At 70.9% G+C, this 54,354-nt stretch carries 52 protein-coding genes and 2 pseudogenes (1 of these 54 only partly in view); 36 read left to right on the top strand and 18 right to left on the bottom strand.

Annotated features, from left to right (window positions below; genetic code table 11):
• Nucleotides 1–79 carry the start of a hypothetical protein gene (locus tag GAK38_RS08770; protein ID WP_325343301.1) on the bottom strand. 269 nt of this gene lie to the left of the window's left edge, so only the first 79 of its 348 coding nucleotides appear in the window; the start codon lies at nucleotides 77–79; the stop codon falls past the left edge of the window.
• Between the two features lie 97 nt (nucleotides 80–176).
• Between GAK38_RS08770 and GAK38_RS08765 the strand changes: the two genes are divergently transcribed.
• The gene (locus GAK38_RS08765) at nucleotides 177–848 is read left to right on the top strand and encodes a nucleotidyltransferase domain-containing protein (protein WP_325343299.1); all 672 of its coding nucleotides are present in this window, start codon (nucleotides 177–179) and stop codon (nucleotides 846–848) included.
• Here the strand turns inward: GAK38_RS08765 and GAK38_RS08760 are convergent.
• A complete protein-coding gene (locus tag GAK38_RS08760; protein WP_325343297.1) occupies nucleotides 833–2,539 on the bottom strand; it encodes an electron transfer flavoprotein-ubiquinone oxidoreductase in 1,707 nt (568 codons plus the stop codon). The two genes, GAK38_RS08765 and GAK38_RS08760, sit on opposite strands and share 16 nt — an antisense overlap.
• 181 nt (nucleotides 2,540–2,720) lie before the next feature.
• Between GAK38_RS08760 and GAK38_RS08755 the strand changes: the two genes are divergently transcribed.
• From GAK38_RS08755 to GAK38_RS08735, 5 genes are all read left to right on the top strand, one after another.
• Nucleotides 2,721–3,656, top strand: a complete 936-nt coding sequence (locus GAK38_RS08755; RefSeq protein WP_325343295.1) for a DMT family transporter — start codon at nucleotides 2,721–2,723, stop codon at nucleotides 3,654–3,656.
• A gap of 421 nt (nucleotides 3,657–4,077) precedes the next feature.
• Nucleotides 4,078–5,808, top strand: coding sequence for a phosphoethanolamine transferase (locus tag GAK38_RS08750; RefSeq protein ID WP_325343293.1), 1,731 nt, complete (start codon nucleotides 4,078–4,080; stop codon nucleotides 5,806–5,808).
• Nucleotides 5,809–5,885: 77 nt separating this feature from the next.
• Nucleotides 5,886–6,725 carry a DUF3014 domain-containing protein gene (locus GAK38_RS08745; protein WP_325343291.1) on the top strand — a complete coding sequence of 280 codons (840 nt, stop codon included), beginning with the start codon at nucleotides 5,886–5,888 and terminating at the stop codon, nucleotides 6,723–6,725.
• 50 nt (nucleotides 6,726–6,775) lie between these two features.
• Nucleotides 6,776–8,056 (top strand): NAD(P)/FAD-dependent oxidoreductase, encoded by a 1,281-nt coding sequence (locus tag GAK38_RS08740; RefSeq protein ID WP_325343289.1) that lies wholly within the window; start codon nucleotides 6,776–6,778, stop codon nucleotides 8,054–8,056.
• A 233-nt stretch (nucleotides 8,057–8,289) separates the two neighbouring features.
• Entirely contained in the window at nucleotides 8,290–8,574 is a 285-nt protein-coding gene (locus GAK38_RS08735) for a hypothetical protein (RefSeq protein ID WP_325343288.1), read from the top strand.
• A 44-nt stretch (nucleotides 8,575–8,618) separates the two neighbouring features.
• On the opposite strand, the gene GAK38_RS08730 is transcribed toward GAK38_RS08735, so the two are convergent.
• From GAK38_RS08730 to GAK38_RS08720, 3 genes are all read right to left on the bottom strand, one after another.
• On the bottom strand, nucleotides 8,619–8,819 hold the full coding sequence (locus tag GAK38_RS08730; RefSeq protein ID WP_325343286.1) for a CsbD family protein: 201 nt from the start codon (nucleotides 8,817–8,819) through the stop codon (nucleotides 8,619–8,621).
• Between the two features lie 410 nt (nucleotides 8,820–9,229).
• Entirely contained in the window at nucleotides 9,230–10,477 is a 1,248-nt protein-coding gene (locus tag GAK38_RS08725; protein ID WP_325343284.1) for a nucleoside recognition domain-containing protein, read from the bottom strand.
• A gap of 4 nt (nucleotides 10,478–10,481) precedes the next feature.
• Nucleotides 10,482–11,054, bottom strand: a complete 573-nt coding sequence (locus GAK38_RS08720; RefSeq protein ID WP_325343282.1) for a LuxR C-terminal-related transcriptional regulator — start codon at nucleotides 11,052–11,054, stop codon at nucleotides 10,482–10,484.
• 92 nt (nucleotides 11,055–11,146) lie between these two features.
• On the opposite strand from GAK38_RS08720, the gene GAK38_RS08715 reads away from it, so the two are divergent.
• The 3 genes and pseudogenes from GAK38_RS08715 (at nucleotide 11,147) to GAK38_RS08705 (ending at nucleotide 13,986) form a co-directional block, all read left to right on the top strand.
• On the top strand, nucleotides 11,147–11,953 hold the full coding sequence (locus GAK38_RS08715; protein ID WP_325343281.1) for a CoA transferase subunit A: 807 nt from the start codon (nucleotides 11,147–11,149) through the stop codon (nucleotides 11,951–11,953).
• 2 nt (nucleotides 11,954–11,955) lie between these two features.
• Nucleotides 11,956–12,594 (top strand): 3-oxoacid CoA-transferase subunit B, encoded by a 639-nt coding sequence (locus GAK38_RS08710; RefSeq protein ID WP_325343280.1) that lies wholly within the window; start codon nucleotides 11,956–11,958, stop codon nucleotides 12,592–12,594.
• Nucleotides 12,595–12,601: 7 nt separating this feature from the next.
• A pseudogene (locus GAK38_RS08705) lies at nucleotides 12,602–13,986 on the top strand (CoA transferase).
• 64 nt (nucleotides 13,987–14,050) lie between these two features.
• On the opposite strand, the gene GAK38_RS08700 reads toward GAK38_RS08705, so the two are convergent.
• Nucleotides 14,051–14,536 carry a DUF192 domain-containing protein gene (locus tag GAK38_RS08700; protein WP_325343279.1) on the bottom strand — a complete coding sequence of 162 codons (486 nt, stop codon included), beginning with the start codon at nucleotides 14,534–14,536 and terminating at the stop codon, nucleotides 14,051–14,053.
• Nucleotides 14,537–14,646: 110 nt separating this feature from the next.
• Entirely contained in the window at nucleotides 14,647–14,883 is a 237-nt protein-coding gene (locus tag GAK38_RS08695) for a hypothetical protein (protein WP_325343277.1), read from the bottom strand.
• Between the two features lie 219 nt (nucleotides 14,884–15,102).
• Between GAK38_RS08695 and icd the strand changes: the two genes are divergently transcribed.
• The 7 genes and pseudogenes from icd to GAK38_RS08660 all read left to right on the top strand — a co-directional run bounded on the left by icd (nucleotide 15,103) and on the right by GAK38_RS08660 (nucleotide 20,096).
• Nucleotides 15,103–16,359, top strand: coding sequence for an NADP-dependent isocitrate dehydrogenase (gene icd / locus GAK38_RS08690; RefSeq protein ID WP_325343275.1), 1,257 nt, complete (start codon nucleotides 15,103–15,105; stop codon nucleotides 16,357–16,359).
• A 215-nt stretch (nucleotides 16,360–16,574) separates the two neighbouring features.
• Entirely contained in the window at nucleotides 16,575–17,645 is a 1,071-nt protein-coding gene (locus GAK38_RS08685; protein ID WP_325343273.1) for an LLM class flavin-dependent oxidoreductase, read from the top strand.
• An 88-nt stretch (nucleotides 17,646–17,733) separates the two neighbouring features.
• Nucleotides 17,734–18,702, top strand: a complete 969-nt coding sequence (locus tag GAK38_RS08680; RefSeq protein ID WP_325343272.1) for a DnaJ C-terminal domain-containing protein — start codon at nucleotides 17,734–17,736, stop codon at nucleotides 18,700–18,702.
• A gap of 2 nt (nucleotides 18,703–18,704) precedes the next feature.
• Entirely contained in the window at nucleotides 18,705–19,037 is a 333-nt protein-coding gene (locus GAK38_RS08675) for a chaperone modulator CbpM (RefSeq protein ID WP_325343270.1), read from the top strand.
• Nucleotides 19,027–19,617 (top strand): retropepsin-like aspartic protease family protein, encoded by a 591-nt coding sequence (locus GAK38_RS08670; protein WP_325343268.1) that lies wholly within the window; start codon nucleotides 19,027–19,029, stop codon nucleotides 19,615–19,617. The genes GAK38_RS08675 and GAK38_RS08670 overlap by 11 nt, the downstream gene beginning before the upstream one ends.
• A gap of 19 nt (nucleotides 19,618–19,636) precedes the next feature.
• Nucleotides 19,637–19,885 (top strand): annotated as a pseudogene (locus GAK38_RS23910) (YybH family protein); the annotation flags it as partial.
• A gap of 70 nt (nucleotides 19,886–19,955) precedes the next feature.
• Complete coding sequence (locus tag GAK38_RS08660; RefSeq protein WP_325343264.1) at nucleotides 19,956–20,096, top strand: hypothetical protein; 141 nt, start codon at nucleotides 19,956–19,958, stop codon at nucleotides 20,094–20,096.
• On the opposite strand, the gene GAK38_RS08655 is transcribed toward GAK38_RS08660, so the two are convergent.
• Nucleotides 20,042–20,677 (bottom strand): TetR/AcrR family transcriptional regulator, encoded by a 636-nt coding sequence (locus GAK38_RS08655; protein WP_325343262.1) that lies wholly within the window; start codon nucleotides 20,675–20,677, stop codon nucleotides 20,042–20,044. The genes GAK38_RS08660 and GAK38_RS08655 overlap by 55 nt on opposite strands.
• Nucleotides 20,678–20,831: 154 nt before the next feature.
• Between GAK38_RS08655 and GAK38_RS08650 the strand changes: the two genes are divergently transcribed.
• The gene (locus tag GAK38_RS08650) at nucleotides 20,832–21,722 is read left to right on the top strand and encodes a DMT family transporter (protein WP_325343260.1); all 891 of its coding nucleotides are present in this window, start codon (nucleotides 20,832–20,834) and stop codon (nucleotides 21,720–21,722) included.
• Nucleotides 21,723–21,739: 17 nt separating this feature from the next.
• Here GAK38_RS08650 and mmsB read toward each other — a convergent pair whose 3' ends face one another.
• The 3 genes from mmsB to GAK38_RS08635 are packed head-to-tail and all read right to left on the bottom strand — an operon-like array spanning nucleotide 21,740 to nucleotide 25,345.
• Nucleotides 21,740–22,627 carry a 3-hydroxyisobutyrate dehydrogenase gene (gene mmsB / locus GAK38_RS08645; protein WP_325343258.1) on the bottom strand — a complete coding sequence of 296 codons (888 nt, stop codon included), beginning with the start codon at nucleotides 22,625–22,627 and terminating at the stop codon, nucleotides 21,740–21,742.
• A gap of 22 nt (nucleotides 22,628–22,649) precedes the next feature.
• Nucleotides 22,650–23,810, bottom strand: coding sequence for an acyl-CoA dehydrogenase family protein (locus GAK38_RS08640; protein WP_325343256.1), 1,161 nt, complete (start codon nucleotides 23,808–23,810; stop codon nucleotides 22,650–22,652).
• A gap of 11 nt (nucleotides 23,811–23,821) precedes the next feature.
• Nucleotides 23,822–25,345 carry a CoA-acylating methylmalonate-semialdehyde dehydrogenase gene (locus tag GAK38_RS08635; protein ID WP_325343254.1) on the bottom strand — a complete coding sequence of 508 codons (1,524 nt, stop codon included), beginning with the start codon at nucleotides 25,343–25,345 and terminating at the stop codon, nucleotides 23,822–23,824.
• Between the two features lie 113 nt (nucleotides 25,346–25,458).
• Between GAK38_RS08635 and GAK38_RS08630 the strand changes: the two genes are divergently transcribed.
• From GAK38_RS08630 to yjjJ, 3 genes are all read left to right on the top strand, one after another.
• Entirely contained in the window at nucleotides 25,459–26,355 is an 897-nt protein-coding gene (locus GAK38_RS08630) for a LysR family transcriptional regulator (RefSeq protein WP_325343252.1), read from the top strand.
• A 365-nt stretch (nucleotides 26,356–26,720) separates the two neighbouring features.
• Nucleotides 26,721–26,939, top strand: coding sequence for a DUF922 domain-containing protein (locus tag GAK38_RS08625; RefSeq protein WP_325343250.1), 219 nt, complete (start codon nucleotides 26,721–26,723; stop codon nucleotides 26,937–26,939).
• Nucleotides 26,940–26,977: 38 nt separating this feature from the next.
• Nucleotides 26,978–28,384: a type II toxin-antitoxin system HipA family toxin YjjJ gene (gene yjjJ / locus GAK38_RS08620; protein WP_325343248.1), complete on the top strand. Its 1,407-nt coding sequence runs from the start codon at nucleotides 26,978–26,980 to the stop codon at nucleotides 28,382–28,384.
• A gap of 15 nt (nucleotides 28,385–28,399) precedes the next feature.
• Here yjjJ and GAK38_RS23905 read toward each other — a convergent pair whose 3' ends face one another.
• The 3 genes from GAK38_RS23905 to GAK38_RS08610 all read right to left on the bottom strand — a co-directional run bounded on the left by GAK38_RS23905 (nucleotide 28,400) and on the right by GAK38_RS08610 (nucleotide 32,194).
• Complete coding sequence (locus tag GAK38_RS23905) at nucleotides 28,400–29,776, bottom strand: TonB-dependent siderophore receptor (RefSeq protein ID WP_443089179.1); 1,377 nt, start codon at nucleotides 29,774–29,776, stop codon at nucleotides 28,400–28,402.
• Nucleotides 29,777–29,818: 42 nt separating this feature from the next.
• Entirely contained in the window at nucleotides 29,819–30,787 is a 969-nt protein-coding gene (locus tag GAK38_RS23900; RefSeq protein WP_443089178.1) for a TonB-dependent siderophore receptor, read from the bottom strand.
• Between the two features lie 105 nt (nucleotides 30,788–30,892).
• The gene (locus tag GAK38_RS08610) at nucleotides 30,893–32,194 is read right to left on the bottom strand and encodes a sigma-70 family RNA polymerase sigma factor (protein WP_325343246.1); all 1,302 of its coding nucleotides are present in this window, start codon (nucleotides 32,192–32,194) and stop codon (nucleotides 30,893–30,895) included.
• A 241-nt stretch (nucleotides 32,195–32,435) separates the two neighbouring features.
• On the opposite strand from GAK38_RS08610, the gene carA reads away from it, so the two are divergent.
• From carA to GAK38_RS08585, 5 genes are all read left to right on the top strand, one after another.
• The gene (gene carA, locus GAK38_RS08605; protein ID WP_325343244.1) at nucleotides 32,436–33,635 is read left to right on the top strand and encodes a glutamine-hydrolyzing carbamoyl-phosphate synthase small subunit; all 1,200 of its coding nucleotides are present in this window, start codon (nucleotides 32,436–32,438) and stop codon (nucleotides 33,633–33,635) included.
• Entirely contained in the window at nucleotides 33,628–36,849 is a 3,222-nt protein-coding gene (gene carB, locus GAK38_RS08600; RefSeq protein WP_325343242.1) for a carbamoyl-phosphate synthase large subunit, read from the top strand. The genes carA and carB overlap by 8 nt, the downstream gene beginning before the upstream one ends.
• Before the next feature lie 52 nt (nucleotides 36,850–36,901).
• The gene (locus GAK38_RS08595; protein ID WP_325343240.1) at nucleotides 36,902–37,795 is read left to right on the top strand and encodes a Kdo hydroxylase family protein; all 894 of its coding nucleotides are present in this window, start codon (nucleotides 36,902–36,904) and stop codon (nucleotides 37,793–37,795) included.
• A 77-nt stretch (nucleotides 37,796–37,872) separates the two neighbouring features.
• Nucleotides 37,873–38,349 (top strand): transcription elongation factor GreA, encoded by a 477-nt coding sequence (greA, locus tag GAK38_RS08590; RefSeq protein ID WP_325343238.1) that lies wholly within the window; start codon nucleotides 37,873–37,875, stop codon nucleotides 38,347–38,349.
• A 19-nt stretch (nucleotides 38,350–38,368) separates the two neighbouring features.
• The gene (locus tag GAK38_RS08585; RefSeq protein WP_325343355.1) at nucleotides 38,369–38,794 is read left to right on the top strand and encodes a DUF4149 domain-containing protein; all 426 of its coding nucleotides are present in this window, start codon (nucleotides 38,369–38,371) and stop codon (nucleotides 38,792–38,794) included.
• 9 nt (nucleotides 38,795–38,803) lie between these two features.
• Here GAK38_RS08585 and GAK38_RS08580 read toward each other — a convergent pair whose 3' ends face one another.
• Both GAK38_RS08580 and GAK38_RS08575 read right to left on the bottom strand, forming a co-directional pair.
• Nucleotides 38,804–39,571, bottom strand: coding sequence for a glycosyltransferase (locus GAK38_RS08580; protein WP_325343236.1), 768 nt, complete (start codon nucleotides 39,569–39,571; stop codon nucleotides 38,804–38,806).
• A gap of 7 nt (nucleotides 39,572–39,578) precedes the next feature.
• The gene (locus GAK38_RS08575) at nucleotides 39,579–40,049 is read right to left on the bottom strand and encodes a YhbY family RNA-binding protein (protein WP_325343234.1); all 471 of its coding nucleotides are present in this window, start codon (nucleotides 40,047–40,049) and stop codon (nucleotides 39,579–39,581) included.
• Between the two features lie 57 nt (nucleotides 40,050–40,106).
• Here GAK38_RS08575 and GAK38_RS08570 point away from each other — a divergent pair, with 57 nt between their 5' ends.
• From GAK38_RS08570 to GAK38_RS08535, 8 genes are all read left to right on the top strand, one after another.
• Nucleotides 40,107–40,763 carry an RlmE family RNA methyltransferase gene (locus GAK38_RS08570; RefSeq protein WP_325343232.1) on the top strand — a complete coding sequence of 219 codons (657 nt, stop codon included), beginning with the start codon at nucleotides 40,107–40,109 and terminating at the stop codon, nucleotides 40,761–40,763.
• A 153-nt stretch (nucleotides 40,764–40,916) separates the two neighbouring features.
• On the top strand, nucleotides 40,917–42,839 hold the full coding sequence (gene ftsH / locus GAK38_RS08565; protein WP_325343231.1) for an ATP-dependent zinc metalloprotease FtsH: 1,923 nt from the start codon (nucleotides 40,917–40,919) through the stop codon (nucleotides 42,837–42,839).
• A gap of 81 nt (nucleotides 42,840–42,920) precedes the next feature.
• Nucleotides 42,921–43,805: a dihydropteroate synthase gene (folP, locus tag GAK38_RS08560; protein WP_325343230.1), complete on the top strand. Its 885-nt coding sequence runs from the start codon at nucleotides 42,921–42,923 to the stop codon at nucleotides 43,803–43,805.
• Nucleotides 43,802–45,154, top strand: coding sequence for a phosphoglucosamine mutase (glmM, locus tag GAK38_RS08555; RefSeq protein ID WP_325343228.1), 1,353 nt, complete (start codon nucleotides 43,802–43,804; stop codon nucleotides 45,152–45,154). The genes folP and glmM overlap by 4 nt, the downstream gene beginning before the upstream one ends.
• A 135-nt stretch (nucleotides 45,155–45,289) precedes the next feature.
• The gene (locus tag GAK38_RS08550) at nucleotides 45,290–46,177 is read left to right on the top strand and encodes a branched-chain amino acid ABC transporter permease (protein WP_325343226.1); all 888 of its coding nucleotides are present in this window, start codon (nucleotides 45,290–45,292) and stop codon (nucleotides 46,175–46,177) included.
• Nucleotides 46,178–46,181: 4 nt separating this feature from the next.
• Nucleotides 46,182–47,420 carry a branched-chain amino acid ABC transporter permease gene (locus GAK38_RS08545; protein ID WP_325343224.1) on the top strand — a complete coding sequence of 413 codons (1,239 nt, stop codon included), beginning with the start codon at nucleotides 46,182–46,184 and terminating at the stop codon, nucleotides 47,418–47,420.
• Nucleotides 47,417–48,169, top strand: a complete 753-nt coding sequence (locus GAK38_RS08540; RefSeq protein ID WP_325343222.1) for an ABC transporter ATP-binding protein — start codon at nucleotides 47,417–47,419, stop codon at nucleotides 48,167–48,169. The genes GAK38_RS08545 and GAK38_RS08540 overlap by 4 nt, the downstream gene beginning before the upstream one ends.
• Complete coding sequence (locus GAK38_RS08535) at nucleotides 48,169–48,864, top strand: ABC transporter ATP-binding protein (RefSeq protein ID WP_325343353.1); 696 nt, start codon at nucleotides 48,169–48,171, stop codon at nucleotides 48,862–48,864. Before GAK38_RS08540 ends, GAK38_RS08535 begins: the two co-directional genes overlap by 1 nt.
• Before the next feature lie 41 nt (nucleotides 48,865–48,905).
• Here GAK38_RS08535 and GAK38_RS08530 read toward each other — a convergent pair whose 3' ends face one another.
• The gene (locus tag GAK38_RS08530; protein WP_325343220.1) at nucleotides 48,906–50,222 is read right to left on the bottom strand and encodes an adenylosuccinate synthase; all 1,317 of its coding nucleotides are present in this window, start codon (nucleotides 50,220–50,222) and stop codon (nucleotides 48,906–48,908) included.
• A gap of 98 nt (nucleotides 50,223–50,320) precedes the next feature.
• On the opposite strand from GAK38_RS08530, the gene gcvA reads away from it, so the two are divergent.
• Nucleotides 50,321–51,238: a transcriptional regulator GcvA gene (gene gcvA / locus GAK38_RS08525; protein ID WP_325343218.1), complete on the top strand. Its 918-nt coding sequence runs from the start codon at nucleotides 50,321–50,323 to the stop codon at nucleotides 51,236–51,238.
• A gap of 50 nt (nucleotides 51,239–51,288) precedes the next feature.
• Here the strand turns inward: gcvA and GAK38_RS08520 are convergent, their stop codons facing one another.
• Nucleotides 51,289–52,296, bottom strand: a complete 1,008-nt coding sequence (locus GAK38_RS08520) for an aldo/keto reductase (protein ID WP_325343216.1) — start codon at nucleotides 52,294–52,296, stop codon at nucleotides 51,289–51,291.
• A 229-nt stretch (nucleotides 52,297–52,525) separates the two neighbouring features.
• On the opposite strand from GAK38_RS08520, the gene GAK38_RS08515 reads away from it, so the two are divergent.
• Both GAK38_RS08515 and GAK38_RS08510 read left to right on the top strand, forming a co-directional pair.
• Nucleotides 52,526–53,629 (top strand): tetratricopeptide repeat protein, encoded by a 1,104-nt coding sequence (locus tag GAK38_RS08515; RefSeq protein WP_325343214.1) that lies wholly within the window; start codon nucleotides 52,526–52,528, stop codon nucleotides 53,627–53,629.
• Between the two features lie 44 nt (nucleotides 53,630–53,673).
• Nucleotides 53,674–54,216, top strand: coding sequence for a GNAT family N-acetyltransferase (locus GAK38_RS08510; protein WP_325343212.1), 543 nt, complete (start codon nucleotides 53,674–53,676; stop codon nucleotides 54,214–54,216).
• Nucleotides 54,217–54,354: the final 138 nt, after the last annotated feature.

Raw genomic sequence — 54,354 nt, 5'->3', positions numbered from 1 at the left:
CATTGAGCGTGGCCTTGGCATCGCCGACGCCGATCTCCACCGTGCTGGCGGGTACGTCGATCGCAACGTGCACGTTCATCCGGAATCTCCTCGTATGGCGCAGGGGCAGTGGGCCATGGCCTGACCATGCATCGTCGCCGGTGGCTCCGCCGACCGTGGCGGCTCCAGTGCCGAGGATGATGACGACGACGGCGTCGCGCTATAGCGGCTCCCTTTTTCGCGAACTTGGCATGCCGCCTGCACCTCCTGCGGATGACGCCTGGGATCCCTGGACGCCCCAGGCACTGGCGAGACGCCTGCGCGAGGCCCCGGTGCACTGGTATGTGGTCGGCGGTTGGGCGCTGGACCTCTGGCATGGCGAGCAGTTGCGGGAGCACGAGGATCTGGAGTTCGCCGTGCTGCCCTCGGACCTCGATACGATACGGTCCTTTCTGTCCGAACTGAGATTTTTTACCGCGCACGCAGGCGTGGTCGGCCATTGGCCGCCGCCGTTTCTTGCACCGCCAGCAGTCTCCCAGTTCTGGGGGGCGGACCTGAAGCGCGGCTGCTGGCGCGTCGACATGATGCTGGAGCGCGGGACGCCGGACATCTGGGTCTACAAGCGCGATGCCTCGATCCAGGCGCCGCGCAGCGGAATTCCGCCATGCGCTGCCCCGGCTGTCGCCGTCCGACAAGGGATGCCTGCGGCGCTGGCTCGACCGGGCGCATCCCGGCCACCCGTGGCTTGGCCGGTTGTAGGTCCGGTCTCCGTTCGGTTCTCCCGGAAGGCGAGGAGGGCGCCTGGCACCGAGCGCTGCAGTGCGCTACCGTGCAGCTTTCGGACCCGGCGCCGTCACATCCCCACGTAGTTTGGCCCGCCGCCGCCCTCGGGCGTGACCCAGACGATGTTCTGCGTCGGGTCCTTGATGTCGCAGGTCTTGCAGTGCACGCAGTTCTGCGCGTTGATCTGCAGACGCTGGGCATTGCCGCCTTTGGCCTCGTCGACCACGAACTCGTACACCCCGGCCGGGCAGTAGCGGGCCTCGGGACCGGCGTACATCGCCAGGTTGACGTCGACCGGCACGCTCGGATCCTTCAGCGTCAGGTGGGCCGGCTGGTTCTCCGCATGGTTGGTGTTGCTGATGAACACGCTGGAGAGCCGGTCGAAGGTCAGCTTGCCGTCCGGCTTGGGATAGACGATGGGCTTGCACTCGGCCGCCGGCTTCAGGTAGGCATGGTCGGGCTTGTGGCGGTGCAGCGTCCACGGCACGTTGCCCTTGAGCACGAACTGCTCGATGCCGTTCATCAGTGTGGCGGTGAACAGGCCCGTCTTGAACCAGGCCTTGAAGTTGCGCGCCTTGTTCAACTCCTTGTGAAGCCAGCTGTTCTCGAAGGCCTCGGGGTAGGCCGTGAGTTCGTCGTGCCGGCGGCCGGCCTGCACCGCATCGAAGGCGGCCTCGGCCGCAAGCATGCCGGTCTTGATGGCGGCGTGGCTGCCCTTGATGCGGCTCACGTTGAGGTAGCCGGCCTCGCAGCCGACCAGCGCGCCGCCCGGGAACACGGTCTTCGGCAGCGACAGCAGGCCGCCGGCCGTGATGGCGCGCGCGCCGTAGCCCAGGCGCCTGCCCGCCTTGATGCCCTTGGATTCGTCGCCTTCGAGGTACCAGCGGATGTTGGGGTGGGTCTTCCAGCGCTGGAATTCCTCGAACGGGCTCAGGTAGGGGTTGGCATAGTCCAGCCCGGTGATGAAGCCCAGCGTGACCTTGTTGCCCTCGTCGTGGTAGAGGAAGGCGCCGCCGTAGGTGCTGCCGTCCATCGGCCAGCCGGCCGTGTGCAGCACGAAGCCGGGCTGGTGGCGCTTCGGGTCGATCTCCCACACTTCCTTGACGCCCAGGCCGTAGGTCTGCGGGTCGCGGTCCTCGTCGAGCGTGAAGCGCGCGATCAGCTGGCGGCCGAGGTGGCCGCGCGAACCCTCGGCGAAGATCGTGTACTTGCCGTGCAACTCCATGCCGAGCTGGAACTCGGCCGTCGGCTCGCCGTCCTTGCCCACGCCCATGTTGCCGGTGGCCACACCCTTGACGCTGCCGTCGTCGTTGTAGACGACCTCCGCCGCAGCGAAGCCGGGGAAGATCTCCACGCCGAGTTCCTCGGCCTGCTGGCCTAGCCAGCGCACCACGTTGCCCAGGCTGACGATGTAGTTGCCTTCGTTGTGGAAGCACTGTGGCAGCAGGAAGCCGGGCGTGCGCAGGCTGCCCTTCTCGCTGAGGAAGACCATGGCGTCTTCGGTCACCGGCTGGTTCAGCGGCGCGCCTTTTTCCTTCCAGTCGGGGATCAGCTCGGTGAGCGCACGCGGGTCCATGATGGCGCCCGACAGGGTGTGGGCGCCGGGCTCGGAGCCCTTTTCCAGCACGACGACCGAGATCTCCTGGCCTTTTTCGGCCGCGAGCTGCTTGAGCCGGATGGCGGTCGAGAGGCCGGCGGGGCCGCCGCCGACGACGACCACGTCGTAGTCCATCGCTTCGCGCGGGCCGTAGGTGCTGAGGAGTTCTTCGTTGGTCATCGGGGTGTCTGTGCTTGTCTCGGAATCGGGATCGGAAGCCGCGGGCGAAAGGCGGTTCACGGAGCGCTGGCCCTGCCGGGCACAGCCTATGATTCTATTCGGCGAAGCCCTTGGCGAGCGAACGCCTGTGCTTTTTCGGCCGTGCCGGCCAGCTGGGTGTCCAGGGAAGGGAAAGATATCGATGCGTTGGGGTGTGCTGTGCGGGCTGCTGGCCGGGGCTTTGTGGGGGCTGGTGTTCATCGTGCCGCGGGTGCTGGCCGGCTTCACGCCCTGGGAGCTGATGACCGGCCGCTACCTGGCCTACGGCGCAGTGGCCGCGGCCATGCTGGCGCCGCAGGCCCGCGGCATCGCCGCCGGCCTGGGCCGCGCCGACGGAATCGCGCTGCTGCGCCAGTCGCTGGCTGGCAACATCGTCTACTACCTGTTGCTGGCCCATGCGGTGCAACTGGCCGGCGTCGCGCCCACCTCGCTCATCATCGGCGTGCTGCCGGTACTGGTCACGCTGATGGGCCGCGCCGACCACGGCGCGGCGCCGCTGCGGCGTCTGGCGCTGCCGCTCGCGGTGGTGGTGGCGGGCATCGCCTGCATCAACGTGGACGTGTTCCTGCATGCCGCGTCCACGCAGGCGCCCGCCGGGCGCATCGCCGCGGGCATCGCCTGCGCCGTGGGGGCGCTGGCCTGCTGGAGCTGGTATGCGGTGGACAACGCGCGCTATCTCCAGCGCAATCCGCGCTTCAGCAGCGGTGAATGGTCGGCGCTCTACGGGGCGGCCAGCGGCGTGCTGGCGCTGGCGGGCGCGGCGGCCGGGGTGGCGCTGGGCCTGATCGGTCCCGCGGCGGACATCGTTGCGCCGCCCGGCACCAGCCGCGACTGGACGGTCTTCTGGGCGGTGAGCGCGGGGCTGGCGATCGGCGCCTCGCTGATCGGCAACCAGCTGTGGAACATCGCCAACCGGCGCGTGCCGCTCACGCTGACCGGCCAGCTCATCGTGTTCGAGACCCTGTTCGCGCTGTTCTACGGCTTCGTGTGGGAAGGCCAGTGGCCGCGCCCGCTGGAATGGGCGGCGATGGTGCTGCTGCTGACCGGCGTGGCCTGGTCGGTGCGCCGCCACAGATAGAGAACAGCCCCCGGGCGGCTGTGCCGCTCCCTCTTCTCCGCGCCGCGCGCTCCAGGCGTAGAGCAGCACGGCGACGATGCCCGCCGGCCGGCACCAGCGGATGCGCCGGGCGGTGAGCCCAACGCCGGCGATTTCGAGCGCGGACATGGCACGCGGTGTTCCGTGTCAGAGCAGGACCAGGGCCTGCCGCTTGATGTCCCCGATGAAGGGCCGGCGGCAGCGCGCAGCCCGCAGGCCGCGCGGCACGCAGTTGCGTTCGTCGGCAGCGGCAGCACGACAGGCGCGCCGCGGGCATGCTGGGATACCCCCGGCTGTTGAGGCCAGAGGCGTCCGGATGAAGGGAGCTGCAAGCCCATACTCCCTCATGCTGATAACGGAACGTTCATCCTGCGTTCAGGCACGGCTCCTACGCTGCGCGGCCATGTCCGATGCCGTTCTTCCTTCGCCTCCCGCCGCCGCGCCGGCCGGTCCGTCCCTGCGTCTCGGCAGGCTGCGCCACCTGTGGCTCGGTGCGCCCGGTGGCTACTCGCCGCAGGCCGTCGCGGCCTGGATGGCCGCCTGGTTCACGCTGGCCGGCAACCTGGCGCTGTGGCGCGCGCTGCGCGAACTGCACACGGGCCTGCACGGGCTGCTGGCCGCGCCTTGCCTCGTCGGCGGGCTGACGCTGGCCGCGCTGTCGCTGCTGGCCTGGTCGCGCGGCGCGCGGCCGCTGTGGATGGGGCTGGCCGTGCTGGCCGCGTTCGCCCAGTACGCCATGCTGGCCTACGGCATCGTGCTCGACCCCGACATGCTGCGCAGCGCCCTGCAGACCGATGCCCGCGAGATGCGCGATCTGGCCGGCTGGCCGGTGCTGCCCGGCGTGCTGCCGGCCGCGCTGCCGGCGCTGTGGGTGCTGGCGCGCGTGCGGGTGCGGCAGCGCCGCTGGGCCGGCAATGCCTGGCGCAATCTGGCGCTGTGCGCCGCGGCGCTGGCGATGGCCGGCCTGGCCGTTTTCATCGGCTACCGCGATCTGGCGCCGCTGATGCGCGAGAACGGCAAGCTGCGCTACATGGCCAATCCGGTGGCCGCGGCCTATTCGGCCGTGCGCGTGGTGCGCCACGGCGGCGGCAGGATGGACGGCGGCGCGCCGCTGCCCCTCGGACCGGCCACGCTGGGCGCGAGCTATGCCGGCCAGAAGCGGCCGCCGCTCTTCCTGCTGGTGGTCGGCGAGACCTCGCGCGCCGACCACTACGCCTTGAACGGCTACGGGCGCGACACCACGCCCGAGCTGGCCCAGCGCGGCGTGCTGAGCTGGCGCGACGTGCATTTCTGCGGCACGCATACGCTGGCCTCGGTGCCCTGCATGTTCTCCGGCCTGGGCAAGGCGGCCTTCGAATCGCGCGACCGCGAGCACGAGAACCTGCTCGACCTGCTGCAGTCCGCGGGCCTGGCCGTGCTGTGGATCGACAACCAGGCCGGCTGCAAGGGCGTGTGCGACCGGGTGCCGAACGTCTCCACCCGGGACACGGCGCGCGCCGTGCCCGGCGCCCGGGCCCTGTGCGACGGCGAATGCCTGGACGAGATCCTGCTGGCCGGGCTGGACGAGCGCATCGCCGCACTGCCGGCCGAACGCCGCGCCCGCGGCGTGGTCGTCGTGTTGCACGAGATGGGCAGCCACGGGCCGTCGTACACCCGCCGCTCGCCGGCGTCGCGCAAGCGCTTCCTGCCCGAATGCACCACGGTCGCGCTGGCGCAGTGCGACCCGGCGCAGCTGATGAACGCGTACGACAACTCCATCGCCTACAACGACCACGTGCTCGCCGGCGCCATCGACTGGCTGCGCGGCCGCGAGCACGACTACGACGGGGCCCTGCTCTACCTGAGCGACCACGGCGAATCGCTCGGCGAATACGGCCTCTACCTGCACGGCATCCCGTACCGGCTGGCGCCGCAGGTGCAGAAGCACGTGCCGATGATCGCGTGGCTCAGCCGCGGCTTCGCCGCGCGCACCGGGCTGGCGGTCCGATGCCTGCGCGGCACGCTCGACGAACCGCTGACGCACGACAACCTGTTCCATTCGGTCCTGGGGCTGCTCGATGTGCAGGCGGGCGCCTACCGCGGCGAGTTGGATGCCACGGCGGGCTGCCGGGCGATGGGCGCGCGCGCGGCCTGACGCTGAACTCGGCGAACGGAACCGGGGCGTTAGGATGGACAGCCTCTTTCGTCCATCCGCCAGCGAGGTATCCGCCCGTGACCGAACCGAACCTGCGCCCGCCGCGCCAACGATCCTTTCCCTGGCTCGCCCTGGCCATCGTCGCCGCGCTCGCGGCCGCCGGCTGGTATGGCTGTCGGCAGTGGCAGGCGCGCCAGGCCGCGCCGCCCGTCGCCGCGGCCGCGCCGCAGGCACCGGTGGCCGAGCCGGCGGCCGAGCCCGCCGGCCCGGCTCATCCGATCGAACCCGACCCGGCCGCGCCCGCGCTGCCGGCCCTGCAGGAGTCCGACGCGGCCGTCGCCGCCGCCATCGACGGCCTGGCGCCGCGCGCGCAGTGGCAGCGCTTCCTGGTGCCCGACGGCCTGGTGCGCCGCGTGGTCGCCACGGTCGACAATCTGCCGCGCAGCCACGCGCCGGCCCGCATCTGGCCGGTGCAGCGCACGCCGCCGAAGCTGGCGGTGGAAGGCGAGGGCGATGCGCTGCGGCTGGCCCCCGCCAATGCCCAGCGCTACACGCCCTTCGTGCAGTTCGTGCAGTCCATCGATCCGGCCAGGGCGGCTGCCGTCTACCGGCAGCTCTACCCGCTGTTCCAGCAGGCCTATGAAGAACTGGGCTATCCGCACCGGCATTTCAACGACCGCGCCGTGCGGGCCATCGACGACCTGCTCGGGACGCCCGAGCCCGCCCGGCCGCTGGCGCTGAAGCTGGTCGAGGTGCGCGGCAGCGCCTCCGAGCAGCCTTGGTTGCGCTACGAATATGCGGACCCGGAACTGGAGCGCCTGCACGCAGGCCAGAAGATCCTGCTGCGCGTCGGGCCGGACCACGCGAAGGCGCTCAAGGCCTGGCTTGCGCGGCTGCGCGCCGGGATCGCGGGATAGCGGCGGCGTCTACACTTTTCCCTTTCCGTGCACGGGAACAGGGAGGACGCATGCATTCGGACATCGTGATTGTGGGCGGCGGCGCTGGCGGGCTCGAACTCGCGGCGCGGCTCGGCCGCAGGCTGGGGGAGAAGCAGGGCCGCGAACGCGTGCTGCTGGTGGACCGCGACCCGTTCCACATCTGGAAGCCGACGCTGCACGAAGTGGCCGCGGGCACGCTCGACGCGCACCAGGAAGGGCTGTCGTACCCGGTGCTGGCGCGGCGCAACCATTTCAGCTTCGCCATCGGCGAACTGGCTGGCCTGGACGCCGGCGGCCGGTCCATCGAGCTGGCCGAGATCCGCAACGCCGAGGGCGAGCTGCTGGTGCCGCGGCGCACGGTGAGCTACACCCGGCTGGTCCTGGCCATCGGCAGCGGCTCCAACGCCTTCGGCACGCCGGGCATCGAGCATGCCTACCTGCTGGAGAACGTGCGCGACGCGCAGCGCTTCCACACCGACTGGCTCAATGCCTGCGCCCGCGCCTCGTTCGCCGGGAGCCGGTCGCTGTCCATCGCCATCGTGGGCGCCGGCGCTACCGGCGTGGAGCTGTCGGCCGAGCTGCTGGAGGCCCATGCCGAGCTGCTCGGCAGCCTGAGCGCGGGCCAGCGCTTCCGGCTGGACATCACGCTGGTCGAAGGCGGCGACCGCATCCTCGGCGGCCTGCCCGAGAAGATATCCCGCCAGGCCCGCCTGGCGCTGGAGCGCAAGCAGGTGAAGGTGCGCACCGGCACGCGGGTGACGGCCATCGAGCGCGGCGCACTGGTCACGCCGGACAGCCCGGTGCCCGCCGACCTCATCGTCTGGGCGGCCGGCATCAAGGCCGCCGAGGCCAACGCGGGCTTTGGCCTGGAGGTCAACCGGCTCAACCAGTTCGTCGTGGACGACCGCCTGCGCACCTCGGCCGACGGTGTGCTCGCGCTCGGCGACTGCGCCGCCTGCCCGTGGGAGGGCGGCAAGACCGTGCCGGCCCGCGCCCAGGCAGCCCACCAGCAGGCCGACTACCTCGCGCGGGTGCTCGCGGCCCTGCTGCGCGAGCAGGAGGTGGCAGAGCCCTTCGTCTACCGCGACTTCGGCTCGCTGGTCTCGCTGGGCGACAACAAGGGTGTGGGCAACCTCATGGGGGGCCTGGCCGGTCGCAACTTCTTCGTCGAAGGGCTGGTCGCCAAGTGGATGTACATGTCGCTGCACCTGAACCACCACCGTGCGATCCTCGGCACCGGCAAGACGGCGGTGCTGGCGCTGGCGCGGCTGCTGCAGCAGCGGGTGTCGGGACGGTTGAAGCTGCACTGAGGGTATGGGCTGCTGATGGGCTGGCAGCGCGGGCTTTGAGAGGGGTGGTCCGGGGGTATCTTGCGTCCGGCGCTGGGCGGCCGGCATTCGCCCCGGCGCCGGCCAGCGGCCTGCCTGGCCGGACGGCGCCGTCCGTTCGCTTGGACCGCGGCTGACAGCCAGCGGTGCCCCCGGGGGCTTAGCTTGCGTGCATGGCGATCCCGCCACGCAATGCGACGCAAAGGCATCCCACCATGAAGCAACTCCTCCCTCTCACCGTTCTGGCTTTTGTCTCGGCATGGAATGCCGGGTCCGCTTCCGCCGCGGAAGACCGGCGGTCGCCCGAGAATCTGCAGGCCTACTGCGAAGCCGAGATGGCGCGTCTGAAGGAAAACGTCCGCCAGTCGCAGATGGCCGACTGCCTGGCCCAGGGCCGCAAGCGCGAGGAGGACAAGGCCGCGATGTGCGAGAAGTCGGCACGGCCCCGGCCGGCGGACCGGCGCAGCGCCTACCTCAGCGACTGCATGAAGAAGAACTGAGCAGCGCGCCCCGCTGGCACGAGGGGCGCAGGCGCGCGGCGGTGCTAGGGCGGCTGGTCGCCGGGGGACCAGGGGGTGCGGCGCTGGTCGTGCTTCACGTCGCCCTCGTTCAACTCGGCGTTCCCCTCGACCTGTCTGGCCACGCCTTTGGCTTTCTGCGCCTCGCTGTCGAGCAACTCGCCCGCCTTCTGCTGGATCTTTCCTGCCGCCACCTTGGCGGCGCCCTTGATCTGCTCGGAGTTCATGCCGTGTCCTTTTTCCAATGCCAGGGCGACAGGCCCTGGATCCTGGAAAGGCTAGGGTTTGCGTCCGATCCGCTCCGCGAGCCGAGGGCGGGCGCAGCCGTCGGCGCATGCCTACACGGAGGGCGGCTGCGGAGCTGCTTCCCGGTGGCTCCTTGACCGCCGTGGGCAGCGCTGCATCGACAGCCCCGGTCCAGCAGGTGCCGGCGTCGTCCACCAGTCTCGCAAGGCTGCGGCCCGCCAGGTCCGCGCTGCGGACCGACGCCAGGGCGGGCGCCGCGGCCAGCGCGCGCAGGTTGGCCGCCGCATTGGCGGCGCCGCCCGGCCGCTCTTCTTCCCGCTCCCCCTCGACGACGGCTACCGGCGCTTCGCGCGAGACCCGGCCGACGCTGCCCGGCCAGTCCGCGATGCCGTCACCGGAAGAACAGATAGGCCAGCCCGATCGCCGCCGCGATCCCCACCGCATCCGCGAACAGCGCGCAGCCCAGCGCATGCCGCGTATCGCGCACGCCGACGCTGCCGCAGTACACGGCCAGCACGTAGAACGTGGTCTCGGTCGATCCCTGGATGATCGCCGCCAGCCGTCCGGCGAACGAATCGACGCCGTGGGCCTGCATCACGTCCACCAGCAGCGCCCGCGCGCCGGAGCCCGAGAGTATCTTCATCAGGCCCACCGGAAGGGCGGGCAGGAAAGCCGTGTCCAGTCCCAGCGCGGCCACGGCTGCGGCGAGCGCGCGCATCACGTAGTCCATGCAGCCCGCGGCGCGGAACAGGCCGATGGCCACCAGCATCGCCACGAGGTAGGCGATGATCTTCACCGCCACGCCGAAGCCTTCCTTCGCGCCCTCGACGAAGGCGTCGAGCACGTCGATGCGCCGGTGCACGCCGGCCGCGATGAAGGTGCCGACGATGGCCAGGATGCAGAAGCTGCCGGCGGCGCCGGCCACCTCGGCCGCGCGGGCCGGCGGAAGCCGGGCCACGCCGGCCACCAGCGCCGCTGCCGCCGCGGCGAACAGGCCCGCCGGCAGCAGCACGCGCCAGCGCCACAGCGGCAGCCGCTGCACCACGGCCACGGCAGCCACGGCGGCCAGCACCGAGGCCAGTGTGGCCAGCAGCGTCGGCAGGAAGATGTCGGCCGCGTTGAAGCCGGCCAGGCCCTGGCGCATGGCGATGCCCTGGCGGATGGCGATCACCGAGGTCGGTACCAGCGTGAGCCCGGCGGTGTTGAGCACGATGAACATGATCTGCGCATCGCTGGCCGCCGCGGGCTGCGGGTTGAGCGTCTGCAGCTCCGCCATGGCCTTGAGGCCCAGCGGCGTGGCGGCGTTGTCCAGGCCGAGCAGGTTGGCCGACACGTTCATCACCATGGCGCCCTGCGCCGGATGGCCCGTGGGCACGCCGGGGAAGAGCCGGCGCAGCAGCGGCGCGGCGGCGCGCGCGAGCGCCTCCACCATGCCGGCGCGCTCGCCCACGCGCAGCAGGCCCAGCCACAGTGCCATCACCCCGGCGAGGCCCAGGGCCACGTCGAAGCCGGTGCGCGCCGCGTCGAACATGGCCGCGACCAGCCGGCCGAAGACGGCCAGGTCGCCCTGCAGGGCCTGGACGCAGGCGGCGGCGAGGGCGATGGCGAAGAAGCCGATCCAGACGATGTTGAGCGCCATCGGGTCAGCCTGCGGTGAGCTTGTGGACCAGTTCGGCCGTGGTGCTCGCCTGGTACTTGCGCATGAGCCGGGCGCGGTAGATCTCCACCGTGCGGTGGCTGATGCCCAGCGTGCGGCCGATCTCCTTCGACGTGAGCCCGCTGATCAGGTGCGCGGCCACCTCGCGCTCGCGCCCGGTCAGCCCGGCCTTGACCGGGCGGCGCGCGCTCAGGTCCTCGAAGGTCCAGATGCCGGCCTCGTGCGGATCGGCACGGTTGAGCGCCCGGCCGGTGACGTGGCACCAGAACAGTTCGCCGGCCAGCCGGCCGCCCACGCGGCGCATGACCCGGTCGTCGGCATAGTGGCCGCGGGCATTGAGGATGGGCACCAGCCGCGCGCCCATGCGCTCGTACTCGTCGGCGCTGGGGTAGAGCACCCGCAGCGACTGGCCGCGCAGCTGCGCGCAGTCGGCGCCGAAGGTCTCGCAGACGTGGCGGTTGCAGTCCACGATGGCGCGGCGGTGGGTGATGACCATGCCCACGGGGGCCATGTCGAACGCCAGCCGGTAGTCGGCGGGCGGGGCTGTCTCCTGGAGCATGCTTACGGGCTTCTACGTACGTTGTTACGTAGTATCGTAGCGGCTTGCCGCGGGGCGCCTGCGGTGATTCCCACCTCCGAGGAGACTCCTTCGTGAACAAGATATTCCCTACCGCCGCCGACGCCCTCAAGGGCGTGGTGGCCGACGGCCAGCTGCTGGCCGTCGGAGGCTTCGGTCTCTGCGGCATTCCCGAGGCGCTGATCGATGCGCTGCGCGATTCGGGCGCCAAGGACCTGACCATCATCTCCAACAACGCGGGCGTCGACGGCTTCGGCCTCGGCAAGCTGCTCCAGACGCGCCAGATCAGGAAGATGATCTCCAGCTATGTCGGTGAGAACAAGGAGTTCGAGCGCCAGTACCTGGCCGGCGAACTGGAGCTGGAGTTCACGCCCCAGGGCACGCTGGCCGAGAAGCTGCGCGCCGGCGGCGCCGGCATCCCGGCCTTCTTCACCAAGACCGGTGTCGGCACCATCGTGGCCGAGGGCAAGGAGCTGCGCGAGTTCGACGGCGAGACCTACGTGCTCGAGCAGTCGCTGGTGCCCGACGTGGCCCTGGTCAAGGCCGACGTGGCCGACAAGGCCGGCAACCTGCGCTTTCGCCTCACGGCGCGCAACTTCAACCCGGCCGCGGCCACGGCCGGCAAGGTCACGGTCGTGGAGGTCGAGCGCATCGTCGAGGTGGGCGAGATCGCCCCGGACGACATCCACCTGCCGGGCATCTACGTGCACCGCATCGTCGTCAATCCGAATCCCGAGAAGCGCATTGAGAAGCGCACGCTGACGGCGGCCGCACCGGTCGATCCGGTGGCCGCCAAGGTCGAGGCCCAGACCGCCATCGCCCAGGCCGCCGCCGGCACCGAAGTGCCCGCGCCCAAGGTCGTGAACAAGCAAGGAGACTGACCATGCCCTGGACCCAGGACCAGATGGCCGCGCGCGCGGCCCAGGAATTGGAAGACGGCTTCTACGTCAACCTCGGCATCGGCATCCCGACGCTGGTGGCCAACTTCACCGGCGACAAGGAGGTCTGGCTCCAGTCGGAGAACGGCATGCTCGGCATCGGCCCGTTCCCGACCGAGGACGAGGTCGACGCCGACCTCATCAACGCCGGCAAGCAGACCGTCACCACCATCCCCGGGTCGGCCATCTTCGGCAGCGACCAGTCGTTCGCCATGATCCGCGGCGGCAAGGTCAACCTGTCCATCCTCGGCGCCATGCAGGTCAGCGAGAAGGGCGACCTGGCCAACTGGATGATCCCCGGCAAGATGGTCAAGGGCATGGGCGGCGCGATGGACCTGGTGGCCGGCGTCAAGCGCGTGATCGTGCTCATGGAGCACGTGGCCCGCAAGAAGGACGGCACCGAGGATCTGAAGATCCTGCCGGCCTGCACGCTGCCGCTGACCGGCGTGGCCGTGGTGGACCGCATCATCACCGATCTGGCCGTCATCGACGTGGTGCCCGAGGGCCTGAAGCTGGTGGAACTGGCCGACGGCGTGACCTTCGAGCAGGTCCAGGCCAAGACCGGCGTGCAACTCATCCGCTGAGCACGCCATGACCCCGGCCCGCAGCGCGCTCGCCACGATCTGGGAGGCCGCGGGCCTGCCGGACGCAGCCCTCGGCCAGGTGGAGCTGCCGGGCGCCGACCCGGTGCTGCCCTCGTCGTTCGCGATGGCGGCAGCCGCCCAGTCCACCATCGCGGCGGCGGCGCTGGCCGCCTGCGAACTTGGCCACCAGCGCGGCCAGCCGCGCCAGGCGGTGCACGTCGATGCGGCCCATGCCAGCATCGAATGCACCGGCTGGTTCGCCATCGACGGGCGCTCGCCCGACCTGTGGGACGCCTTCTCGGGCCTCTACCGCACGGCCGACGGCTTCGTGCGCGTGCATGCCAACTTCGCCCACCACCGCGACGGCGCGCTGCGGCTGCTGGGACTCCAACCGGGACAGGCCACCCGGGGGCCGATGCCGAAGCGGCCCTGCTGCGCTGGAAGGCGCTCGATTTCGAGACGGCGGCGGCCGAGCGCGGCCTGGTCGCCACGGCGCTGCGCAGCTTCGACGCATGGGACGCCACGCCGCAGGGCCGGGCCATCGCCGTGCAGCCGCTGTTCACCATCGACCGCATCGGCGATGCGCCGCCACGTGAACTGCCGCCGCTGGCGCCGGACCAGCGTCCGCTGGCCGGCATCCGGGTGCTGGAGCTGACCCGCATCCTGGCCGGGCCGGTGGGAGGCAAGGCGCTCGCGGCCTACGGCGCCGACGTGCTGCTGGTCAATGCACCGCACCTGCCCAACATCGCCGCGATCGCCGACACCAGCCGCGGCAAGCGCTCGGCGCTGCTCGACCTGCGCGTGCCGGGCGATGCGGACACGCTGCGCCGCCTGCTCGGCGGCGCCCATGTCTTTGTGCAGGGCTACCGGCCCGGCGGCCTGCAGGCCCTGGGCTTCGGCCCGGAGGCGGCGGCGGCCGCGCGCCCGGGCATCGTCTACGTCTCGCTGACCGCCTACGGCACGCAGGGCCCGTGGGCCGGGCGGCGCGGCTTCGACTCGCTGGTGCAGACGGCGATGGGCTTCAACCAGGCCGAAGGCGAGGCCGCCGGCGGTGGCAAGCCGCGCCCGCTGCCGATGCAGATCCTCGACGAGGCAAGCGGCTACCTCATCGCCTTCGGCGCGGCCGCCGCGCTGCGCCGCCAGCAGCGCGAGGGCGGCAGCTGGCATGTGCAGGTGTCGCTGGCGCAGACGGGCCACTGGCTGCGCGGCCTGGGCCGGGTGGCGCGTGGCCTGGACGCCGTGGCGCCGGACCGCGCGCCGTGGCTGGCCACCGGGCCGTCGGGCTTCGGCGTGCTCACCGCCGTGCGCCACAGCGCCCGGCTCGCGCGTACGCCGGCCGGCTGGGACCGGCCTTCGGTGCCGCCGGGGACCGATCCGCCGGCATGGACATGAGGTGGTATGTAGCCCTGGCGCGCATCACCTGTGCGCTACCGGCTGATCACCCTGGGGGTATGTCTCAGCGGTTGAATGGCGGGCCGCCGAGCCGGGTCCCCGCCTTCAATCCCTTGGACTTGAACCAGCCCTGGTTCATCTCCAGCACGTAGCGCACCGGCTTGTCCGAACAGTGCGAATCCAGCGTCTGCGGCTTCATGTCGGCCAGGTTCACGATGGTGCCGTCGTCGGCGATGAAGGCGGCCGTCAGCGGCAGCAGCGTGTTCTTCATCCAGAAGCACTGCGTGGCCGGCTCCTCGAAGGCGAACAGCATGCCTTCCTGGGCCGGCATCTCCTTGCGGAACATCAGGCCGACCTCGCGCTGCGGCGGCGTGGCCGCGACCTGGGCGTCGATGCGGTAGAAGCCGGCCGTGAGCGCCACGCGCGGCAGGGTCAGCTGCGGGCTCGACGGCTGCGCCTGTGCGAGTCCGCTGGCCGCCAGCGCCACCGCGGCCGCGCCGCGCAGGATGGTTCGGACACGGAAGAGGCGGAGCAGGGCGGTCGTGGGCATGGGTGGTCGGGGCTGGAGATGCGCAAAGGCCGGGCCGCAAAGAACGATGGCCCGCGCAGGCGGGCCATTGTGTCGCAAAGCGGCGCGCCGCGCCGCGTGCTGGCGCCGAGTCAGAGGCGGTGGGGTCTGGCTGCCTTCTTGTGCTTCCTGGCCTTCAGAGGCTTCTTTTTCGCAGCAGCGTGCTTCTTTTTCTTCTGCGCGACATGCTTGTGCGGCGCTTCGGCGGCGGGCGCCGGTGCCGGGGTGTAGGCCGGAGCCGGAGCGACTGCCGGGGCGGCGGGGGCCGGCTGGGCGAAGGCGCCCGCGGCGAACAGGCCGGCGATCAGGGCAGCGAGGAGTTTGTTCATGTGTGCCAGTTCCTGGAGTGGAGTTGCCAATGATGGAGAAGGGGCGTTGGTGCAAAAGGCCCGCCGACCATCGGCGCGCCATACCCCCGGACGTACCGCTCGAAGCCGCCCGTCCGGAGCCAGTGCCGACGTGGGTTGGCACTAGAATGCAGTGAGATTTTGCACCAGCGGCGGCCCGCTTCCGGCGCTGCTGGTCCCCGCCGTTGGAGACGCCTTCCCATGCCCTATCAGCACATCCAGGTTCCCGCCGCAGGGCGGAAGATCACGGTCCATGCCGACGGGACGCTGAACGTTCCGGACCACCCGATCGTCCCGTTCATCGAGGGCGACGGCGTGGGCGTGGACGTGACCAAGGTCGCCCTGCGCGTACTGGACGCGGCCGTGGAGAAGGCCTATGGCGGTGTGCGCAGGATCGCATGGCTGGAGGTCTACGCCGGCGAGAAGGCCACGCGCATCTACGGCGCCGGCGTCTGGCTGCCCGACGAGACGGTCGAGGCGCTGCGCGAGTACGTCGTCTCGATCAAGGGTCCGCTGACCACGCCGGTGGGCGGCGGCATCCGCTCGCTCAACGTCGCGCTGCGCCAGGAGCTGGACCTGTACGTCTGCCTGCGGCCGGTGCAGTACTTCAAGGGCGTGCCCTCGCCGCTGAAGGAGCCCGAGAAGACCAACATGGTGATCTTCCGCGAGAACTCCGAGGACATCTACGCCGGCATCGAATTTCCGGCCGAGTCCGACCAGGCCCGGCGGCTCATCCGCTTCCTGCACGACGAGTTCGGCATCACCAAGATCCGCTTTCCCGAGACCTCGGGCATCGGCATCAAGCCGGTGTCGCGCGAAGGCACCGAGCGGCTGGTGCGCAAGGCCATCCAGTACGCCATCGACCATGACCGCCCCAGCGTGACGCTCGTGCACAAGGGCAACATCATGAAGTTCACCGAGGGCGCATTCCGCGACTGGGGCTATGCCCTGGCCGCCAAGGAGTGCGGCGCCGAGGCGATCGACGGCGGCCCGTGGCTGCGCCTGAAGAACCCGAAGTCCGGCCGCGACATCGTCGTCAAGGACGTGATCACCGACGCCTTCCTCCAGCAGATCCTGCTGCGCCCGGCCGAGTACAGCGTGATCGCCACGCTCAACCTCAACGGCGACTACATCTCCGACGCCGTGGCCGCGCAGGTCGGCGGCATCGGCATCGCGCCGGGCGCCAACCTGTCGGACACCGTTGCCATCTTCGAGGCCACGCACGGCACGGCGCCCAAGTACGCGGGCAAGGACTACGTCAACCCCGGCTCCATCGTGCTGTCGGGCGAGATGCTGCTGCGCCACATCGGCTGGACCGAGGCCGCCGACCTCGTGCTGGCCGCGATGGAGAAGGCGGTGCTGAGCAAGAAGGTCACCTACGATTTCGCGCGCCTGCTCGAAGGCGCGACGCAGGTCAGCACCTCGGGCTTCGGGCAGGTGCTGATCGATCACCTCTGAACTGGAGACCGTTGGCAGGCGGGCAGCGGGTTTTTCATCCGCTGCTCGCTTCCCAGCAGCGTTGTTGCCTGCGGTGCGGCATCTGCGGCGCTACCTGGGATGCGCGGCTGGCATGAAGGATGCGGCTGGCCGCGGCTGGCAGGCGTAGAGTCGCACCTGCCCCTTCGTCCACCTTGATTCGCCTGCGTCCCCCGGGGGCGCGGCCAGCCTTCAGCATGAGCACTGCTTCCGAGTTCCTCTGGTACATCCCCAACCAGGTCGTCGCCGGCCACCGCGGCGAGCCCGTCGCGGCCGACCACAACAGCCTCGACACCCTCACCAGCCATGCCCAGGCGCTGGAGCGGCACGGCTGGAAGGGCGCCCTCATCGGCACCGGCTGGGGCCGCCCCGACACCTTCACCGTGGCCACCGCGCTGGCCGCCCGCACCACGACTTTCGAGCCGTTGATCGCCATCCGCCCGGGCTACTGGCGGCCGGCGCACTTTGCCTCGTCCGCGGCCACGCTCGACCACCTGAGCGGCGGCCGGGTGCGGGTCAACATCGTCTCCGGCCTCGACGACCTGGCCGCCTACGGCGACAGCGAGGGCGACCAGGCCCACCGCTACGGCCGCACCCGGGAGTTCATGCGGCTGGTGCGCCGGCTCTGGACCGAGGAAGAGGTCACTTTCGCCGGCGAGCACTTCCAGGTTGCCAAGTCGACGGTGCTGCCGCGCATCCCGGTGCGCGGCGAGCGCAGGCACCCGCGGCTCTACTTCGGCGGCGCGTCGGACGCGGCCGAACGCGTGTCGGCCACCGAGGCCGACGTGCAGCTCTTCTGGGGCGAGCCGCTCGAAGGCGTGAAGGGCCGCATCGACCGGCTGAGGGCGCTCTCGCGCGACCTCGACCGCGACCTGCCGCCCTTGCAGTTCGGCCTGCGCATCACCACGCTCGTGCGCGACACCACCGAGCAGGCCTGGTCCGACGCCGAGGCCAAGGTCGCCGAGATGGCCAAGACCCACGGCGCCGGCTGGCACGACCACCGCCGCGCCGTCGCCGTCGGCCAGCAGCGCCTGCTGGACCTGGCCGCGCGCGGCGACGTGCTGGACGACAACCTCTACACGGCACCCGGCCGGTTCGGCGGCGGCGGCGCCGGCACGACCTGGCTCGTGGGCTCGGCCGAGGACGTGGCCCGCTCGCTGCGCAAGTACCGCGACCTGGGCATCACGCACTTCGTGCTGTCCGACACGCCCTACCTGCGCGAGATCGAGCGCCAGGGCCGGCAACTGCTGCCGCTGCTGCGGGACTGAGCAGCGCGTCTGCAACTTCCTTGTTTTCCCGACAGGCGTTGCCATCTGTTTGAGCGACCATAGGACTTTCCCTCTGGAGCCCGACGACATGGATTTCAAGGACTACTACGCGATCCTGGGTGTGGAGCGGCAGGCCGACGCCGATACGGTGAAGAAGGCCTACCGCCGCCTCGCCCGCAAGTACCACCCCGACGTCAGCAAGGAAGCCGACGCTGCGACCCGCATGAGCGAGGTCAACGAGGCCTATGCCGTGCTGTCCGACCCCGAGAAGCGCGCGGCCTACGACGAACTCGGCCGCCAGCCGCAGGGCAGGGCGCAGGGCGGCCAGGGCTTCCAGCCGCCGCCGGACTGGGCCAGCGGGTTCGAGTTCACCGGCGGCGCGGGCGGTGACGAGCACGAGTTCAGCGACTTCTTCTCCAGCCTGTTCGGCCAGGCCGCCGCCGCGCGTGCCGCGCGAGAAGCCGGCGGCCACACCCGCCGGTCCGGCCCGCGGCGCGGCAGCGACCACCATGCGCGCATCGACATCGACCTGGCCGACGCTTACAGCGGCGCCACGCGCACGCTCACGCTGCGCGGCGCCGAGCTGGACGAGACCGGCCACGTCGTACCGCGCGAGCGCACGCTCGAAGTGCGCATCCCCCAGGGCGTCAAGGCCGGTCAGCTGATTCGGTTGACGGGGTATGGTGCTCCAGGCGCTGATGGGCAGCCGGCTGGCGACCTGTACCTGGAGGTGTATTTCAACGAGGACGCGCGCTGGCGCATCGACGGCCGCGACGTGCACCAGACGCTGCCGGTGGCTCCGTGGGAGGCTGCGCTCGGCGCCGCCGTCGAGGTGGCGACACCGGCCGGCACGCTCGAAGTGACCGTGCCGCCGAACTCCCGGCCCGGCCGCCGGCTGCGCCTCAAGGGCCGCGGCATCCCGGGCGAGCCGCCGGGCGACATTTACCTCACGCTCGACGTGGCGTGGCCGCCGGCCGACACGCCGCGGGCGCGGGAACTCTACGAGACGATGGCGCGCGACTTGGCCTTCAACCCACGCGCAGCCGCCAGGAGCTGACCATGGCCTTTTCCAATCCTCCATCCTCCGTGCGCCGCCACTTCACCGTCGAGGCCGAACTGCTCGACCGGGATGCGCTCGACATCGAGTCGCTGGCCCATACCTGTTCGGTCAGTGCCGAGTGGGTCGTCGAGCGGGTCGAGTCCGGCCTGCTCGGCGCCGAGTCCGAAGGCGGCGGCCGCGCGGCCTGGCGCTTCACCAGCACCCAGGTCGTGCGGGCGCGCCGCATCGCGCGGCTGGAGCGCGACATGGACGCCAACCCCGAGCTGGCGGCACTCGTCTCCGACCTCGTGGAGGAGGTGCAGGCCCTGCGCCGCCAGCTGCATGGGTCTTGAAGACCGCGACTGGTGGCGCGAGGCGCAGCGCAGGCGCCGCGCCGCCGGGGCCGAGGATGCCCGCCCGGCCGGCGGCCGCCGCGCCGGGCGCACGGCGCGGCGCGGCGCGCTGGGCATCGTCGTCTTCTGGCTGGCCGTCATGGGCCTGCTCTACCTGGCGATGCAGCGCGTGGCCGAGCCGAAGCGCGCCCAGGTCACGGCCGACGGCGCCATCGTCATCCCGCGCCATGCGGACGGCCACTTCCGCGTGTCCGGCGCGGTCAACGGCGAGCCGGTGCGGTTCCTCGTCGACACCGGCGCCAGCCTGGTCAGCGTGAGCGACGGGCTGGCGCTCCGCGCGGGCCTGCGGGGCGGCGAGCCGGCGACCTTCCGCACCGCCAACGGCACGGTCGCGGGCACCGTGGTGCGGGGCGCGACGGTCGCGGTGCGCGGCGCGACGGTGGCCAACCTGCGCATCGGCACCGGCCTCGACCACGGCCGCGGCGCGGCCGACGACGAGGCGCTGCTCGGCCAGAACTTCCTCCAGCAGTTCGACCTGGAGATCGGCCGCGACCGCATGGTGCTGCGGCCGCGGCCCTGAACCTGTCCACGATGGGCCCATGCAGCACCTGTCAGAATCCGTCGCCGACCGGCTTGCGATCCGCGAGCTGATCGACCGCTTCCACGATGGCGTCAACCACCGCGACGCGCGGGCAATCGCGGCATTGTTCCTGCCCGATGGCGTGTGGGAGGTGGCGCCGCCGTTTCAGCACCGCTGCGAAGGGCTGGCCGCCATCGAGGCCGGCATCGGCGAGAGCATCGGCCGCATGGAATTCCTGTTCCAGACCGCATCGCCGGTCGTCGTCGATCTCCAGGACGAAGGCCGGGCGGCGGCCCGCACGTCGCTGCGAATTCGGCCGCGCGCGGGACGGCAGCACGATGCGCGTCGTCGGCACCTACTTCGACACGCTGGCCCGGGATGCTTCGGGCCGGTGGCGCTTCGCGCACCGCATCTTCCGGGTGCGCTATGCGGACGACGCGCCGGCGGGCGGGCAGGTCTTCGACGACCTGCCGCGCTGAGGCGGCCGGCGGACCAGGGCCGCCGTCAGCGCGCCGGCGGCGAGCCGCAGCGCCTTCGTGTCGCCGTGTATGCGCTCCATCACCGCCAGCCCGCGGGTGAAGGTGATGACCACGCTGGCGGCGGCCCGGGCGTCGAGCGTGAGCTGCCGGCGGATCGCCGGTCGCTCCAGCGCCGCGGTGACGAGCCGGCCAAGCCGGTCGACGAGGGCCTGCAGCCGTGCGTGGACCGGCGCGCTGCCGGTGCTGCCGTCCGTGGCCGTTTTCGTGGTCAGGCAACCCTGCGACGGCGAGCCGGCCGTCATGTGGGCAATGGCGCTTTCGAAGAAGCGGTGCAGCACGTCGCCCGCGTCATCGCCGGCCAGGCTGGCCTCGACGCTCTGGAGGAACCGGGCTTCGTAGAGATCGAAGGCGCGCAGGAAGAGGGCCTTCTTGTCGCCATAGGCATGGTAGAGGGAGCCGCGCTGAACGCCGGTGGCCTGCGCGAGGTCGAGCATCGACGTCGCGGCAAGTCCCTGGCGCCGGAAGACCTCCAGCGCCGCCGCCAGTGCCGCATCCTCGTCGAACTGTCGGATCCCAGCCATCCCGTTTCCTTGCATCGAGAACCGGAGCCGATCATAGGATGCGGCGGTCCTGCCGTCGTCTCTCGTCCCTCCGATGCACTCATCTTTGACATGTATGTCAAAGATGGCCTATGCTGCGGCGACTGTTCTGCAGTGCCCATGAAAGGACGATGGCATGGAGGCTACGGGTCGCACCAGGTTGGCAGGCGTCCTCTGCGGGCTGGCGGCAGCGCTCATCTGGGGCGGCTTCCCGGTGATGACGCGGCTCGGCGTGGCCTATTCGTCGTTCGACCTGTACGACGTGACCTTCCTGCGCTTCTCGGTGGCAGGGCTGCTGCTGGCGCCGGTCCTGGTCAGGACCGGCTTCGGCAGGCTCGGTCCGGTGCCTGTGGCGCTCATGGTTGCGGGCATCGGCGCGCCCTACATGCTGGTCGTCTCGCAGGGCCTGGCGCTGGCCCCGGTCAGCCTTTTCGCCGCGCTGACGCCGGGCAGCATGATCGGCTTCTCGGTCCTGCTGAGCGTGCTGTGGCTCGGAAACCGTGTTCCGTTGCGCGAGCGTGCGGGTCTGGCATTGATTGCGGCCGGCATCGGTGCCGCGGGCTGGCAGGGCATGGCGCAATCGGTCGGTGCCGGCGCGGCGGTGGGCTCGTTCCTGGCCGGCGGGCTGCTGTGGGCGATCTACACCGTGTCGACCCGCGCGTTCTCGGTCGGCCCCCTGCATGCGACAGCCATCGTCTCGGTCGTCTCGGCACTCGTCTATGCGCCGGTCTATGTCGCCATGAAGGGCAGCGCCATTCTCGAAGCGCCCCTGCGCGCGCTGGCAGGGCAGGCGATCTACCAGGGCGCCATGGTCTCGATCGCCGCGCTCTACTTCTACAGCAAGGCCGTGGCGCTGCTGGGCCCGGTGGCCGGCGCGTCGTTCGCGGCCCTCGTGCCGGTCTTCGCCGTCATCGAGGCTTCGCTGCTGCTGGGCGAAGCGCCCGGCCTGCCGTCGGTCGCGGCGCTGGCGGTCGTCACCGTCGGCCTGGTCGTCAGCATCGCGTCGAAGAACGCAGGGACGCGCTGATCGCCGCCGGCGGCCGCTCAGTGTTTCTGCAGCAGCCGGATCACGCTGGAGAAGTCCAGCGCCCCATGCCCCGCGAGGCTGTGGGCCGCATAGATGCTGCGCGCCAGCCCGCCGAGCGGCGTGGCGGCCTTCACGGCGGTGGCACTCTCCTGCGCCAGGCCCAGGTCCTTGAGCATCAGGTCGGTGCCGAAGCCGCCGGCGTAGCCCTTCGACGCCGGCGCGTTCTCGTGCACGCCGGGCAGCGGGTTGTACTTCTCCAGCGCCCAGTTGCCGCCGGAGCTGCGCCGCATGATCTCGCTGAGCACCTTCGGGTCCAGCCCGTTGGCCACGCCGAGGGCGATGGCCTCGCTGGTGCCGATCATCAGCACGCCGAGCAGCATGTTGTTGCAGATCTTGGCGGTCTGGCCGGCGCCTGCCGCACCGGCATGGAAGATGTTGGCGCCCATCTTCTCCAGCAGCGGCCGGGCGCGCTCCAGCGCCTGCGCCTCACCGCCGACCATGAAGGTCAGCGTGCCGGCGATGGCGCCGCCGGTGCCTCCCGAGACCGGCGCGTCGAGGAAGGCGATGCCGCGCGCGGCGGCGACCTCGGCCACCTTGATGGCGCTGGCCGCGGCGATGGTGCTGCTGTCGATCACCAGCGTGCCGGGCGCGAGCCGGGCGAGCAGGCCGTCGTCGCCGAGGTAAAGGCCCTCGACGTGGGCGCTTGCGGGCAGCATGCTGACGACGACCTCGGCGTCCACGGCGGCGGCGGCCGCGCTCGCGGCCACCGGCACGCCGGCAGCGGCCAGGCGCTCGCGCGCGGCGGGGAAGAGGTCGTAGGCCTGCACGGCATGGCCGGCCTTGTGCAGGTTGACGGCCATCGGGCCGCCCATGTTGCCCAGGCCGATGAATGCGATGGTGGTCATGGTGGGTGTCTCCTTGGTCTCGTTAGCGAATCGCGTCGGGCGCGTCGTCGTCGAGCATGCGGCGCGCGACGATGACGCGCATGATTTCGTTCGTGCCTTCGAGGATCTGATGCACGCGCGCGTCGCGCACCAGCCGCTCCAGCGGGAAGTCGCGCAGGTAGCCGTAGCCGCCGTGCAGCTGCAGGGCCTCGTTGCAAATGGCGAAGCCCGCGTCGGTGGCGAAGCGCTTGGCCATGGCGCAGTAGGTGGTCGCGTCGCGCGCGCCGGCATCCAGCTTGGAGGCAGCCAGCCGCACCAGCTGGCGCGCGGCGACCAGGTCGGTCGCCATGTCGGCCAGCCGGAACTGCAGGGCCTGGAACTGCGCCAGCTCCCGGCCGAACTGCCTGCGCTCGTGCAGGTAGCGCTGCGCATGGCCCAGCGCGCCCTGGGCCGCGCCGACCGAGCAGGTGGCGATGTTGATGCGCCCTCCGTCCAGCCCCTTCATCGCGATGCGGAAGCCCTCGCCCTCGCGGCCGAGCAGGTGGTCGGCCGGGATGTGCACGCCGTCGAACGCGATGGTGCGCGTGGGCTGGCTGTTCCAGCCCATCTTCCGTTCCTTCTGACCGTAGCTGATGCCGGGCGCGTCCGCCGGTACGGCGAAGGCGCTGACGCCGCCCGCGCCGTCGCCGCCGCTGCGGGCCATGACGACCAGCAGGTCGGTGCTGCCGGCGCCCGAGATGAAGGCCTTGCCGCCGTGGATGGCCCAGCCGTCGGCGGTGCGCTCGGCGCGGGTGCGCAGCGAGGCGGCGTCCGACCCGGCGCCGGGCTCGGTCAGGCAGTACGAGGCCAGCTTCTGCCCGGCCGTGAGGCTCGGCCCCCACTGGCTGCGCACGGCATCCGTGCCCCAGGTGCCGATGATCCACGCGGCCATGTTGTGGATGGTGAGGAAGGCGGTGGTCGACGGATCGACCGCGGCCAGCTCCTCGAACACCAGCGTGGCATCGAGGCGGGGCAGGGCGAGGCCGCCGATGGCCTCGGGCGCATACAGGCCGCAGAAGCCCACTTCGCCCGCGCGCCGGATGGCGTCGCGCGGGAAGATGCCTTCCTCGTCCCACTGCGCCGCATGCGGCGCCAGCTCGGCCGCAGCGAAGCCGCGCGCCGTGGCGGCGAAGGCGCGCTGCTCCTCGGAGAGTTCGAAGTCCATGCCGGACCCCGCTACTTCAGGCTGATGGTCGTGTTGACGCCCTGCGAGACGGTGCTGTCGTCGAACCAGCGCGCCGTGACCGTCTTGGTCTGCGTGTAGAACAGGACCACCTGCTTGCCGTACGGCCCCAGGTCGCCGAGCTTGGAGGCGCGCGAGCCCGAGAACGAGAACAGCGGCACCGGCACCGGGATCGGCACGTTGATGCCGACCTGGCCCACGTCGATCTCCTCCTGGAAGCGCCGCGCCGCCGCGCCCGACTGGGTGAAGATGGCCGTGCCGTTGCCGTTCGGGTTGGCGTTGACGAAGGCGATGGCCTCGTCGAGCGTCTCGGCGCCCGCGAGGCAGGCGACCGGGCCGAAGATCTCCTGCTCGTAGACCGCCATGCCGGGCTTCACGCCGCTGAAGACCGTGGGGCCGACGAAGTTGCCCTGCTCGTAGCCGGCCACCTGCGGGTCGCGGCCGTCCAGCTCCAGCGTGGCGCCTTCGGCCACGCCGCGCTCGATCAGGCCGGTCACGCGCTGGTGCGCGGCGCGCGAGACCAGCGGGCCTACGTCGGTGCCAGCCTCGGTGCCGGCGCTGACCTTGAGCGTCTTCGCCTTGGCGACGAAGTCGGCCACCCATTCGCGGGCCTCGCCCACCAGCACCACGACCGACAGCGCCATGCAGCGCTGGCCGGCCGCGCCGAAAGTGGCGCCGACCAGGGCGTTGAGCGTCTGCTCCTTGTTGGCGTCGGGCAGCACGATGGCGTGGTTCTTGGCACCCATCATGCACTGCACCCGCTTGCCCGCGAGGCTCGCCCGTTGGTAGACATGGGTGCCGACCTTGGTCGAGCCGACGAAGCTGATTGCCTTGATGTCCGGGTGGTCGCAGAGCGCATTGACCGCCGCCTCGCCGCCGTGCACCACGTTGAGCACGCCGGGCGGGATGCCGGCCTCCAGCGCCAGCTCGACCAGGCGCATAGTCACCATCGGGTCCTGCTCGGAAGGTTTGAGCACGAAGGTGTTGCCGGTGGCGATCGCCATCGGGAACATCCAGAGCGGGATCATGGCCGGGAAGTTGAACGGCGTGATGCCGGCGCACACGCCCAGCGGCTGGAGCACGGTGTAGGTATCCACGCCGTTGGCCACGTTGTTGGCCAGCTCGCCGAGCTGGAGGTTGCCGATGGCCGCGGCATGCTCGACCACCTCCAGTCCGCGGAACACGTCGCCCTCGGCATCGGCCAGCGTCTTGCCCTGCTCGGCGGTGAGGATCGCGGCGAGCTCGGCCATGTTCTCGCGGATCAGCTGCTGGTACCTAAGGAAGATGCGCGCCCGCGTGCCGATCGGCGTCCTGCGCCAGGCCCTGAAGGCCTCCTGCGCCGCGGCGACGGCGGCGTCGATCTCGGCCGGTGTGGCGAACGGCACGCGGGCCAGCACCTGCTGCGTGGCCGGGTTGACCACGTCGCGCCATTCGGTGGTCTGCGATTCGACGAATCGTCCGCCGATCAGCAGTTTCACGGTCGGGGCCAGGGCGGCCACGGAGGTGGGTGCGTTCATTCGGTTGTCTCCGGTCGGTTGTCGCTGTCGGTGCATCGTAGCTGTGCGAAATTGCCAGGACAATGCGCAGGAATGCGTTCGGCTTTTGCATAAATCCACATCAATCCACAGACATGGACTGGGACAACCTGCGCTACTTCCTCGAACTGGCCCGTACCGGCACGCTGCTGGCCGCGGCCCGCCGTCTCGGGGTGGACCACACGACGGTGGCCCGGCGCATCCAGGCGCTGGAGAAACAGACCGGCGCAGCGCTGTTCGCGCGCGAGGCCGGCGGCCACCGGCTGACCGAGACCGGCCGCCGTCTGCAGCCGCAGGCCGAGGCGATGGAGGCCGCCGCCCGCGCGGTGGAGCGCGATACCGTGGACCCGGCCGGCGCGGCCGGGCCCAGCGGCGTGGTGCGCATCGGCGTGACCGAGGGCTTCGGCACCGCGGTGCTCGCGCCGCAGCTCGCGCGGCTTGCGCAACGCCATCCGGGCCTGTCGATCGACCTGCTCGCGCTGCCGCGGCTGGTGCATCTGTCGCGGCGCGAGGCCGACATCGTCGTCTCGCTCGTGCGGCCCGCGCGCGGACCGGTGGTGGTCAGCCGGCTCTGCGACTACGTGCTGCAGCTCTACGGCGCGCGCGACTACCTTGCGACCCAGGCGCCGATCGCCACACGCGAGGACCTGCGCGGCCATGCGTTCGTGAGCTATGTGGACGACCTGCTGTTCAGCAAGGAGCTTCAGCTGCTCGACGAACTGCACCGGCCCGAGCGGCTCGCACTGCGCAGCACCAGCATCCAAGCCCAGTACCAGGCCGTGCGCGCGGGTGCGGGCCTCGCGGTGCTGCCGGCCTTCCTGGCCGACGGCGATCCGCTGCTGGTGCGCGTGCTGCCGGGGCAGGCGCGCTTCACCCGGACCTTCTGGATGTCGATGCCGGCCGAGGGCAAGCATCTCGCACGCATGCAGGCGGTCTGGAGCTTCGTGCGCGAGGCGGTGGAGGCCCAGGGGGCGCTGCTGCGGCCGGCCTGACGCAGATACCCTCGCCTCTACTGCCCTATAGCGCTTTGGAAAAGGGCGTATCGAGGCAATACCCCCTCTGTAGGTTTATCGCATTGGGCAGTGCGGCACGGCCCTCATCATTGCTGCTCCCTTTTTGTCACCATGCCCCGCCGCGGCTCGTCCTCCTTTTCGAGCCTGGTCCGCCGCGGCGCGCTCGCGCTGGCAGGCTGTGCGCGGCCACGGCTGCGGCGCGGTCCGCAGTGCCTGAGGCGCTCACTGGCCTACCCTCCGCAGCAAAGAGCCCGTGCAAGGCTTGACGCGAGGAGCCAAAGGAGCACACCGTTCAAATTGACTTCCGTGCCCCCGGGGCGACTGCCTGTAGCGCCGGCCGCGCGATGGCCGAATGTCCGCTGCTGGAGCAGGAGGCGAACCTGCACGGCCAGCGCGTCATCGAGCGCTTCCGTGCGCTCGATGAGGAATACGACCGTATCACCGACCACGGAAGGCGTCAGAACGCCATCGGGCCGGGCGCATGGCCGTCTACCGGTGCAGGAATCGTCTCGCAGACTACTGACGTAAAAGTAAAATCCATTGATTTAAAAGAGGATTTTTGATAAAAATCTTCTCATGAATCTTTTCATAGGATATGGCTGTGGCCGGTGATCCTGCAGTGGCCGAGGCGCGGCTGACCATGGCGCTCGCGCGCCAGGCTCCGGCTGCTGCTGCCGATCTGGCCCGCACGCTCGGCGTGAGCGTGCCCACACTGCACCGCTGGCTGCAGGCACTGCCGCCGGGCCGGCTCGTGGCGGCCGGCCGCGCGCGGCGAGCCCGCTATGCGCTGCGCCGGCCGGTGCGCGGCCTCGCCGAGGACCTGCCGGTCTACCGCGTCGATGCCGACGGCCGCGCCGAGCTGCTCGCGCCGCTGGCGGCCCTGCACCCCCAGGGCAGCCTGCTCGATCTCGGTGCCGGCGGCCACTGGCCCGTACCCGAGGACGCCCGCGACGGCTGGTGGCCCGGCCTGCCGTATCCGCTCTACGACATGCGCCCGCAGGGCTACATGGGCCGGCTGTTCGCGCGTGCCGAGCATGCCGCGCTCGGCGTGCCGGCCGATCCGCGCGAATGGGGCGACGACGAGATCCTGCACGTGCTGGCGCAGCGCGGCGAGGATGCGAGCGGCAACCTGATCGTGGGCGACGCCGCCTACCGGCGCTGGCTGGCGCAGCGGGCCGCGCCGCCGGTGCCGCTGGAGCCCGAGGCCACGGCCGAAGCCTATGCCGCGCTCGCGCAGCAGGCCGTGGCCACCGGCGTGCCGGGGTCGAGCGCAGCCGGCGAATTTCCCAAGTTCGCCGCGCTGCGCGCGCCCCCGCCGGGCAGTGCGAGTGCCACGCCGCATGTGCTGGTCAAGTTCTCGGGCGCGGGCGGCTCGGCGGCCGAGCAGCGCTGGTCCGATCTGCTGGTTTGCGAGCATCTGGCGCTACATACCCTGGGGGTGATGGGGCTGCTGCCGGTGGTGGGAGCCGCCATCAGCCGTATACTCTCCCATGGTGGGCGGACCTTCCTCGAAGTCGAGCGGTTCGACCGCCATGGCGACGGCGGCCGCAGCGCGCTGTGCACGCTGGAGACGGTCAACGCCGCCTTCGTCGGCGATGCCTCGCAGGACTGGAGCCGGCTGGCCGCGCGGCTCGCGGCGCTGGAACTGCTGACCGAGGACGACCGCGCAGCGGTCGAGCGCCTGTGGTGGTTCGGCCGCCTGATCGGCAACACCGACATGCACGCGGGCAACCTGAGCTTCCGGCCGGCGGACGGCCGCCTTGCGCTGGCGCCGGCCTACGACATGCTGCCGATGCTGCATGCGCCGCTGGCCGGCGGCGAGGTGCCGCAGCGCGCCTTCGAGCCGCCACGGCCGCTGCCGCCGCAGCGCGCCGTGTGGCACGCGGCCTACGCGGCAGCGCTGCGTTTCTGGGAGGCGGCGGCCGGCGACGCGCGCATCGGGGATGGCTTCCGCGGCCTCTGCGCCGCGCATCGCGAGGCGCTGCGCCAGGCCGCATGCGTGGCCTGACGCGCGGCGCCGCGCTCAGAATCGGTAGGTCAGGCTCGCGTTGACGCTGCGCGGCTCGCCCCAGGTGTAGGTGCTGTAAGAGCTGAAGATCGTGTAGTACTTCCTGTCGAAGAGGTTGGTGAGCGCGAGCGCGCCGGTGAGCCGCGGGGTGAAGGCATAGCGGGCCGAGGCGTCGGCGATCCAGTAGCCCGGGACCGTGTGGCGCACGGTGCCCGCAGGATGGCTCACGTCGCCCCAGGTCTTGTCCTGCCACCGCGCGCCGCCGCCGAGCGTGAGGCCCGGCACCGCCGCGGGCTTGTAGCTCGCGTAGAGGCTGAACTGGCTGGCCGGCGTGAGCGTGGAGACCCGCTCGCCCTGCTGGCGCGCGATGCTGTGCGAGAAGCCGGCCTGGACCTGCCATGCCGTGCCGATCCGCCCCGAGGCCTCGACTTCGAAGCCTTTGGTCCGCACGCCCTGGATCGCACGGTAGGCGGTGCCGCCGGTCGGCGTCAGCCCGCCGGTGGCCTCGGCATAGTTGTCCTGCAGCAGGTCGAAGTAGGCCGCGCTGGCATGGAGCCGCCCGCCGAAGAAGGCAGCCTTGACGCCGATCTCGCGGTTCTCGCCTTCGAGCGGGTCGAGCGTGCGGCCGCTGGCGTCCTGCGCCGACTGGGGCTTGAAGATGGTGGTGTAGCTGGCATAGGCCGACCAGGTGCCGTCGATGTCGTACACCGCGCCTATGTAGGGCACGAAGGAGCCGGATTCGCGGATGCCGGCGGTCCTGTACGACAGCACGCGGCCGCCGGTGATGAGCTGGAGGTCGTCGCGCAGGTTCCAGCGCGCGGTGGCGTAGAGGCCGCGCTCGCGGGTGGCCTCGTCGTTGGTGTAGTCGGGCGCGGCGCCCCAGGCCGGCGCGGGCACGCTGCCGTTCCATCGGTAGAAGTCGGCCACGGTGGTGTCGTAGCCGACGCTCTGCGTATCCCACCAGCCACGGTTCTTCCAGCGGCGGTTGGTGGCGCTGCCGCCGAGCACCAGTTCGTGCTCGCGCCCGCCGAGCCGCACAGGGCCGCTGGCATACACGTCGGCCGCATCGCTGGTGGTGCGGCCGATGTACTGGCCGGCCCACATCGAAACGCCCGAGCCGTCGGCCGGGTCGGGAAAGCCTGAGGCCCCTGCGCCCAGGTTGGCGTCGTAGCCGTTGATCTGGTGGTTGAACTGCGCCTTGGCCACCCAGCCGCTGTCGAGGCTGTGCTCGAGCGTGGCGAAGCCGGTGCGGGTGTACTGCTCCCAGCGGCTCCAGGCGGCGCCCTGGTTGAACGAGCGCGGCACGGCGTTGAAGGCGCCCGCGCCGTTGTAGAGCGGGATGCCGCCCCAGGTCGAGCCCCGGGGGACGTTGTCCTGGTAGTCCGCGCCCACGGTCAGCAGCGTGCGGGACGTGAGGTCGGCTTCGACGATGCCTTAGAGCACGGACGTCTTGCGTTCGTAGTGGTCGAGATGCGACTGGCGGTCCTGGTAGACGGCCACGGCCCGGCCGCGCACGCTGCCGTCGGCATTCAACGCGCCGCTCACGTCGAGCTCGCCGCGGTAGTTGTTCCAGCGCCCGGCGCCGGCCGTGGCATGGCCCTGGAAGTCGCGCGTGGGCTTCTTGCGGATCAGGTTGATCGTGGCGCCGGGGTCGCCGGTGCCGGTGAGCAGGCCGGTGGCGCCCTTGAGCACTTCCACGCGGTCGTAGATCGCCAGGTCGCTGAGCGTGTTGCCGGCCGAGTAGCCGGAGTCGCGCAGCATCGGTATGCCGTCGTACTGGAAGTTATTGACCGGGAAGCCGCGGGCGTAGTACACGGTGCGCTCGCTGTCGTAGGTGACGATGCTGACACCGGGCGTGTGCTCCATCGCCTGGTCGATGCTGATGAGGGCGAAGTCGTCCATCGCCTGCCGCGTGACCACGCTGACGGACTGCGGCGTCTCGCGCGGCGCGAGCACCAAGCGCGTGGCCGTGGCGATGGTGCCCGGCGTGTAGCTGCCCGTGCCCTCGGTGATCTCGCCGAGCTGGTTGCCGGTGACAGTGACTTCGCCCAGGCTGCGTTGCGCGTCCGCGGCTGCCGCGGTGGTGGTGACGGTGACCGTGCCGCCCTCGACCCGGCCGCTCAGCCCGCTGCCGCGCAGCAGCGCGTCGAGCGCGGGCTGCGGCTCCAGGCTGCCGGAGACGCGCGGTGCCTGTCGCTCGCGCGCCAGGGCCGGCGAGAAGACGAGCTGCAGCCCGGCCTGCCGGGCGAACTGGTCCAGCGCGGCGGCCAGCGGCTGGGCGGGGATGTCGAAGGCGACGGGACAGGCCTGGGCGCATTGCAGATGCAGGGCCAGCACGCAGGCGGCGGCCGCCTGCGCCAGGGCGGTGGCGCGCGGGGGAAGGGCGGGAGTCTGGACGGACATGGCGGCTTTCTCTCGGAAGGGTTGGCAAAGGAAACGAATGGCGTTCCCTTGCCTGACGGACGGCTCCGCCCGAACCCTGAAAAAAAGCGGCGCCGCGCCGCGCGTTCAGCGTGCCGTGACGCGCATCCCGCCCTCTGCGTCGCGCTCCACCCGCACCGGCAGCGAGCGGGGCAGGGCCGCGATCCAGTCGGCCGCGCGCGCGATGCGCCACCGGCCGCTGACGGGCAGCGCGGCGGCGCGCGCGTCGGCCGAGAGCGGGAAGGCGGCATAGCGCTCCAGGCGCTCCAGCACTTCGCCGAGCGGGCGGTCCTCGAAGGCCAGTTCGCCCTGCCGCCACAGGGCCGGGGCGGCGTCGGCGCGCGGCGCGGGCCAGGGCCGGCCGGGCTCCACGCGCAGCGACTGGCCGGCGCCGAGTTCCACTGCCTCGCCCGCGCCGCGGCTCACGCGCACGCGGCCCGATTCGACCTGCACCAGCACCGCGCCGTCCATGCCCCGCTCCACGCCGAAGCGGGTGCCGAGCACGGTGGCGGTGACCGGCCCGGCGGCCACGGTGAAGGGCCGCGCCGCGTCGCGCACCACGGCGAAGAAGGCGGCGCCGCGCAGCAGCTCCACCGCACGGCCGTGCGCGCGGTAGCGCACCTCGGCGGCCGAGACGGCGTCGAGTTCGATGCGCGAGCCGTCGGGCAGATCCTGGCCGCTGCGCAGACCGCGCCGGGTGGAAAGAGATACCTGCCAGAGTATAGGCTCCGAGCGCTCTCGGATGAATCGCATTGAGAGCATACCCGCCATGGTAAGCAGTCCGGCGCAGCCCAGCAGCGTGGCGAGCCCGCGGCGGCGCCCGCCGCGGCGGGCGGGGCCGGGCGGCACTTCGCCGCGCCAGCGGTGTAGCGCGTCTTCGATCACGGCGTTGGCCTGCATCAGGTCGCGCTCCACCGTGTTGAGCGAAAGCCCCAGCCGCGCGGCGATGTCGGCCTGCCGCTCGCCATCAAGCCGGTACGCCAGGAAGATGTCGCGGCAGCGCCTGGGCAGGGAGTCGAGGCAGCGCGCGACATGGTCGATGGCCTGCCGGTACATCACGGCATCCGCCACGTCGGGCGCATGCCGGGGCGCCGCCAGCGTCTGCGCGGCGGCATCGGCCAAGTGGGCGCTGCGCCGGCGGTCGCGGCGCAACTGGTCCAGCGCGAGGTTCTGCGCCATGGTGGACAGGTAGGCGCCGGGGCTGCGCAGCGGCTCCGCCGGTGGCGGCGCGGCCTCTTCCGCGAGCCGCAGCCAGGTGTCGTGCAGCAGATCGCGTGCGTCGTCGAGGCTGCCGGTGCGGCGCACGAGCAGGCGCAGCAGTTCGGCATAGACGCCGTCGAAGTCCGAGAGCAGGGCGCCGGAGGAGGAAGCAGGGACGGAAAAGGCCATGGCCGGCGATCATATTCGTAGATGAGAATCGTTCCTGAATTTTCGCCGGTGGTCGCCGTCATGGCGATTCCTGTATTTGCTTCTGCCTTCGCAGGAGCGCGGGTCCGGCCAGGGCTACAATCAAAGGCTTTCCCGCAAACCGCGTCGCCCGCACGCCCCCAAAGCAAAATCCCCTACAAGCAGCAATCTGCATGGCTTCGCCGTGCCGATTCCGGGCGACCGTAACCATCCGGAGAACCCAGTGCTTTTGTCTCTCAAGGGAACCTTCCCGCCCGCCATCCTGGCGCTTGCAGACGGCACGGTCTTTCTCGGCCATTCGATCGGAGCCGCCGGCTCCGCCGTCGGCGAAGTGGTGTTCAACACCGCCATCACCGGCTACCAGGAAATCCTCACCGACCCGAGCTATGCCCAGCAGATCGTGACGCTCACGTATCCGCACATCGGCAACTATGGCGTCAACGACGAGGATATCGAAGCCGACAAGGTCCATGCCGCGGGCCTCATCATCCGCGACCTCCCGCTCGTCGCCTCCAACTTCCGCAGCACGCGCACCCTGCCGCGGTACCTGGCGGACGCGGGCACGGTGGCCATCGCCGGCATCGACACCCGCAAGCTGACCCGCCACCTGCGCACGCATGGCGCGCAGAACGGCGCGATCGTCGGGCTGGCCGCCGGCGAATCGGTGAACGACAAGGCCATCGCCCGCGCCGTTGCGGCCGCCCAGGCCGCGCCCAGCATGTCCGGCCTGGACCTGGCCAAGGTCGTGTCGGTGAAGTCGCCCTACGAATGGACGCAGACCGAATGGAAGCTCGACAAGGGCGACGGTGCGCCGGGCTACGGTTTGCAGATCGCGCCGCGTTTCCACGTCGTGGCGTTCGACTACGGCGTCAAGAAGAACATCCTGCGCATGATCGCCGAGCGCGGCGCGCAGATCACCGTCGTGCCGGCCCAGACGCCGGCCGCCGAGGTGCTGAAGCTCGCGCCGGACGGCGTCTTCCTGGCCAACGGCCCGGGCGACCCGGCGCCCTGCGACTATGCGATCGAAGCCGCGCGCGAGCTCATCGAGACCGGCATCCCCACGTTCGGCATCTGCCTGGGCCACCAGATCATGGCGCTCGCGCTGGGCGCGAACACCTACAAGATGAAGTTCGGCCACCACGGCGCGAACCATCCGGTCAAGGACCTCGACACCGGCCGCGTCTCGATCACCAGCCAGAACCACGGCTTCGCGGTGGACGAGAAGTCGCTGCCCGCCACGCTGCGCGCCACGCACATCAGCCTGTTCGACAACACGCTGCAAGGCCTGGCGCACACCGAGAAGCCCGCCTTCTGCTTCCAGGGCCACCCGGAGGCTTCGCCCGGACCGCACGACATCGCCTACCTGTTCGACCGCTTCACGGCACTCATGGAAAAGCACAAGACGGAGGCCACGAATGCCTAAGCGTACCGACCTCACATCCATTCTCATCATTGGCGCCGGCCCGATCATCATCGGCCAGGCCTGCGAGTTCGACTACTCCGGCGTGCAGGCCTGCAAGGCCCTGCGCGAGGAGGGCTACAAGGTCATCCTGATCAACAGCAACCCCGCGACGATCATGACCGACCCGGCCACGGCCGACGTCACCTACATCGAGCCGATCACCTGGCAGACGGTCGAGAAGATCATCGCCAAGGAGCGCCCCGACGCGATCCTGCCGACGATGGGCGGCCAGACCGCGCTGAACTGCGCGCTCGACCTCTGGCGCCACGGCGTGCTCGACAAGTACCAGGTCGAGCTGATCGGCGCCACGCCCGAGGCCATTGACAAGGCCGAGGACCGCCTGAAGTTCAAGGACGCGATGACCAAGATCGGCCTGGGCTCGGCGCGCTCCGGCATCGCCCATTCGCTCGACGAAGCCTGGGCGGTGCAGAAGACGGTCGGCTTCCCCGTCGTGATCCGCCCGAGCTTCACGCTCGGCGGCACCGGCGGCGGCATCGCCTACAACGCCGAGGAGTTCGAGACCATCTGCAAGCGCGGCCTCGAAGCCTCGCCCACCAGCGAGCTGCTGATCGAGGAGTCGCTGCTCGGCTGGAAGGAGTACGAGATGGAGGTCGTGCGCGACAAGGCCGACAACTGCATCATCGTCTGCTCGATCGAGAACCTCGACCCGATGGGCGTGCACACCGGCGACTCGATCACCGTGGCGCCGGCCCAGACGCTCACCGACAAGGAGTACCAGATCCTGCGCAACGCCTCGCTCGCGGTGCTGCGCGAGATCGGCGTGGACACGGGGGGCTCGAACGTGCAGTTCTCGATCAATCCGAAGGACGGCCGCATGGTCGTCATCGAGATGAACCCGCGCGTGTCGCGCTCCTCGGCGCTGGCGTCCAAAGCCACGGGCTTCCCGATCGCCAAGGTCGCGGCCAAGCTGGCCGTGGGGTATACGCTCGACGAGCTGAAGAATGAAATCACTGGCGGTGCTACCCCCGCCAGTTTCGAGCCATCGATCGACTACGTCGTCACCAAGATCCCGCGCTTCGCGTTCGAGAAGTTTCCGACCGCCGATTCGCGCCTGACCACGCAGATGAAGTCGGTCGGCGAGGTCATGGCCATGGGCCGCACCTTCCAGGAATCGTTCCAGAAGGCGCTGCGCGGGCTGGAGGTCGGCGTCGATGGCCTGAACGAGAAGACGCAGGACCGCGAAGTGCTGGAGAAGGAATTGGGCGAGCCCGGTCCCGAGCGCATCTGTTACGTGGGCGATGCTTTCGCCCTGGGCCTGAGCGTGGACGAGGTCTATGACCTCACGAAGATCGACAAGTGGTTCCTCGTGCAGATCGAGGAGATCGTGAAGATCGAGCTCGAGCTGGAGACGAAGTCGCTCGACGACATCGACCGCGACACGCTGCTGGCCTTGAAGAAAAAGGGCTTCTCCGACCGACGCCTGGCCCGGCAGCTCAAGACGACCGACAAGGCCGTCCGCGAGAAGCGCCGCGCGCTCGACGTGCGCCCGGTCTACAAGCGCGTGGACACCTGCGCGGCCGAGTTCGCCACCGACACCGCCTACCTCTACTCGACCTACGAGGACGAGTGCGAGGCCGAGCCGACCGACCGGAAGAAGATCATGGTGCTCGGCGGCGGCCCGAACCGCATCGGCCAGGGCATCGAGTTCGACTACTGCTGCGTCCATGCCGCGCTCGCGATGCGCGAGGACGGCTACGAGACCATCATGGTCAACTGCAACCCCGAGACCGTCTCGACCGACTACGACACCTCGGATCGCCTGTACTTCGAGCCGCTGACGCTCGAAGACGTGCTCGAAATCGTCGACAAGGAGAAGCCGGTCGGCGTGATCGTGCAGTACGGCGGCCAGACGCCGCTGAAGCTCGCGCTCGACCTGGAGGCCAACGGCGTGCCGATCATCGGCACCTCGCCCGACATGATCGACGCGGCCGAGGACCGCGAGCGCTTTCAGAAGCTGCTCCACGAACTCGGCCTGCGCCAGCCGCCCAACGCCACGGCCCGCACGGAAAGCGAAGCGCTGGAGAAGGCCGCCGCACTCGGCTACCCGCTCGTCGTTCGGCCGAGCTACGTGCTCGGCGGCCGCGCGATGGAGATCGTGCACGAGCAGCGCGACCTCGAACGCTACATGCGGGAGGCGGTCAAGGTCAGCAACGACTCGCCGGTGCTGCTGGACCGCTTCCTCAACGACGCGATCGAATGCGACGTCGACGCGCTGCGCGACCCCGAAGGCAAGGTCTTCATCGGCGGCGTGATGGAGCACATCGAGCAGGCCGGCGTGCACTCGGGCGACTCCGCCTGTTCGCTGCCGCCGTACTACCTGAGCAAGGCCACCGTCGATGAACTCAAGCGCCAGTCGGCCGCCATGGCCGGTGCGCTCAACGTGGTCGGGCTGATGAACGTGCAGTTCGCGATCCAGGAAGTGGACGGCCAGGATGTCATCTACGTGCTGGAGGTGAACCCGCGCGCCTCGCGCACCGTGCCGTTCGTCTCCAAGGCCACCGGCATCCAGCTGGCCAAGGTGGCGGCGCGCTGCATGGCCGGCCAGACGCTGGCGCAGCAGGGCGTTACCGAAGAGGTCACGCCGCCGTACTTCAGCGTGAAGGAGGCCGTGTTCCCGTTCGTGAAGTTCCCCGGCGTGGACACCATCCTCGGCCCCGAGATGAAGTCCACCGGCGAGGTCATGGGCGTGGGCCGGACCTTCGGCGAGGCCTTCGTGAAGAGCCAGCTCGGCGCCGGCACCCGGCTGCCGCAATCTGGCAAGGTGTTTCTCACGGTCAAGAACGGCGACAAGCCGCGCGCCGTCGAAGTGGCCCGCCAGCTCGTGGCGCAGGGCTTCACGCTCGTGGCGACCAAGGGCACGGCAGCGGCGATCGCGGCGGCCGGCATCGCCGTGGACGTGGTCAACAAGGTGGCCGAGGGCCGCCCGCACATCGTCGACATCATCAAGAACGGCGAGATCGCCATGGTCATCAACACGGTGGAGGAGCGCCGCAACGCGATCGCCGATTCGCGCGCGATCCGCACCTCGTCGCTGCTGGCGCGCGTGACCACGTTCACGACGATCGCGGGCGCCGAGGCGGCGGTCGAGGGATTGAAGTACCTCGACGACCTCGACGTCTATTCGGTGCAGGAATTGCATGCGCAGTTGCGCTAGCGCAAGAAGGTGAGGGGGGCAGCACGGGCATTGCACAGGGCACAATCGCCGGATGCCACAGCAGCCTCCTCTTCCCGACGCGCCCATCCTCACCCTGGATCTTGCCGACTGGAACGCGGCCACGCCCGACGAGGGCTGGATCGCCGCGCTCGAAGCCGGCAAGGTGCTCTACTTTCCGCACCTGTCCTTTGCGTTCGGCGACGCCGAGCGCGCGGCGCTGCTGCGCCCGGAACTGCTGGCGCAGGGCTCGCGCAACATCAGCCTGAACGCCCAGGGCGAGCTCAAGGGCGCGGCCGGCGACGCCGCCACGCAGCAGCTGGCGGCCGAGGTGATCGGACGCTTCCGCCAGCAGGCGCAGGCGCTGGTACACGGGTTGCTGCCGTCCTACACCCCGTTCCTGCGGCTGGCGCCGACCAGCCTGCGGCCGGCGCAAGTCGAGTCGCGCGTGCAGTCGTGGCGCGCGGACGACCGGCGGCTGCACATCGATGCCTTTCCGTCGCGGCCCAACTATGGCGAGCGCATCCTGCGCGTATTCGCCAACGTCAATCCGCATGGCGAGCCGCGCGTGTGGCGCGTGGGTGAGCCGTTCGAGGATGTGGCCCGGCGCTTCCTGCCGCGCGCCCGGCGCTACGCGCGCTGGCAGGCCCGGGCGCTGCGCTCGCTGCGCGTGACCAAGACGCTTCGCAGCGAATATGACCATCTGATGCTCCAGCTGCACGACGGCATGAAAGGCGACGCCGACTACCAGGCGAACGCGCCGCAGCAGACCATGCCGTTCGCGGCGGGCTCGGTCTGGATCTGCTTTTCCGACCAGACGCCGCACGCGGTCATGGCCGGGCAGTTCATGATGGAGCAGACGCTGCATCTGCCGGCCGAGAGGCAATACAATGTCCAATCGAGCCCGCTCGCGATCCTCACGCGGCTGGCCGGGCACCCGCTGGTCTGACCGGCGGCACCTGCATACCACCAACGACACCGCCGGACGGCTTCGTCCGGCGTTTTTTCTTTTTGGAGAAGACAGGCATGGCGACCATTCCCATCACCAAGCGCGGCGCGGAGAAGCTCAAGGAAGAGCTGCACCGTCTGCAGACCGTCGAGCGTCCCAATGTCATCGCCGCCATCGCCGAAGCCCGCGCCCAGGGCGACCTGAGCGAGAACGCCGAATACGAGGCGGCCAAGGACCGCCAGGGCTTCATCGAAGGCCGTATCCAGGAAGTCGAAGGCAAGCTGTCAGCCGCGCAGATCATCGACCCGCAGGCGCTGGACGCCGGCGGCAAGGTCGTGTTCGGCGCGACGGTCGAGCTGGAGGACGAGGATTCCGGCGCGTCCGTGCGCTACCAGATCGTCGGCGAGGACGAAGCCGACCTGAAGCAGGGCCTGATCAACATCTCCAGCCCGATCGCCCGCGCGCTGATCGGCAAGGAGGAGGGCGACACCGCCGAGGTGCAGGCCCCGGGCGGCCTTCGCCGCTACGAGATCGTCGCCGTCAGCTACACCTGAACGACGCGTGCAAGCCCTGCTGCGCCAACGCCTTCCGTTCTTCGCCGCGGCCCTCTGGTGGGGCAGCCTGAGCGCGATCGGCTTCTTCGCGGTGCCGATGCTGTTCGCGCACCTGGGCTCGCCAGCGATCGCCGGCAGCATGGCCGCGCGGTTGTTCGCGGGGCAGACCTGGATCGCGGTGGGTTGCGGTCTGGTTCTGCTGCTGGCCTCCCGACCGGCGAACGGAGATGCGCCGACCGGCGTCGCCTACGGCGCGCTGGCATTCGTGCTGGGCGGGCTGCTGCTGGCGCTGCTCCAGCAGTACGGTGTGTCGCCGCGCATCATGGCGCGCGAGAACCTGAAGCTTTGGCACGGCGTGGGCTCGGCCATGTACTTCGGCCAGTGGCTGTGCGCTGGGGTCACGCTGTGGCGACTCCAGACCGTGCAGCTGCCGCCGGCCGCCTGAGGCGCAGGTTCAGACCTTCCAGTGCTGGGCGATCCAGTGCGCAGGGCGGATGTGGCGGAAGCGCCGGTTGCGCTGACCGCTCAGACCGTCCGGCGGATTGACCTCCCCGTGAAAGATCACGATCCGTGCCCCGGGGGGTATGTACGGCTCGCGCCAGTAATTGGCGGGCCACATGGGGATACTATGGTACTTGAAGCTCGGGCACCAGGTTTTGGGCCAGTAGCCGAGCCTGCCCTGGCGATGCAGGAAATCCGACAGGTAGGCCTGCTCGTTGCGGAACTGCTGGCGGATCTCCACCTCGTGCGCGCGAAAATTGCTCAGCACGTCGGTATGGGCGCCGATCTCGAAGCGGTAGACCGACGAGTTGCCGGTCACCCGCCAGGGCCGCTTGTAGTCCTTGATGATCAGGAACTCGCCGGGCCGGGTCGAGAAGAACTCGTCCAGGCTGCCGACCACGACCACGTCCAGGTCCAGGAACAGCGCCGTGCCGTGCAGGCCGTACGCGCCGCCCAGCGTCGCGCTGCAGGTGGTGAGCTTGCGCCAGGCGCGGTCGCGCACGCCGGGCGCTTCGGGCCGCAGGTCCAGCGCCGGGATCGGCAGGCAGGTCACTTCCGGACGGATGCCGCTCGCGTCGTCCGTCAGGCAGATGAAGCGGAAGTCGCCGCTCAGGTGCCGGCGCACCATGGCGTAGAGGATGTTGACGTACTCGGGGCCGTACTTCGTGCCCCATTTCATGCACAGCACATGCCGGGCGGCCCCGGCGGCGGACGACGGCATCGCGGGATCAGTCCTGGCGCTTCTTGATCGAGGTCTGCCTGGGCTTGGCGCGCTTGACGATGCCGCCGGCCGTCAGGCGCTGGTTGCCCAGCACGCGCAACTGCTTGATCTCGGGCTTGCCGCCGCCCTTGGAGCTGTACTTGAGCACCTTCACGTCGCGCGGGCCGGGCTTGCGGTCCTCGGCGGCGACACGCTCCTTCTCGGGCTGCGGCCGCCAGAGGATGATGAGCTTGCCGATGTGCTGGATCGGCGCAGCGTTCAGGTCGCCGGCCAGCGACTGGTAGATCTGTTCGCGGTGGGTGCGGTCGTCGGAGAAGATCCGCACCTTGATGAGGCCGTGGGCATTGAGCGCGGCGTCGACTTCCTTCCTGACGGCCTCGGTGAGCCCGTCGCTGCCGATCAGGACGACGGGGTCGAGATGGTGCGCATCGGCGCGGCGCTGCCGGCGTTCGGCAGGAGTGAGCTGGATGTGAGGCATGGGGCCGTATTATCTGCGCCCCCGAGGGCGCTCCTCGTCCCAGGAACGGATCGTGCGATGAAGGTACAGACGAAAAGCAAGAAAGTGAACAAGGCGTGGCTCAACGACCACGTCAACGATCCCTATGTGCGGCAGGCGCAGGCCGAGGGCTACCGCGCCCGGGCGGCCTACAAGCTCAAGGAGATCGACGAGGCGCTGGGCCTGATCCGCCCGGGCGCGACGGTGGTCGACCTCGGCTCCTCGCCCGGCGCCTGGAGCCAGTACCTGCGGCGGCGCCTGTCGCCGCAGGGCGCGGCCGTGGGCGAGCTCGACGGCACCATCATCGCGCTGGACCTGCTTTCGATGGAGCCGATTGAGGGGGTAGCCTTCATCCAGGGCGATTTCCGCGAAGACGAGGTGCTGGCCCGGCTGGAGGCCGCAGTCCATGGCCGGCCGGTGGACGTGGTGGTGTCGGACATGGCTCCCAACCTGTCGGGCATTTCGGCCACCGACGCGGCCCGCATCGAGGGCCTGGTCGAATTGGCCGTGGACTTCGCTCGCGCGCACCTGCGCCCGGAGGGCGCCCTGGTGGCCAAGGTGTTCCACGGCGGCGGCTACGAGCCGCTGGTCAAGCTGTTCCGCAGCACCTTCCGCACGGTCAAGCCTTTCAAGCCCAAGGCGTCGCGCGACCGCTCCTCGGAAACCTTCCTCGTCGGCATCGGCCTGAAACCTTGACCGAAATCAGCGAAAAACCTTTGAATCCAGCGGTAAAAGGCGAATCACCCCTATGAGGGCATGAGGGAAAATCCACGGTCCAAAAGCTTGAAAGCCCTAGAATGGGTCACAGATACGTCACATCTTTCCCACGCCTCGCGACTGGAGTTCCGCTTGAATAATCCGTGGTTTTCAAAAATCGCCGTCTGGCTCGTCATTGCGATGGTGCTGTTCACCGTGTTCAAGCAATTCGACGGCCGTGGCGGCATGGGAGCCGGTTACATCGGCTATTCGGACTTCCTGGAGGAAGTCCGCAACAACCGCATCAAGAGCGCGACCATCCAGGAAGGCCAGGGCGGCACCGAGGTCTCGGCCATCACCAACGATGACCGCCGCGTGCGCACCACCGCCACCTACCTCGACCGCGGACTCGTGGGCGACCTGATCAACAACAACGTCAAGTTCGACGTCAAGCCGCGCGAGGAAGGCTCGCTGCTCATGACGCTGCTCGTGAGCTGGGGCCCGATGCTGCTGCTGATCGGCGTGTGGATCTACTTCATGCGCCAGATGCAGGGCGGCGGCAAGGGCGGCGCCTTCAGCTTCGGCAAATCGAAGGCGCGCATGCTCGACGAGAACAACAACACCGTCACCTTCGCCGACGTGGCCGGCTGCGACGAGGCCAAGGAAGAGGTCAAGGAGGTCGTCGACTTCCTCAAGGGTCCGCAGAAGTTCCAGAAGCTCGGCGGCCGCATCCCGCGCGGCCTGCTGCTGGTCGGCCCCCCGGGCACCGGCAAGACGCTGCTGGCCAAGTCGATCGCCGGCGAGGCCAAGGTGCCGTTCTTCTCGATCTCCGGCTCCGACTTCGTCGAGATGTTCGTCGGCGTGGGTGCGGCCCGTGTGCGCGACATGTTCGAGAACGCCAAGAAGAATGCGCCCTGCATCATCTTCATCGATGAAATCGACGCGGTCGGCCGCCAGCGCGGCGCGGGCCTCGGCGGCGGCAACGACGAGCGCGAGCAGACCTTGAACCAGATGCTCGTCGAAATGGACGGCTTCGAGACCAACCTCGGCGTGATCGCGGTGGCAGCCACGAACCGGCCCGACATCCTGGACGCCGCGCTGCTGCGCCCGGGCCGCTTCGACCGCCAGGTCTACGTGACCCTGCCCGACATCCGCGGTCGCGAGCAGATCCTCAACGTCCACATGCGCAAGGTGCCGATCGGCCAGGACGTGAACCCGTCGATCATCGCGCGCGGCACGCCCGGCATGTCCGGTGCGGATCTCGCCAACCTCTGCAACGAGGCCGCCCTCATGGCTGCGCGCCGCAATGCGCGCGTCGTGGAGATGCAGGACTTCGAGAAGGCCAAGGACAAGATCTTCATGGGCCCCGAGCGCAAGAGCATGGTCATGCCCGAGCACGAGCGCCGCAACACCGCCTACCACGAGGCCGGCCATGCGCTCATCGGCAAGCTGCTGCCCAAGTGCGACCCGGTGCACAAGGTCACCATCATCCCGCGCGGCCGCGCGCTCGGCGTCACGATGAGCCTGCCCGAGAACGACCGCTACAGCTACGACCGCGAGTACATGCTCAACCAGATCAGCATGCTGTTCGGCGGGCGCATCGCGGAGGAGGTGTTCATGAACCAGATGACCACCGGCGCCTCCAACGACTTCGAGCGGGCCACGAACCTGGCGCGCGACATGGTCATGAAGTACGGCATGAGCGAGGCGCTGGGGCCCATGGTCTACGCCGAGAACGAAGGCGAGGTCTTCCTCGGCCGCTCGGTCACCAAGACCACGAACATGAGCGAGCAGACCATGCAGAAGGTCGACGGCGAGGTGCGGCGCATCATCGACGAGCAGTATTCGCTCGCGCGCCGCCTGATCGAGGAGAACAGCGACAAGATGCACGCGATGGCCAAGGCGCTGCTCGACTGGGAGACCATCGACGTGGAGCAGCTCGACGACATCATGGCCGGCCGCGAGCCGCGCCCGCCGAAGGACTGGACGCCGCGCACGCCTCCCTCTTCGGGCGGCGACGACAAAGGCGGCGGCGCACCGGCCGTCAAGACCGATCCGGCGCCGTCCGCTGCGTGATCGACCAGGCAACGCATGCGCTGACGCTGTGATGAAGAGGGCCTGACGGCCCTCTTTTCCATGCGCAGCAGCCTTTTTCGTATGCAGCAGCAGATCTGGCGCACCACGCGCTTCGCGATCGACCTGGCCCGTCCGCAGGTCATGGGCATTGTCAACACCACGCCCGAATCCTTTTCCGACGGCGGCGCGCACAGCGACGCGGCGGCTGCGCTGCGCCACTGCGAGCGGCTGGTGGCCGAGGGTGCGGACATCCTCGACATTGGCGGCGAATCCACCCGCCCCGGCAGCCCGGCCGTGCCGCAGGACGAGGAACTGGCCCGCGTCGTGCCCGTGGTGCGCGAGGCGGTGCGCCTGGGCGTGCCGGTCTCGGTCGACACCTCCAAGCCCGAGGTGATGCGCGCCGTGCTGGACCTGGGCGCCGACATCGTCAACGACATCTGGGCACTGCGCCGCCCCGGGGCGGTCGACGCGGTGGCCGCCCATGCGCAGAGCGGCGTCTGCATCATGCACATGCACCGCGATCCGCAGACCATGCAGACCACGCCCATGGACGGCGACGTGGTGCCGCAGGTGGCGGACTTCCTGCGCCGGCAGGCCGCGGCGCTCCAGGCCCGCGGCATCGCGGCCGAGCGCATCGCGCTGGACCCGGGTGTGGGCTTCGGCAAGACGGTGGAACAGAACTTCGCCCTGCTGGCCCGCCAGCGCGAACTGCTGGAGCTGCGCCGTCCGCTGCTGCTGGGCTGGTCGCGCAAGTCCTCGCTCGGCGCCGTCACCGGCCGCGCGGTGGACGACCGGCTCGTACCCAGCGTGGCCGCCGCGCTGCTCGCAGTGGAGCGCGGCGCGCGCATCGTGCGGGTGCATGATGTACGCGAGACGGTGGCCGCCCTGGCCGTATGGCAGGCCGCGCAGCCGCAGGGCCGACTCTTCCACGAGCGAACGAACGACGACGAGATCCAAAGAACATGACCCGCCAGTATTTCGGCACCGACGGCATCCGCGGCACCGTGGGCCAGCCTCCCATCACCCCCGACTTCGTGCTGCGCCTGGCCCATGCCGTGGGCCGCGTGCTGCGCACCAATGGCAAGCCGAACGAGCGCCCGACGGTGCTGATCGGCAAGGACACGCGCATCTCCGGCTACATGCTGGAGAGCGCGCTCGAATCGGGCTTCAACTCCGCCGGCGTGGACGTGGTGCTGCTTGGCCCGCTGCCCACGCCGGGCGTGGCCTACCTCACGCGCGCGCTGCGCGCGAGCCTGGGCGTGGTCATCAGCGCCAGCCACAACCCCTACCCGGACAACGGCATCAAGTTCTTCAGCGCCCAGGGCACCAAGCTGCCGGACGCCTGGGAGCAGCAGGTCGAGGCCGCGCTGGAGCAGCCGCCGGTCTGGGCCGACTCGGCCACGCTCGGCAAGGCCCGCCGGCTCGACGATGCGGCCGGACGCTACATCGAGTTCTGCAAGAGCACCTTCCCCAACGACCTCAGCCTGCGCGGCATGAAGCTGGTGGTGGATGCGGCCCACGGCGCGGCGTACCACATCGCGCCCAAGGTCTTCCACGAGCTGGGCGCCGAGGTCACCAGCATCGGCTGTTCGCCCGACGGGCTCAACATCAACCGCGACGTGGGCGCGACGCATCCGGCCGCGCTGGTGCGCGCGGTGGCCGAGGCCGGGGCCGACTACGGCATTGCGCTCGACGGCGATGCCGACCGGCTCCAAATCGTCGACCGCAAGGGCCGGCTCTACAACGGCGACGAACTGCTCTACCTCATCGCCGTCCAGCGGCTGGAGCAGGGCGTGGCGGTGCCGGGCGTGGTCGGCACGCTGATGACCAACAAGGCGGTGGAGAACGCGCTGCGCGGCCGCGGCGTGGAGTTCGTCCGCGCCCGGGTCGGCGACCGCTACGTGCTCGAGGAGCTGGAGCGCCGCGGCTGGCTGCTGGGCGGCGAGGGTTCGGGCCACCTGCTGGCGCGCGACCGCCACACCACGGGCGACGGCCTCATCAGTGCGCTGCAGGTGTTCGAAGCCGTGGTGCGCAGCGGCCGCACGCTGGCCGCGCTGCTGAAGGAGGTCGTCCTCTTCCCCCAGGTGCTGCTGGGCGTGCCGCTGCGCCCGGGCGAGGACTGGCGCCGCAACGAGAGCCTGGCCGACGAGATCCGCGCCGTCGAGGCCGAGCTCGGCGAGGCCGGCCGCGTGCTGATCCGCCCGAGCGGCACCGAGCCGCTGCTGCGCGTGATGGTCGAGGCGCGCGATGCGCGGCTGGCCGAGCGCTGCGCACAGCGGCTCGCGCTGGCCGCCAGCGTCGCCGACGCCATCTGAGGGGTATACCTCTGCTGTGCCCGCGGGACAGGCGCCTGAGGCTGGCAGGGTGGGGGGTATGCAGGCGGTTGTTGCAGACCGGTGCCTGCGGCATGGCTGAGGCCGCCGGCGGTTGCTGCATGATGCGGTCCGCAGATGACTTCCGCATTCCTCGCCATCTCCCTGCTCAACGGGCTGAGCTACGGCCTGCTGCTGTTCATGCTCAGCGCGGGCCTCACGCTGATCTTCAGCCTGCTCGGCGTGCTCAACTTCGCCCATGCGAGCTTCTACATGCTCGGCGCCTACTTCGGCTGTGCGCTGTCGCAGGCCGTGGGCTTCTGGGCCGCGCTGGTGCTGGCGCCGCTGGCCGCCGGGCTGCTGGGCGCGCTGTTCGAGCGCTGGGGCCTGCGGCGGGTGCACCGCCACGGACCGCTGCCGCAGCTGCTGGCGACCTTCGGGCTGTCGTACCTGATCCTGGAAGCGGTGCAGCTTGTCTGGGGCCGCGCGACCGTGCCCACCAGCCTGCCGGACATGTTGCAGGGGCCGCTGTTCACGCTGCACGGCACGCAGTTTCCGCGCTCGCGCGCCTTCGTGATGCTGGTGGCGCTGGCCATGCTGGCCGCCGTGTGGCTCGGGCTCACGCGCACCCGCGCCGGCCTGGTGGTTCAGGCGGCGCTCGGGCATCCGCAGATGGTGGAGGTGCTGGGCCATAACGTACCGCGCGTGTTCACGCTGGTGTTCGGCGGCGGCTGCGCACTGGCGGCGCTGGCCGGCGTAGTGGGCGGCGGCGCCTATGTGACCGAGCCGGGCATGGCCGCGTCGGTCGGCTCCATCGTGTTCGTCGTGGTGGTCGTCGGCGGGCTGGGTTCGCTGGCCGGCGCGTTCATCGCGTCGCTCGCGATCGGCCTGCTGCAGACCTTTGCCGTCGCGCTCGACGGCTCGGCCGCGCCGCTGGCCCGGGTTGCGCCGATGCTGCCGTACCTGCTGATGGTGCTGGTGCTGGCCCTGCGGCCCCGGGGCCTGCTCGGCAAGCGCGAAGACTAGACCGATGGGTCCCCGCCTCGCCATCTGGGCGCTGTTCGCCGCCGCGCTGGTGCTCGCTCCGCAGGTGTCCGGCAGCAGTTTCGCGCTGACCCTGCTGTCGCAGATGGGGTACTTGGCCATCGTCTGCCTCTCGTACAACATCCTGCTGGGCCAGGGTGGCATGCTGAGCTTCGGCCATGCGGTCTACAGCGGCATGGGCGCCTTTGCGGCGGTGCATGCGATGAACCTCGCCGCCGTGCCCCTCGCGCTCGTTCCGGTACTGGCAGGCGCGGCCGGCATGGTGCTGGCCGCGCTGCTGGGCTGGGTCGCCACGCGGCGGGCCGGCACGGCCTTCGCGATGATCACCCTGGGCATCGGCGAGCTGGCCGCGGCCGCGGCGCTGATGTTCCCGGGCTTCTTCGGCGGCGAGGCCGGCGTGGCCGCCGACCGCGTCTACGGCGCCGCGCCCTGGGGCATCGGCTTCGGCCCCGCGATCCAGGTCTACTACCTGATCGCTGCCTACTGTGTCGCCTGCGCCGCGCTGATGTACGCCTTCACCGGCACGCCGCTCGGCCGCATCCTCACCGCGGTGCGCGACAATCCGCAGCGCGTGGCCTTCCTCGGCTACGACGCGCGGCGGGTGCGGCACCTGGCCTTCGCCGTCGCGGGCTTTTTCGCGGGCGTGGGCGGCGGGCTGGCGGCCATCCAGTTCGAGATCGTCACCGCCGCCGACAGCATGGGCCCGCTGCGCTCGGCGAGCTACCTGCTGTTCACCTTCCTTGGCGGGACCGGCTTCTTCTTCGGACCGGTCGTCGGCGCGGTGCTGATGGTGCTGGCCTCGGTGCTGCTGCCCGAATGGACCCGGGCCTGGCCGCTCTACCTGGGCCTGGCCTTTCTGCTGATGGTGCTGCATGCGCCGGGCGGCATCGCGGGCGTGCTGGCGGCGAACCTGCGCGTGGCCCGCCACGGCCGGCTGGGCGCGCTGGCTTGGCTCTACCTGGGCCTGGCCGCGGCCGGCGCGGTTGCGCTGCTGGGCGCCAGCGCGCTGGTCGAGATGGCCTACCGCCTGCGGCTCGACGCGGCGCTCGGGCCGCGGCTGCCGTTCCTCGGCCGCGAGATCGACGCCGGCTCCGCGGCCACCTGGGCCGGTGCCGCCGCCGTGCTGGCGCTGGGCCTGGGTCTGCTGCGCATCCTGCGTCCGCGCTTCGCGGTGCGCTGGGCCGCGGTGCCGCAGGCGATCGCCGCGGAGGAGGGCGCCGCGTGAGCGCGCCGCCTGCGCTGGAGCTGCGCGAACTGCGCAAGCGGTTCGGCCGCGCGGAGGTTCTGCGCGGCGCCAGCCTGGCCGTGCGCGCCGGCGAGCGCGTGGCCCTGATCGGCCCGAACGGCGCGGGCAAGAGCACGCTGTTCGACCTGGCCAGCGGCCGGCGCGCGCCCGACGGCAGCGCGGTGCTGCTGCACGGCGAGCGCATCGACGGCTGGCCGCCGCACGAGATCGCGCGCCGGGGCCTGGCGCGCAGCTTCCAGACCACCAGCGTCTTCGGCCGGCTCAGCGTGTTCGACAACCTGCGCTGCGGCGTGCTGTGGAGCCTGGGCTACCGCTACAGCCTGTGGCATCTGCTCTCGCGGCTGCGCGATGCCAACGAACGCGCCGCGCAGCTGCTGGCGCTGCTGGGCCTGGAGCACCGGCGCGATGTGCCGGCCGGCGAACTCAGCTATGCCGAGCAGCGGGCGCTGGAGATCGGCCTGGCCATCTCCGGCGATGCCGGCGTGGTGCTGCTCGACGAGCCCACGGCCGGCATGAGCCGCAGCGAGACCGCGCGCTTCGTCCCGCTGATCCGCAGCGCGACCGCCGGCCGCACGCTGCTGATGGTGGAGCACGACATGGGCGTGGTCTTTGGCCTGGCCGACCGCGTCGCCGTGCTGGTGCAGGGCGAGGTCATCGCCTTCGACACGCCCGCAGCGGTGCGGGCCGATCCACGCGTGCAGCGGGCCTACCTCGGCGAGGGCGCGTGATGCTCGCCGTGCGCGACCTGCATGCCTGGTATGGCCGCAGCCACGTGCTGCACGGCGTGGCGTTCGACGTGCGGCCGGGCGAGATCGTCGCGCTGCTCGGGCGCAACGGCTCGGGCCGCTCGACGACGGCGCGGGCGCTGATGGGACTGGTCGAATGGAAAGGGGCGGTCGCCTGGCGCGGCGCACCGCTGGCCGGCCGGCGGCCTTTCGAGATCGCCCGGCTGGGCATCGGCTACGTGCCGGAGAGCCGCGACGTGTTCCCCGGCCTCACCGTCCACCAGAACCTGCTGCTGGGGCAGAAGCGGACGAAGAAGCCAGGCCGCTGGGGCTTCGACGACATGTACCGCCTGTTCCCGCGCCTGCGGGAGCGGCGGGACGCACCGGCCGGCGTGCTCTCGGGCGGCGAGCAGCAGATGCTCGCGCTGTGCCGCACGCTGATGGGCGACCCGGACCTGATCGTCGTCGACGAGCCGACCGAGGGCCTGGCGCCGCAGCTGGTCGCGCAGGTCGGCGCCTGGCTGCAGGCGCTGCGCGCGCGCGGTGTGGCGGTGCTGCTGATCGAGCAGAAGCTCACGATCGCGCTCGCCATCTCTGACCGCACGCTCGTCATGGGCCACGGCCGCATCGTCTTCGACGGCACACCGGCGCAGCTGCGGGCGCAGCCGGCGGTACAGCGGGAGTGGCTGGAGGTGTAGGGGTATCTGCCTGCAGCGCAATATTCCAGGGCGCTATGGAGCTATACCCCCAGGTCGATAAGATCGTCGCGCTCCGCGCCGGTCGACACCCAGCGCACCGGCCGGCCGGCCAGCTCCGCCACGCGGCGCACGAAGGCCCGCGCCGCGGGCGGCAGCGCGCCAACATCGCGCAGGCCGTGCGTCGGCGCCTGCCAGCCCGGCAGCGTTTCGTAGACCGGCTCCAGGCGCGACTGCGCCGCCGCGTCGGCGGGCAGACGGTCCAGCCGCCGGCCGTCCTGGCGGTAGGCCACGGCGATGCGCACCTCGGGCAGGCCGTCGAGCACGTCGAGCTTGGTCAGCGCGAGCGCATCGGCGCCGGCCACGCGGCAGGCGTGGCGCAGCTGCACCGCGTCGAGCCAGCCGCAGCGCCGCGGCCGGCCGGTGTTGGTGCCGTACTCCCCGCCGCGCTCGCGCAGCAGATCGCCCTCGGCGCCGTGCAGCTCGGTCGGCAGCGGCCCGGCGCCCACGCGCGTCGCGTAGGCCTTGCAGACGCCGAGCACCTGCGGCCGCCGCACGGGCCAGAGCCCGCCGCCCAGCGCCGCGAGGCCCGCGGCGGTGCTGGAGGCGGTGACGAACGGGTAGGCGCCCCAGTCCAGGTCCAGCATCACGGCCTGCGCGCCCTCCAGCAGCAGCGGCGCGCCGCTGGCGCGGGCCGCGTCGATCGCCTCGCCGGCGGCGCCCGCATAGGGCAGCAGCCGCGGCGCGAGCGCCTGCAGGCCGGCCAGCGTGCCGCGCAGTGTCTCCTCGGGCGCGCCGGCCGCGCGCAGCCAGGTGTTGTGGTGGTCCAGCAGCTCGGCGAGGCGCTGCTCCAGCCGCAGCGGATCGCGCAGGTCGCCCACGCGCAGCGCCCGGCGGCCCGCACGGTCCTCGGCGGCCGGGCCGATGCCGCGCTGCGTCGAACCGATCGGCTCGCGCAGCCGGGCCTCGCGCACGCGCTCCACGGCGCGGTGCACCGGCAGCACGAGCGCGGCCTCGTCCGCGACGCGCAGCTGCGCCGGCCCGACCGCGATGCCCTGGGCCGCGAGCGCGTCGATCTCGTCGAGCAGCGCCTGCGCGTCGAGCAGCACGCCCGGTCCGAGCAGCCCCGGCCGCCCGCGCACCACGCCGCTCGGCAGCAGCGAGAGCCGCCAGCGCCGGCCTTCCGCGACGACCGTGTGGCCCGCGTTGGCGCCGCCGTTGAAGCGCACCACGAGCCCGGCATCGCCGGCCAGCCGGTCGACGATGCGGCCCTTGCCCTCGTCGCCCCACTGCAGGCCGAGCACGAGGATGTCGTCGCCGCCGGGCGGCTGGATGGCTGAGTTTTGCTGGGGGTCGGTCATCGGGGGCAAGCTCCGGAAGTGCAGGAATGGGCGCATCATCCGCAGATGGAAGAGGCCCGACAAACCATTTGATCTGCGCTCTCGGTTCAAGAAAACTCATGCAAGATGCCACCGGCGCGGGTCGCCGCCTGCCACCGCTGAACTCGCTGCGCGCGTTCGAGGCCGCCGCGCGGCTCGGCAGCTTCGCCGCCGCGGCGGAAGAACTGCACGTGACCCAGGGCGCCGTCAGCCGCCACATCCAGCAGCTCGAATCCTGGCTCGGCCGCCCGCTGTTCGAGCGCCGCCACCGCGGCGTCGTGCCGACGCCGGTGGGCGCAGCCTACGGCACCGAGCTGCGCGGCGCCTTCGACCTGCTGGCCGCGGCCACGCAGCGCCAGCAGGAGGCGGCGGCGCAGCAGGTGCTGCAGGTCAACGTGCCCGGCACCTTCGCGCTGCGCTGGCTGATCCCGCGGCTGTCGTCGTTCCAGCGCGGCCATCCGGCCATCGAGGTGCGGCTGGCCACCTCGTACGCGCCGCTGGCCGCGCTCGGCCGCGAGGTGGACGTGGCAGTGCGCGGCACCGCCGAGGAGGCCGCGGGCTGGCAGGCCAGGCCATTCCTTGCCGAGCGGCGCCTGCCGGTCTGCGCGCCCGCGGTGCTGCGCGAAGCGCCGCTGGCGCGGCCGCAGGACCTCGCGCAGCACACGCTGCTGCATGCGGCCACCTCGGCCGGCGCCTGGGACGAATGGCTGCGCCTGGCCGGCGCGCCGGGCCTGCAGCCGCGGCGCGCGCTGACGTTCGGCCACTTCCACCTCGCGCTGCAGGCCGCGCTCGACGGCCTGGGCGTGGCCATCGGCCCGGCGGCGCTGGTGGCGCACGACCTGGAGGCGGGCCGGCTGGTGCAGCCGTTCGACGGGCCGTCGCTGCCGCCCTGGCGCTATGCAGCCTATATGCCGCAGGCCCGCGCGCGCAGCGCGGCCGCCACGGCCTTCGTCGAATGGCTGGTGCAGGCCGCTGACGCAGGTAGTGGTGGGGTATAGGCCAGAGGCGATTGAGTGACGCGCGCTTCAGGGTGCTAGGGATAGGGGTATCAGCGCGCCGCGTCGCCGTGCCGGTACTCGCGCGTGGTCTCGTCCAGGCGCTGCAGCAGCGCCGCGTCGATGTGGTAGCTCGCGGCCGCCAGCGTGGCGTCGAGCTGCTCGGGCCGGCTCGCGCCGAGCAGCGGCGCGGTGATCTGCGGCTGGGCCAGCACCCAGGCCACGGCCAGCGTGGCCAGCGGCACGCCGGCCTCGGCGGCGAGCGCCTGCAGCGCCTGCACCGTGCCGAAGTAGCGGTCGCTCCAGTAGCGGCCCTGGTACAGCGCGGCCGCCTTGCCGAGCGTGAAGCGCGTGCCTTCGGTCGGCGCCGTGCCCGGCTGGTGCTTGCCCGTGAGCCGGCCGCCGGCCAGCGGGTTGTAGGGGATCACGGCCAGGCCTTCCTCGGCCGCCAGCGGCAGCAGTTCGCGCTCGATCTCGCGGAACAGCAGGCTGTAGCGCGGCTGCACCGAGACGAACTTCGCCGTGCGCAGCAGCTCGGCGCGGCCGAGCGCCTTGGCGATGCGCCAGGCCTGGAAGTTGGAGACGCCGACGTAGCGCGCCCGGCCGGATTTCACGATCACGTCGAGCGCCTCCAGCGTCTCGTCGATCGGCGTGTGCGGGTCGTCGGAATGCAGCTGGTAGAGGTCGACGTAGTCGGTCTGCAGCCGCGCGAGCGAAGCGTCGATCGCGTCGAGCAGGTGCCGGCGCGACGCGCCCTGGTCCCAGGCGCGCGGCCCGACCCGGCCGACCGCCTTGGTCGCGAGCACCAGGCCCCGGCGGCGCCCGGGCGCGGCGCGCAGCCAGCGGCCGATGATCTCCTCGGTGCGGCCGGCGGTCGCCAGGTCGCCGCCGAGCGGATAGACGTCGGCCGTGTCGATGAAGTCGATGCCGCTGTAGACCGCCTTGTCGAGGATCTGCTGCGACGTGGCCTCGTCGGTCTGCAGGCCGAAGGTCATGGTGCCGAGCGCAAGCCGCGACACGGTGAGGCCGGTGCGGCCGAAGCGGGTGGTGGGAAGGGTCATGGGGTACTCCTCGGGTGGCAGGTGCCGCGCGGCGGCGGCGCAGGCGGAGCTGCTTCACTGTACCTGGCCCTGGGAGGCTGCGCGGCAGAGCACAATGCGCGGGGCCGCCGGGCAACTTTTTTTCGCGGCCGCGGGTCCGTCCCGGAGTCTTTTCGCGCCCGGGCCGCGCGGCCGCGCCGTACGCTCCGCTGTTTTTCTGCTCTTTTCTTCCGTTTTCGTTCGAGGCCGTATGAACCGTGGCGCAGCCACCTCCCCGAAGCCCTTCACCCGACGCCTGGCCGCAGCGGCCCTGGCGGTCCCGCTGCTGACGGCCGGCGCGGCCCATGCGGACGACGTCGCCGACGTCCGACAGCTGATGCAGGCCAACCAGTGGGCCGAAGCCCGCGCGCGGGCCGACAGGTTCCTGGCCCGGCAGCCGCGCGACGCGCAGATGCGCTTTCTCAAGGGCGTGATCCAGACCCAGCAGGGCCGCCAGGCCGAGGCCATCGCGACCTTCACCGCGCTGACCCGGGACTTCCCGGACCGGCCCGAGCCGTACAACAACCTGGCCGTCATCTATGCCAGCCAGAAGCAGTACACCAAGGCGCGCGAGGCGCTCGAGAAGGCGCTGGCCACCAACGCCAGCTACCAGACGGCGTATTCGAACATCGGCGGCGTCTATATGCAGCTGTCCAACGAAGCCTATGCGAAGGCCCTGCAGGTGGACGGCAGCGACCACAGGGAGCCGCTCAAGCTCGACATGATCCAGCAGCTGCCGGCATCCGCGGCACCGGCCGGCGCCGCAGGCACGAAGGTCGCGGCCGCGCCCGCGGCACCGGCGCCAGCGCCAGCGCCAGCGCCGCAGTCTCCGCCGCCGCCGGCACCCGCTGCGGTGCCGCGGCCTGCGCCCCCGCCGGCTCCCGCATCCATGCCGGCACCCGCTCCGGCGCCTGCCCCTGCCCCCGCACCCACACCGGTGCCAGCCCCGGCGCCGGCCCGCCCGGCCGCGCCCGACGCCGCCCAGCACAAGGCCGTGGAAGCAGCCGTCCATGCCTGGGCGGCCGCCTGGTCGTCGCGCGACATGAAGGGCTACCTGGATGCCTACGCCAGCGACTTCAAAGGCGCGAGCCAGAGCCGCAGCGCCTGGGAGGCCGACCGCAAGGTGCGCATCCTCGGCAAGGCCAGCATCAAGGTCGAGGTCAGCAACCTGGCCATCACCGTCTCGGGCGACAAGGCCACGGCCGTGTTCCGCCAGCACTACACCGGCGGATCGCTCGCCGCGAGCACCCGCAAGACGCTGGGCCTGGTCAGGACCGGCAGCAAGTGGGTGATCGTGCGCGAATCGACGGGTTGACGGCGGGCAGGCATGATGCGGCGCCCGCCCTCTGCCATGCCGCCATGCCCTTTGCGCTGCCCGAATCCATCTCCACCCCGCGCCTGCGGCTGCGCCGCCCCGGCTTCGCGGATGCCGGCCTGATCTTCGATGCCTACACCCGGGACGCCGAGGTCTGCCGCTACATGGTCTGGACGCCGCACACGTCCCCGGAGGAAACCGGGGGCTTCATCCGCCATTGCATCGACGCCTGGGATGCCGGCCGCGCCCGGCCCTATGTGCTGGCGCTGCCGGGCGACGAGCACACGCCGATCGGCATGCTGGAGGCCCGCCGGCGCAGCCACGCGCTCGACATCGGCTATGTGCTCGCGCGCCGGCACTGGGGCCGGGGCCTGATGCCCGAGGCCGTCGACGCCGTGGCCCGGGCCGCACTGGCGCAGGCCGGCATCTTCCGCATCCAGGCCAGCTGCGACGTGGACAACCTCCCCTCGCAGCGCACGCTGGAGAAGGCCGGCTTCGTGCGCGAGGGCCGGCTGGAGCGCTACACCGTCCATCCCAACATCGACCCCGCGCCGCGGCCCTGCTTCATGTACGCGCGGGTGCGGTGACGCGCCGCCTCATTCGATCACCGCGCCCGACTCCTTCACGATCGTGCGCCACTGCTGGTACTCGGTCTTCAGCAGCTCGGCGAACTGCTCGTTGGAGAGCGCCTGCGGCTCGGCGCCCTGGGCGACGACGGCGGCCTT

Source organism: Xylophilus sp., assembly GCA_009914555.1.
Lineage (GTDB): Bacteria > Pseudomonadota > Gammaproteobacteria > Burkholderiales > Burkholderiaceae_C > WNDY01.
Note: the sequence above shows the minus strand (reverse complement) of the source record. Positions and strands in the feature narration are given on the sequence as shown.

What these genes read in the sequence shown, in the direction of transcription:
- GAK38_RS08650 (WP_325343260.1), top strand. Translation starts at nt 20,832, where the DNA reads ATGGAGGCTACGGGTCGCACCAGGTTGGCAGGCGTCCTCTGCGGGCTG.
- GAK38_RS08735 (WP_325343288.1), top strand. Translation starts at nt 8,290, where the DNA reads ATGAAGCAACTCCTCCCTCTCACCGTTCTGGCTTTTGTCTCGGCATGG.
- GAK38_RS08740 (WP_325343289.1), top strand. Translation starts at nt 6,776, where the DNA reads ATGCATTCGGACATCGTGATTGTGGGCGGCGGCGCTGGCGGGCTCGAA.
- GAK38_RS08595 (WP_325343240.1), top strand. Translation starts at nt 36,902, where the DNA reads ATGCCACAGCAGCCTCCTCTTCCCGACGCGCCCATCCTCACCCTGGAT.
- GAK38_RS08720 (WP_325343282.1), bottom strand. Translation starts at nt 11,054, where the DNA reads ATGCTCCAGGAGACAGCCCCGCCCGCCGACTACCGGCTGGCGTTCGAC.
- GAK38_RS08610 (WP_325343246.1), bottom strand. Translation starts at nt 32,194, where the DNA reads ATGGCCTTTTCCGTCCCTGCTTCCTCCTCCGGCGCCCTGCTCTCGGAC.
- GAK38_RS08765 (WP_325343299.1), top strand. Translation starts at nt 177, where the DNA reads ATGATGACGACGACGGCGTCGCGCTATAGCGGCTCCCTTTTTCGCGAA.
- GAK38_RS08510 (WP_325343212.1), top strand. Translation starts at nt 53,674, where the DNA reads ATGCCCTTTGCGCTGCCCGAATCCATCTCCACCCCGCGCCTGCGGCTG.
- GAK38_RS08730 (WP_325343286.1), bottom strand. Translation starts at nt 8,819, where the DNA reads ATGAACTCCGAGCAGATCAAGGGCGCCGCCAAGGTGGCGGCAGGAAAG.
- glmM (WP_325343228.1), top strand. Translation starts at nt 43,802, where the DNA reads ATGACCCGCCAGTATTTCGGCACCGACGGCATCCGCGGCACCGTGGGC.
- GAK38_RS08535 (WP_325343353.1), top strand. Translation starts at nt 48,169, where the DNA reads ATGCTCGCCGTGCGCGACCTGCATGCCTGGTATGGCCGCAGCCACGTG.
- mmsB (WP_325343258.1), bottom strand. Translation starts at nt 22,627, where the DNA reads ATGACCACCATCGCATTCATCGGCCTGGGCAACATGGGCGGCCCGATG.
- GAK38_RS08630 (WP_325343252.1), top strand. Translation starts at nt 25,459, where the DNA reads ATGGACTGGGACAACCTGCGCTACTTCCTCGAACTGGCCCGTACCGGC.
- GAK38_RS08660 (WP_325343264.1), top strand. Translation starts at nt 19,956, where the DNA reads ATGCGCGTCGTCGGCACCTACTTCGACACGCTGGCCCGGGATGCTTCG.
- GAK38_RS08625 (WP_325343250.1), top strand. Translation starts at nt 26,721, where the DNA reads ATGGCCGAATGTCCGCTGCTGGAGCAGGAGGCGAACCTGCACGGCCAG.
- GAK38_RS08710 (WP_325343280.1), top strand. Translation starts at nt 11,956, where the DNA reads ATGCCCTGGACCCAGGACCAGATGGCCGCGCGCGCGGCCCAGGAATTG.
- GAK38_RS23900 (WP_443089178.1), bottom strand. Translation starts at nt 30,787, where the DNA reads ATGTCCGTCCAGACTCCCGCCCTTCCCCCGCGCGCCACCGCCCTGGCG.
- folP (WP_325343230.1), top strand. Translation starts at nt 42,921, where the DNA reads ATGCAGCAGCAGATCTGGCGCACCACGCGCTTCGCGATCGACCTGGCC.
- greA (WP_325343238.1), top strand. Translation starts at nt 37,873, where the DNA reads ATGGCGACCATTCCCATCACCAAGCGCGGCGCGGAGAAGCTCAAGGAA.
- GAK38_RS08545 (WP_325343224.1), top strand. Translation starts at nt 46,182, where the DNA reads ATGGGTCCCCGCCTCGCCATCTGGGCGCTGTTCGCCGCCGCGCTGGTG.
- GAK38_RS08700 (WP_325343279.1), bottom strand. Translation starts at nt 14,536, where the DNA reads ATGCCCACGACCGCCCTGCTCCGCCTCTTCCGTGTCCGAACCATCCTG.
- gcvA (WP_325343218.1), top strand. Translation starts at nt 50,321, where the DNA reads ATGCAAGATGCCACCGGCGCGGGTCGCCGCCTGCCACCGCTGAACTCG.
- GAK38_RS08675 (WP_325343270.1), top strand. Translation starts at nt 18,705, where the DNA reads ATGGCCTTTTCCAATCCTCCATCCTCCGTGCGCCGCCACTTCACCGTC.
- GAK38_RS08550 (WP_325343226.1), top strand. Translation starts at nt 45,290, where the DNA reads ATGACTTCCGCATTCCTCGCCATCTCCCTGCTCAACGGGCTGAGCTAC.
- GAK38_RS08580 (WP_325343236.1), bottom strand. Translation starts at nt 39,571, where the DNA reads ATGCCGTCGTCCGCCGCCGGGGCCGCCCGGCATGTGCTGTGCATGAAA.
- GAK38_RS08680 (WP_325343272.1), top strand. Translation starts at nt 17,734, where the DNA reads ATGGATTTCAAGGACTACTACGCGATCCTGGGTGTGGAGCGGCAGGCC.
- GAK38_RS08750 (WP_325343293.1), top strand. Translation starts at nt 4,078, where the DNA reads ATGTCCGATGCCGTTCTTCCTTCGCCTCCCGCCGCCGCGCCGGCCGGT.
- icd (WP_325343275.1), top strand. Translation starts at nt 15,103, where the DNA reads ATGCCCTATCAGCACATCCAGGTTCCCGCCGCAGGGCGGAAGATCACG.
- GAK38_RS08760 (WP_325343297.1), bottom strand. Translation starts at nt 2,539, where the DNA reads ATGACCAACGAAGAACTCCTCAGCACCTACGGCCCGCGCGAAGCGATG.
- GAK38_RS08635 (WP_325343254.1), bottom strand. Translation starts at nt 25,345, where the DNA reads ATGAACGCACCCACCTCCGTGGCCGCCCTGGCCCCGACCGTGAAACTG.
- GAK38_RS08520 (WP_325343216.1), bottom strand. Translation starts at nt 52,296, where the DNA reads ATGACCCTTCCCACCACCCGCTTCGGCCGCACCGGCCTCACCGTGTCG.
- GAK38_RS08695 (WP_325343277.1), bottom strand. Translation starts at nt 14,883, where the DNA reads ATGAACAAACTCCTCGCTGCCCTGATCGCCGGCCTGTTCGCCGCGGGC.
- GAK38_RS08725 (WP_325343284.1), bottom strand. Translation starts at nt 10,477, where the DNA reads ATGGCGCTCAACATCGTCTGGATCGGCTTCTTCGCCATCGCCCTCGCC.
- GAK38_RS08640 (WP_325343256.1), bottom strand. Translation starts at nt 23,810, where the DNA reads ATGGACTTCGAACTCTCCGAGGAGCAGCGCGCCTTCGCCGCCACGGCG.
- GAK38_RS08685 (WP_325343273.1), top strand. Translation starts at nt 16,575, where the DNA reads ATGAGCACTGCTTCCGAGTTCCTCTGGTACATCCCCAACCAGGTCGTC.
- GAK38_RS08570 (WP_325343232.1), top strand. Translation starts at nt 40,107, where the DNA reads ATGAAGGTACAGACGAAAAGCAAGAAAGTGAACAAGGCGTGGCTCAAC.
- GAK38_RS08670 (WP_325343268.1), top strand. Translation starts at nt 19,027, where the DNA reads ATGGGTCTTGAAGACCGCGACTGGTGGCGCGAGGCGCAGCGCAGGCGC.
- GAK38_RS08530 (WP_325343220.1), bottom strand. Translation starts at nt 50,222, where the DNA reads ATGACCGACCCCCAGCAAAACTCAGCCATCCAGCCGCCCGGCGGCGAC.
- GAK38_RS08655 (WP_325343262.1), bottom strand. Translation starts at nt 20,677, where the DNA reads ATGGCTGGGATCCGACAGTTCGACGAGGATGCGGCACTGGCGGCGGCG.
- GAK38_RS08515 (WP_325343214.1), top strand. Translation starts at nt 52,526, where the DNA reads ATGAACCGTGGCGCAGCCACCTCCCCGAAGCCCTTCACCCGACGCCTG.
- carB (WP_325343242.1), top strand. Translation starts at nt 33,628, where the DNA reads ATGCCTAAGCGTACCGACCTCACATCCATTCTCATCATTGGCGCCGGC.
- GAK38_RS08755 (WP_325343295.1), top strand. Translation starts at nt 2,721, where the DNA reads ATGCGTTGGGGTGTGCTGTGCGGGCTGCTGGCCGGGGCTTTGTGGGGG.
- GAK38_RS08575 (WP_325343234.1), bottom strand. Translation starts at nt 40,049, where the DNA reads ATGCCTCACATCCAGCTCACTCCTGCCGAACGCCGGCAGCGCCGCGCC.